This window comes from Paenibacillus sp. GM2 (assembly GCF_900069005.2).
In the GTDB taxonomy this organism is placed as follows: domain Bacteria; phylum Bacillota; class Bacilli; order Paenibacillales; family Paenibacillaceae; genus Fontibacillus.
Genome location: NZ_LN831277.1, coordinates 71,303 through 128,973, shown reverse-complemented (window position 1 = coordinate 128,973; position 57,671 = coordinate 71,303). Strand labels below are relative to the sequence as shown.

The window sequence follows — 57,671 nt, the reverse complement described above, 5'->3', positions numbered from 1 at the left end:
AAATACCTCGCCATAATAACCAAGCTCAATCTCTGTAACAACCGCTCCATCCGGCAGGAAGTTCTCAATCAGATTGCCAAGAGCTTTGGATGCGGACAATACGCGCTGTTCCTTCTCCTCGACCGGATCGCTGACCTCAATCTTTGGCTGCCTGTACGAGATAATCTTTTGATCGCTGTAATAGAGGGTCAGATTAATCTTGAACAACGGCCACTTGCCACCTACCAGAGGATGCAGTATGAACTCTCCGGCCCGACTGGCCGCTTCATCATACCAATAGTCGCCGATATCAGGGATACTTCCCTTCAAGGCGTTAACCAATTCCTTGCTCGTAAAGATGAGCTTGCTGTCGACAGGCGTCTCCAGATCGATCATCCGTTCGTTCTGATCCCCGTCTACAAAGCGATAAGAGATTTTCGACAGCGCTGGCGTGTCTCCCGGAATTTTCGCCAGAATCTTGATTCCCTTCTCATCCATCGTCTTCTGAATATTGCTCTCCAGAGAGGTGAAGTCCAGATTGGAATCCGCCTGCTCCTGCAGATCATTCCATAGCTGATAACCCAGTACCAGATTCAGCAGCAAAAAAGCATAGATCAACACATTCTTGGCACGGCTCCAATCCATCCCTCAGCCTCCTTTCCAATCTCGCCTTGCTTGAGATCTAGTTCAAAAAACTATTTTAACGGCCTCTCCCGCCCTAAGGCAAAATCCGAGTAGCCCCATTCTGCAGCTCGGCTACCCACATCGGCGTCAGCTTTAGCCCTTCCTCGCCAAGCGATGGAAGATAAGCAGGATACAGGCGTTTGATGACGGACTCCTGACTCAACAATTCAAGCTTCTTCCGCAGCTTCTCTCCACCAGCAAGCTGTACAACCTTCTTATCCGAGCCATCCCCGATCGAGTAGATCAGCGAGCGTTCATAGCCTGTAATCGTCCCTTGGCGAAGCTCAAGCGAGATCATGCCGTAATGGAAAGTCGATTGATCAATAATCGGAAACGCTCCATATTGCCCGGAACCGTAATATTGCTGGAAGACAACCGTTTGCGACTCCGCGCCAGCCCCTTCGTTCTGGTCCAGCCGATATTTTCCGTTCCAGCCTCCATGCTGATTGACAAAATCGATAGCAGACAGCACATTACGTCCCGGACTGCTCTCACCAGCTACCGCTGCCGCCGCAGGATCCGTGTAATTGATCCAATTGCGGCCTTGACGCACCTGCAGGCTTCGCCTTCCATCTGTATAAATCTCCGATCCATCCTTCTCCCGGATGTAACGGGTAATACTTGGATCAAAGAACATGCTCTGCATTTGCTCTGTAGAGAACAATCCGGTAAGCAGTGTCGTCTCGACCATTTCTATCGGCTGTTCCGGAATATAGTACCCGTTCTCCATCGTGTAAGAGACCCAATCCTTGCCGAAATCAGACTGCTGCTTCACGTCCTGCACCGTTAAGTCAGCCTTGGTCGCTTCATAGACTACATCTCCCCGTGAACTGAAGAAGAAGACTCTGACCTGGTCCTCTGTCTCGGTGCTAAAGATCAAGAGCCGGCTAATGCTCTCTCCTTCAAACAGCGGATCCTTGGCGATCTGCATCACCTTCTGCAGAAGCTCCACCGGAACCCCTTTGCCGAACTCCAGTTCAAGCCCGATCTGATCGCCGCGGATTTCCGACCAGTTGATGTTCTGTACAGGATAACGCTGGAACCCGTCGAACTGTCTGCCTTTTAACCGGGAGTAGATCAGATTATAAAAGGTTGATTCCGGGTAAAAGACCGTATGGCGGTTATTTCCCAAATGAACGGTTATCTGCGAAGGGTAAAGTAGTTCGTCTGCCTCCAATTCCGTTCCCATATTCTCGGTCTTCACGTAATTATTCACCGTCTTTACAACCGGATCGTTGCCCGGCAGGCGATAAATTAAGAAATAACTTTGGACCAGACTGCAAATGACAAGCAGAACAAGCGCCGTTGATTTTATTTTCTCCCTCATGGCATCCTGCCCCCTTGCTCCTGCTGTGGCAGTGTGAAAGTAACCTTGGTTCCTTTACCCAGCTCTGATTGCAGCCAGATCGTTCCGCCATGCGCCTTAACGATTTCCCGGGCAATGGATAGGCCGAGGCCTGTACCGCCCATATTTCTTGAACGGGCCTTGTCCACCCGATAGAAGCGTTCGAAAATCCGCTCTTGATCCTTCTTCGGAATCCCCATCCCGTTATCCTCGACCGAGATGGCCAGCATTCCATCATGCATATCCCTGGCTTCAAGAGTGAGCGACCCGCCCTCCGGTGTATACTTCAGCGCATTAGAGATCAGATTGTCCAATACCTGGTCAATCTGGTCACGGTCAATCCAGACGGTACCTACGCTGTTGTCTACCCCCAAGCTCGGATTAATGCCTTTCTCTTGCATCTGGAACGAGAAGCGGTCAGCAACCTCCTCCAGCATATCTATCACATTCGTTGGGCGTTTGCGCAGCTCAGCCTCCTTCGAATCAAGCCGCGATAAATGCAGCAAGTCCGTAACCAGACGGATCATCCTTTCCGTCTGGTTCTGGATAACCGAGGCGAACTTCGGCCCAAGCTCCGCATCCTGCATAGCGCCATCCTCCAGCGCTTCCGTATAACTCTTAATCGTCGTTAGCGGTGTACGCAGCTCATGAGATACGTTGGCTACAAATTCTCGACGCGATGCCTCCAGCTTCTCTTGTTCGGTCACATCCTGCAGTACAGCAATCGTGCCAACGATCCCGATTTCGCGGCGATGAATCGGTGTAAAGGTGACACGGATCATGAACTCATCGCCTTCGGAAGTCTCATTCTCCAACAAAGTAGAATGCATCGTCCCCTGAGCGTAAATCACCTGCTCCTCCTCGGTAAGCTGAAGCAGCTCCATAATATCCATATTGCCTGCCAGCTCTTCCTCGACATTAAGCATCTCGCTAGCCCGTCTGTTCATAAGAATTACCCTATTGTTCTCATCCGTAGCGATGACACCATCGCTCATATTCGTCAGAATCGATGCCAGCTTCTCCTTCTCCTCTTCGTTCTGTGCGAGTGCATCGCTCAGCCGGCTCGTCATATAATTAAAAGCCTTGCTGAGCTGGCCGATCTCATCGTTGCCGAACTCCGGCATCTTCTGATGGAACCGCCCCTCCGCCACAGCCGTCGCCCGCTGTGTCAATTCCTTGATCGGCGCAGTGATCGTATGAGCGAGAATCACACCGAGTACGGCCGTCAGCCCCAGTGCCAACAGTATTCCCGATATAAAAATATTGTTAATCCGCTCCATTGTCGCATATAGTTCACTCATTGAGGCGGCGATATAGATCGCCCCAACAATCTTGCCTTCGCTAACTACCGGCTTGGCCACGACCTTCTTACGGATATTGTCATCGTCGATAATATACTCCTCGTTATCGCGAATCCCCTGCAGGGCACGGCTGACTACCGTCTGCGTATTCTTTGTACCGACATAATCGGCATGCGACGGCTTGGAGGTCGTCAACACTTTGCCGCTGGCATCCAACACCTGAATCTCCGCTCCATTGATCGTAAACAGATTATTGACCAGTACACGCAAGTTCTCCATCGATTCTTCCTGCGACTCCCCAACCACGCCCAAATTCTGTGCCGCCAGCACGGAGAGCAGCTCCGCCCGCTCCTGCAATTCTTTTGTGAAATTGCTGGTTAACGAGGTCTTCATCGCGCTCACAAAATAAACCCCGATCAATTGCATGGCAATCAAGATCAGCAGTACATAAATAATGATCAGCTTCACTTGGAGCGTACGGAAGAAAGCGGGCAACCGCATCTAAAAACCACCCACCTTGGAACTACGCATCATATATCCCAGACCACGCCGCGTCAGTATATATTCCGGCTTGCTCGGATCATTCTCGATCTTCTCCCGCAGCCGGCGGATCGTTACGTCCACGGTCCGTACATCGCCGAAGTATTCATATCCCCATACCGCTTGCAGCAGATGCTCACGGGTCATCACTTTCCCCGTATTCCTCACCAAATAGTAGAGCAGCTCAAACTCCCGATGTGTCAGATCAAGCGGCTCCCCATTCTTGTATACCGTATACATATTCGTATCAATAAACAGCTCGAACAAGCTGATTCCCTGCCGTTCCTCCGGCTCCTCCAACGCAGCTGGCTTCTGCTGTCGGCGCATTTGCACCTTCACCCGGGCCAACAGTTCCCGCGTACTGAAGGGCTTGGTCACATAATCATCCGCGCCAAGCTCAAGGCCCAGTACTTTGTCAATTTCTCCGTCCTTGGCGGTCAGCATAATAATCGGAGTCTCCAGCTTGGATCGAACCTCCTTGCAGACATCCATGCCGTCCTTGCCAGGCAGCATCAGGTCAAGCAGAATCAGATCGGGTTGCTCAGAGAACGCAAGCTCAACCGCGGCGATACCATCGAAAGCGAGTATAACCTCGTATCCCTCTTTCTCCAGATTAAATTTAAGAATGTCCGCAATTGGCTGTTCGTCATCAACTACGAGTATTTTCCCTTGCATCGCTTTATTCACCCCATACCTTCAGGCTTGACCAATCTCTTACTATCTTACCATATCAGACAATCCTCTTCATAACCTATAGATATTTCTTATCCGTATTTGAGCATAAAAAAGGACCCGGTCGTTATCGGCCAGGTCCTTCGCCAAATTGATGATATAACTTGTAATGATTGCGATATTATAGGTATTTCAACGGATTTTGCAAGCCGCCGTTCTTATGGATTTCAAAGTGAAGATGGGTCCCTGTGGATCTTCCTGTATTGCCCATGACGCCAATCTTTGAGCCTTTCTCAACAACTTGTCCCTTCTTGACGCTGATCTTGCTCAAATGACCGTACAACGTCTCATATCCATTCTTGTGATCGACGATAATGCAATTGCCATATCCCGATTTCTGACCGGCAAAGGTGATCACACCATCGTCGGCAGCCATAATGGTCTTGTTGCTGGATACAAGGTCAACGCCCTTATGCGTCTTGCCCCAGCGTTTACCGAAGCTGCTGGTTAAGCGGGCTCCCGATACCGGCCAAGCGAAATCGCCAGATCCCTCGCCAAGAACCACCTTTGTACCTTTCAGAACAATTTTCGGCGAAGACTGCTTCGTTACCGTCTGACCAAGCCACTCCTCAGCAATCACTTCACCGTTCTCTTTGGTAATCCGGTATTCAACCGTCTTAAGACCACTGGAACCCTCGGCAATTATCTTAGATTCTCCAGAACGCATGCTGTCACTCTTGCGAATCTCAACCTGCGGCTCGGTCGTTATCTCCTCAGATACCCGTTCTACCGTACGAACTGTAAGCGACGGCTGAACTGCCTTAATGCTCAGTACTTCACCGATTTGCATAGTGAACTCTTTGATTTCCGGATTGTTCACCTTCAATTCGTGCTGGGTGATTGCAAATTTCTTAGCGATTGAGGAGATCGTATCACCTTCCCGAACCTCATATGTAATCGCCGACTCTTCTCCCTGCAGAATTCGCTCAACCGCCTCATTTACATTCATGACCTTGTTCGGATCCGTCTTGGTAGCAACCTTGGCGACATCCTCCTTGATCTTCACCGATTCGATCGTAGTTCCATGCTTATCTTCGACGGCTGCTGTTGTCTGCTGAATACCGCCTGTTCTCTTTACCTTTGCAGCGAAGCCTTGCGCCGTCTTCGTCTGTGGAGCGAACTTGCCTTGCAGCGTACTCAGTACCTCATCCGCCGTAGCCTGATCCTTCACAATCCCGATCAATTTGCCGTCGACTCTTAGCTCAACTCCCTGGGCATAACCCTTAAGCATACCGCCCAGCTTCGCCAGCGTCTGTTCCGAATCGACCTCCGCCTTATATGATTTCTCCATCACCGTAGTGATGCCATCTGTATATAATCCCATTTGTGCCTGGGGATATTTCTGATTTAATTCTTGCTCCTTCTGCTGGTACAGAGCCTGTAATTGCCCTTCATTCGAAATCATACCAATCTCTTGCCCGTTCACATACACCCGGTAATAAGGCACCATATTCGCTTCAACGTATTGTTGACCTGCAAAGTAGACAGTACCCGCAAGTACGATAGCAGCAATCGCGCTAGCCACAATTACACGGGTCTTACGACGGCGGCCTGTGGCTGCCGGAACGGCCTCGTGGTGCTCGGATATCTCTTGATTGTTTTCCGGGCGACTGCCCATGGATGCAATCTCAGATTTCTTGCGCCATAGCTGCCACCGATTTCCCCTGAAACCTCTCATACTGATCTCCTTTTCCATATCGACTATATACGACAACAAATTAAATAGTTTCAAAATCTTAACCTTTTACAACTAGTTAATACTTTATCATAGCCAGGTAAGGGATTTCAACTCTAGGTAAACATAAGAAAAACCCGCGCCACAAGCGGGTTTGCTAACTATTTCATGTAATTGGCTGTCCTAGTATATAATTTACATTTATGTGAATATTGCCTGCAATGCTGAGAATAAAACCTGAAATGCACATGTTCAAAAGGTCGGTTTTTCAGCACTGAGAAGGTTGAATGAAGCTAGAACTCACTTTTTTAATATATTCATCATTTTAGTATACTCCGTCTTATCCAAATATTTAGACAAAACCTGCTCAATTTCTATCATTTCCGTCTCTGTTAATCCATCCTCCATCGCCTCGGTCAGCTTCTGCATCTCCTCCTGAGGCAGCTTGGTCATGAGAATCTTGAACACTTCCTCCTTCTCCTGATCAGGCAGCTGATCCTTCCTTGCGATTAGATCATCTGGGGTAACCAGCACATCTCCCTGCTGTCCTGATTGAGAGGATATGCCCCCCATCGCTGCAACCGAATCCTCAGGCGTTTGGCCATTCTCTTGTTCGGCTCCTGTCGGCTTGTCAGCTTCTCCTGCTTTTCCTTCAACAGTCTTGTCAGAGCCCTCCTGATTCGTAGCGGAGTCATCACCAGCCCCCGAGCCAGTATCGCTCCCCGTTCCAGGGAGAGTTCCTAATCCGCCTGCATCCGCTGTTTGATCCGGCATCTCCTTCTCCGTTCCCGATTTATCTGCCACCTTATTCCCGGCTTTGCCTCCAAACCCGAGCATGCCTTTGAACATCCCCCCCAAAGTTGGAGCTTCTTCAGCAATCGGTATATTATAACTGCCTAGCAATGACTGAATATACGAATTCACTACATAGCCTGTCGTCATTACCGTAAGCAAGCTAACGACAATAGCTGTAACAGACAGCTTAAGCAGCCGCCACATCCACTTCATTCGATTTCCTCCTTCTGGTCAGCCTATCGATCTATGTATCTTCCGGCATTCTATCAACAGTATGGACGGCAGAGTTGGAATTCAACCTCTATTTTTCAACAAAATATACTTATGGAGGTTGTTCAAAAGTCCACTTTTAATAAGAAAACCCGATTGAAGTTAATCCAAGGGAGAGCGACCGCGACCTGATGGCAGGTTTTCTTGCGATATAGAATTTCATCAGCCCTGCTGACAACTTGGAAATTCTATATCTAACACGAAGTAAATCGGAAGACTACTCGTCATCGATTTTTGAGTTCATCCTAAGCAGATGCCTACGAAGCGATGTTCCCTCCGGAAGGATACGCCCACCTCCACTTAGGTTTGCCCGTATACAGCAAAAAGCCGCTACAAGAGCGGCTGATCCTCTCTTAAAGCGGCTTTTCTATTCTTCGTACGCTTTGAACTTGAATTATTCGTAAATTGGCAATACTTGATTCGTCTGGCTGCGATTGCGGCCAACCGAGAAGATAGCAATCGGAATTCCGGTCAGCTCAGACACGCGCTGCACATAATTGCGGGCGTTCACAGGCAGATCCTCAAGGGTCTTCGCAGCGGAAATATCCTCGGACCAGCCTGGCAGCTCTTCATAGATGGCTTCACACTCTGCCAGCATCTTCAAGCTAGCCGGATAATGCGTGATAATCTCTCCACGGTACTTGTAGCCCGTGCAGATCTTGACCGTCTTCAGTCCGGTCAATACATCGATTGAGTTCAGCGACAACCCCGTCAGCCCGCTTACGCGGCGCGCATGGCGTACAACCACACTATCGAACCAACCAACACGGCGTGGACGGCCGGTAACCGTACCATACTCATGTCCTGTCTCGCGAATAGTATCGCCAACTTCATCATTTAACTCTGTTGGGAACGGCCCATCCCCTACTCGTGTCGTATAAGATTTAGCAACACCGATAACTTGGTCAATTCGCGAAGGACCTACGCCAGAACCGATGCAGACCCCCCCGGCGGACGGGTTGGAGGAAGTAACGAACGGATAAGTACCTTGGTCGATGTCGAGCATAACGCCCTGTGCCCCTTCAAACAGTACTTTCCGCTTCGCGTCAATCGCATCGTTTAGCACGACGGAAGTATCGGTCACATAAGGACGAATTACTTCGGCATACTCCAAATATTGCTTCAACACCTCTTCGACATCAAGCGGCTCTGCCCCGTAGACCTGCTGAATCACCTGATTTTTCTCCTTCATCAATTGACGAAGCTTCATTTCAAACTCTTCGGGATCCATCAAATCCGCAATCCGAATCCCGTTCCGCGCCGCTTTGTCCATATAAGCCGGGCCGATCCCCTTGCGAGTTGTACCGATCTTATTGGGTCCTTTGCGGTCCTCTTCAAGCGCATCAAGCAGCATATGATATGGCATGATGACATGAGCACGGTCACTGATGACCAGATTTTTCGTGCTGAAGCCATTCTCATGGATATAATTGATTTCTTCAAGCAAGGCAGCCGGGTTAACAACCATCCCGTTGCCGATAACACATTTCTTATCTTCATAGAAGACACCTGACGGAATCAGGCTGAGTTTGTACTTCTTATCGTCAATCAGGATCGTGTGACCGGCATTGTTGCCGCCTTGATAACGGGCCACCACATCTGCGCTTTCCGCCAGAAAATCCGTGATTTTACCTTTGCCTTCGTCTCCCCATTGGGTCCCTACAACGACTACCGTTGACATGTACATTCCCCCGCCTGGTGCTGAACTCGCACCTTTTTATTAAAAATGATGAGTGGAGCGCTGATAACCTGCTCGCCCCAGCCTCTAAGGCTTCCTACTGAACAACCACAAAAAGCGCTGCTTCTGAGCAGCAATACAAGTTTACCAGCCTCATTTTTCAAAGTCAAATAAAAAACGAACAATCAAACGGATGTCCGTAGGATTGTTCGGGAATATGGAAGATGTTCTCTATATTATGTCCAAGTGTGCTTTGATTATCCAGCGAACGCATCGGTGTGCGCCCGTTCATAGTTCGCGAATTTATTGAAATTCTTCAAAAAGACCAGCTCGACCGTCCCCACCGGGCCGTTCCGCTGCTTTGCGATAATAATCTCAATAATATTCTTCTTCTCTGTCTCCTGATTATAGTAATCATCACGGTATAAGAAGGCTACGATATCGGCATCCTGCTCGATAGAACCTGATTCCCGAAGGTCGGACATCATCGGACGCTTATCCTGACGCTGCTCCACGCCCCGGCTTAGCTGAGACAGTGCGATAACCGGCACTTCCAGTTCCCGCGCGATTTGCTTCAATGTCCGGGAGATCTCAGATACCTCCTGTTGTCGGTTCTCGCCCGGCTTACCCCGTCCGTGAATGAGCTGAAGATAATCGATAACAATCATTCCAAGCCCTTTCTCCTTCTTGAGACGGCGGCATTTCGAACGAATATCGGCAACCGTTACCCCCGGGGTATCGTCAATATAAATCTCGGCTTCCGACAAAGCCGCTATACCCATCGTCAGCTTGGCCCAGTCATCATCACCCTTAAAGTCGCCCGTCCGCATCACACCCGCGTCCAGATTGGCTTCTGCACAAATCATCCGCTGTACGAGCTGAGGGGCTGACATTTCCAGACTGAAGATCGCGACGGTCTCTTTGGCCCGGACCGCCACATTCTGGGCTATATTCAGTGCAAAGGCCGTCTTACCTACAGAAGGACGCGCCGCCACGATAATGAGATCATTGCGCTGGAAGCCTGACGTCATCTTGTCGAGATCGACGAACCCGGAAGGAATCCCCGTGGTTGTCCCCTTATTCTGATGCAGTTCTTCAACGCGCTCGAATACTTCCATCACAACATCGCGAATCGCGACAAACCCGCTGCCGGAGCGGCGGTTCGATATTTCCAGGATGCGCCGCTCGGCGTCGCTTAACAGCGAAGAGACATCCTCTCCGCCGGTATATCCCTCGCTCACGATCTGAGTTGCCGTCCGGATCAGGCGCCGGAGCATCGACTTCTCTTCAATTATCTGCGCATAGTATTCCACATTTGCAGCTGTAGGCACTGCATGAGCCAGCTTAGCCAGATAACTGACACCGCCGGTATCCTCCAGCTCCCCCCGATCCTGCAAGCGCGAGGTCAGCGTAACGAGGTCGATAGGTTGCCCCTCTTCTCCAAGCTGTACCATTGCTTCAAAAATTAGCTGATGGGGCTTATCATAGAAGTCCTCGGTCCTCACCCGCTCCATCGCAGTGATTAGCGCTTCAGACTGAAGCAAAATCGCTCCGAGCACGGCCTGTTCCGCCTCCAGATTTTGCGGGGGGATCCGGTCGTAAAACAGATCAGTGCTGCTCATTTTACTCCTCCGTTACATGTACCTTGAATGTTGCCTTCACCTCAGGATGCAGCTTCACGCTAACCTGAGTTACACCTAGCGTACGGATCGGCTCGTCCAGCTCGATCTTGCGCTTGTCGATCTTCACACCCGCTTTACCCATAGCTTCAGCTACTTGCTTGCTCGTAATTGCGCCGAACAAACGGCCGCCTTCGCCAGCTTTGGCTTGAAGCTCAACCGTCATTTCTTCCAGCTTCTTGCCAAGCGTAATTGCGTCCTGCTTCTCCTGCTCCTTGCGCTTCTGTTCGGCCGCCGTCTGATGCTCCAACGTCTTCACGTTGCCATCCGTTGCCGGGCGTACCAGTCCGCGCGGAATCAGGAAGTTCGTTGCATAACCTTCCGAAACCTCTTTAATTTCCCCTTTTTTGCCTTGACCCTTAACATCCTTCAAGAAGATAACCTTCATTCGAATAACCCCTCTTCCTTATCTATTTGCTCCAGTACCTCCAGCAGTCTCTTCTCTGCTTCGGCCTGGGTGCCCTCTAACTGTGCTGCGGCGTTCGTTAAATGTCCGCCGCCGCCAAGCCGCTCCATCACGACCTGGACATTCATGCTCCCGAGTGAACGAGCGCTAATTCCTATTAAACCATCCGGCCGCTCGCTAATGACGAATGAGGCGAGTACATTGGTCATATTCAGCAAAGTATCGGCCACCTGAGCGATGAGCATCTGTGGAATCTTGCGATTCGGCTCCGTGACAGCCAGCGCAATATGATTGTAGATGATCCGGGCATGCTTGATAATGTCCGCCTTGGCGATATACTCCTGCAGGTCCTCCTTCAGGAGCCGCTGTACCATGACGGTATCGGCCCCCATACGCCGCAGGAAGGCCGCAGCCTCAAATGTACGGGACCCCGTATGAAGCGCAAAATGCTTCGTATCTACTGTAATCCCGGCCAGCAAGGACGTTGCTTCCAATGGGCTGAGCTCCACCTTCTCATGGATATATTGAAGCAGTTCCGTTACCAGCTCTGCGGCTGAGGAAGCATAGGGCTCCAGATATACCAACACGGCATCATTGATGAACTCTTCACCGCGGCGGTGATGATCCACAACGACAACCCGTTTTGCTGCGCTCACGAGCCGCGGCTCCATCGTCAGCGATGGCTTATGCGTGTCAACCAGAACAAGCAGTGTGTTCGGCGTCATCATGCTGAGCGCTTGTTCAGGTGTAACGAAGCGCCTTAACAAGGCGTCCTCCTGCTCGATGCGATCCAGAAGGCGGGTAATGCCCGGATTCGGGCCGTCGAGCACAATATGGGCCTCGACGTTGTACATATCGGCGGCTTTCAGCACGCCGATCGAGGAGCCAATCACGTCAAAGTCCGGGACGCGATGGCCCATAATAATGACGCGGTCGCTCTCTTGCATCAGATCGCGCAGCGCGTGCGCGATGACGCGAGCCCGAACACGCGTCCGCTTCTCTACGGCGCCTGTCTTGCCGCCGTAGAAAGACATGCGTTGACCCGCCTTCACAGCGGCTTGGTCCCCGCCCCGCCCGAGAGCCATATCCAGACTGGACTGGGCTAGTTCGCCCAGTTCGCTCAGGCTCTCGGTGCCGAAGGCCAGGCCGATGCTCAGCGTCATCGGCACCTTGAGGTCCGCCGTCATCTCGCGGACCTCGTCGAGGATCACGAACCGGCTCTGTTCCAGCTGGTTCAGCGATTTCTGATTCATAATCATCAGATACCGTTCCGACGACAGCCGCCGCAGATAGAGGCGATATTGCTTCGCCCAATCGGTAATCGCCGTCGCCACGCGGGCAATCAATGCCGTCCGCTGCTGATCGTCCATCCCCTGTGCAGCTTCATCCAGATTATCGAGCATCACGATCCCAAGCGCCACCTTCTCGTTCTCATAGCGCTCACGCAGCACAGCCAGCTCCGTCATATCATGAATATATATCATTCGTTCATCGGCATCGATCGTCAGCTCATAATAGCGTTCATTCACAATGACTTCCACCAAGGACCTGCCATTTCCATGATCCTTCTTATCATGAACCAGCTGTGGTAGTGGCGGCAATAACTCCGATAAGGAGACACCCACCACACTCCCCCGACCGAACATACCGAGTACGAAGCGGTTATGCCATTCAACTGTACGATCCTCGCCATAGAGTAGAAGGCCAAACGGCAAGCGACTCACCGCTTCGCCTTCTACTCGCTTGATCCGGTAAGTCAGATCCGTCACATACTTTACCAGTTCCTTACGGAAGCGACGTTCCGCCTGCAGCATAACATAAGCTAATCCACCAACGAGGCAAAGACTGACCAGACCGAGGATCCAGTTGTAATAGGAGACAAATATGACCAGCAGTAGCTCGAGCATAAATACCCATACGGTCTGATACCCATACCAACGTTTTTGCAGAAGTTTAGGCATTCCTTTTCACCCTATCGTTTTGATTTCGTAATCATGTCACGCAGTGGAAAGGCAATGTCTGCGATCCCGACAATCCATAACGGAAGAAACGGTATGAAGACCATCGCGATAACGAGCAATATAGGCAATACCGGATTCCACTTGCGTTGATAAGCTATGAAAAAGAAGAGGCTTGCAGCCTGAATCATAAATAAAAACTGTAATAACGGCATTAGATTAACTAAAATGGTCCCGAGGAACCCTTCGCTTATAGCCGCTCCACCAAGCATATTCAAGATTAGGCAAAGCAGATAATACCAGATTAAGGAGCGCGGCAAGCGCCAGTTGCGGAACGCCGGCATTTTCGGAACGATCAACCCCATACTGCCCAAGGTTGGACGAGAGATCGCCTGAGTTACCGCCGCCATAATAAGCGAACATACAATCAGTGTAAATGGAAGCAGTCGTACCGTTAAAGAGGAGAATTGCTGAATCATCTCCGGGGACCATACTAAATTGCTGCCCAGACCCGTTCCTATTGTGCTATCTGCAGCATTTTTAAAAGGATCCATCATCGTGTTGATCATGTCTTCAATCGCCCAAGACAAATGAAAATCAAATAATACTGTGCTAATCAGCAGCACTAGCAGAAATTCCACCAATATCGTGCCCGCTCCCATCATTACTGTTCGGAAAGCAGGTGCCCGCTTCTTATACAACTCTCCCATCACTATAGAAGGGATTATAAAATACAGGGCCTGCAANAAGGAATTATAAAATACAGGGCCTGAAACAGAATGATCGGCCCGCTGGATCAAAACACAATAGCTGCTAAAATCCATGCCGGTACGATATGAAGCAGGAACAACCGCCTCGATAAAGTCGAATATAACAGGACGGTCGGAACCAAAATGAAAAATACCGTAATCACGGCAAGCGGAGTAGCTAATGAAAACAGGAGCAATAAATAAACTATGCTCCAAGCGACCGATGTCCAGCGCAGTTTCAAAATAAGTTCACCTCTTACGCATATGATCTTCAAGTGTAGAAATATCCTGATACCAATCTTCGAGCTGATGTCCATCTTGTTTATGCTTCTTTAACTTCTCCAAAATGGATTCATCTAAATCCCGATAAGATATCCCCAGCCTTCGTCCCAATATGTAGCTACTGACGACTAAGCTGGCCAAGCTATCCGTTACCCGTGTCGTGCTGCCTTCCCACAATGCTTTGAATAAACGGGATACGTGATCGACTACTTCCGTTTTGAGCCACTCAATCACCTTGGCGCGTTTGGCCACATCCATTTCCTTATGCATGGAGACAGCTTTCCACCTTTCCAAAAGAACTTTGCTCTTCATTATAGCATATAGCAATCGCACCAAGACTTGCAAACTAACAAGGCGGTTCAAAAAGTTCGCTTATGATCAGGAAACCTATGCTCTTATTTTCTAACGATCGAATCGTCTCTAGTCACGAATTTCTCGCAATATTCTATAATCTGACTACGGCGGACAATACCGATAAATCTCCCCATATCGTCAACGACAGGGACAAAGTTCTGCACTTTGGCCAAATTAATTAAATCCTCCATATCGGCATCGATAGAAACCGGTTTATTATCCATCCGAAGCGGCACATCCGCCAGATAAAATTTTGAAGCGTTCTCAAAAGTCACCTTGCCCTCCGAATTTTTCATATACCAGAGCAGATCACCTTCGGTGACCGTGCCGACATATTCCCCATCATGCCCGATAATCGGCACCGCCGTATAACGATGATGCTCCATACGTTCTAACGTCTGTCTAAGCGTTGAATCTATCCTTACGGCAGCAACATCATTTTTCGGCAACAGAAAAAATGCGATATTCATTCGAGTGGAGTCCTCCTCTACCTTTTCATACTCCCCAGTTTAAGGGGGATTATAAGTGATAACAGTGCGTATTTATACATCTACTGAAAATGTCACTTGGGTTCTTTAGCGCAACAAATCGGCAGCCGGAAAACCGGACTGCCGAAATATGAACGTAAGATGGCTTTATATATAGATATGATAGCTAAAATGTACTATTCTTTCGTCGTTGCAGTTGAGTCCTGTTGATCCCGGGATTCCGGGGTAAGCAAGTCCTCTGGCTTAGTATCCGGATTGCTCCAGCTATCGATCATTTGCTTGGCGAACTCAAGATCGTCTTTATCTACCGAATCATAGTACACTCCGTTTTTGCGGAAGCCTTCGCCCATGATGGTGAATCCTTTAATTGTAGGAGACTCGCCTAGCAATACTTGCTTGGACAAATCAATAATGTAGCTTGGCATCATATCCGTCTTGAAGTTCTCACCCATCATATCCATCAAATCGGGAATTTTCGAGACTTGGTCCAGTTTCATCATTCGATTGACAATCGCATTCAAGAAGACTTGATGTCTTCCTGTCCGGTTAAAATCGCTATCCTCGCGGTATCTTACGTAATTCAATGCCTCTTGGCCACTGTAGAGCGGCTTATTCGCTTTGATCGTAAATTTCTCGTGGTCCTTCTGCTTATTGACGATATCCTTCGTAATCGGGAGTTCTACTCCTCCCAAGGCGTCAACAATATCACGCAATCCATGGAAATTAATCGCGGCGTAATAGTCTACAGGATGATCCAGCAACCCAGTTACCGTGTCTTTCGCCATCTTCGCTCCGCCAAATGCATAAGCATGGTTAATCTTATCCTCTTTGCCTCTACCTACGATTTCAGTATAAGTATCCCGAGGGATGGAGACAAGCAGCACCCGGGATTCCTCCGGACGTACTACCGCATAGATCATCGTATCCGAGCGGGCCGGCTCATTATCGCGCTGATCCACGCCCAGAAGAAGCATGCTGAACGGCTTGAATTTCTCTTCAACCGGAACTTGCTGAGGTTCCTGCTCCTCAACCGGTGCATAGGATTTCTCAAGCTTCTTCTCGACCTGACCCGACAGGAACAGATCAAAGGCCGCAACCGACAGCTCTTTCCTGAAAATATATCCGCCAGTCCCTAGGAGCAGCAGAACAGCTGCTACAATGAGCGCACGTTTACCTTTATTTTTACGCTTTTTGCCCTTGGATTTGGCTTTATTCTTCAAATGATGTTTTCGTTCTAGCATCTTTGCCTCCAAAATTAAAGAAAATAAAATAAGTGACTCATCTCAAACGGCATACTCTTTTTTACATTGTAAACGGATAATTAGAGAAAAAGGCTACAAAAAAGACACGTTACTATTAAAATTGAATTAAATTAACTCTATCGATTCGTAATATATCATATTTTGGAATTTGGATACAACTTAGCATGTTACATCAAACCTATCATTCTGCCTAATAATAGTAAAGGCCTCACTCTAGTCCTAGAGCAGGCCTTGTCTCTTTTCCATAAATTTATAGAGGAAGTTCAAAAAGTTCGCCTTTGTTCACGAAGAAACTCAAGAAGTGAACTCGACATCGAATCTTGAATTCACCCGAGCCTTCCGGCGCTCATGTACCCACTACGTACGCTGTGCTCCTCAGTCCCTAGCTTCATCCAACCTTCTCGGTGCTGAAAACCTAACTTTTTGAAATACTCACTTATAAGGTTGTTCAAAAAATTACTGAAGCGGATAATGGCAAGCAACTTGCCTTCCAGGAAACGCTTCGGTGAGCATCGGCTCTACTTGTGAGCACTTGCTCTGGGCAAACGGGCAACGGGTATGAAAACGACAGCCTGATGGCGGATTCGCCGGAGACGGCACATCCCCCTGTAGAACGATTCGTTCTCTGCGATCGCTGACTCGAGGTTTCGGAATCGCGGATAGAAGAGCTGCGGTATATGGGTGGAGCGGCTCCGCAAATAAACTCTCCGTCTCTCCTACTTCCACCAGCTTACCGAGATACATCACCCCAACCCGATCTGAAATATGCCTAACCACGTTAAGACCGTGGGCAATAAACAGATAGGTCAAGCCCAGTTCCTTCTGTAATTTCATGAGCAAATTGATAACCTGGGATTGAACAGATACGTCCAGGGCGGATACAGCCTCGTCAGCTACAATGAATTTTGGATTAAGGGCAATTGCCCGGGCAATACCGATCCGCTGTCTCTGGCCGCCTGAGAATTCGTGAGGGTAGCGGTTCCGACGGGAAGCATCAAGACCTACAAGTTCCATAAGACGAACAACCTCGGAATCAATCTCCTTGGACGATAATCTGCGATGGATTCGCAAAGGCTCTCCGATAATATCCCGAACAAGAAAACGCGGATTAAGGGACCCAAAGGGGTCTTGGAAAATAATTTGCATTTCTTCGCGTAATTCTCTAAGTTCCCTTGATTTTAGCGTCAGCAGATCGTGGCCTTCGAAGCGAAGCTCGCCTCCTGTCGCATGCTGGAGCTGCAAAATAACCCGGCCCAATGTTGATTTTCCGCAACCGGATTCTCCTACCAGGCCGAAGGTCTCTCCTTGCTTAATCGTCAGAGATACACCATCCACCGCTTTTACATGTCCTACTGTTCGATTGAATAAGCCTTTGCGAATGGGGAAATATTTTTTGAGATCATTAATTTCGACCAGCTTCTCGGCCGGAGCTGCTTTTGCCATATTACTCATATATGCCCCTCCTTTATCGGACGATCTTGTTTATTCGTGGCCTTGTCTTCGAACAGCCAGCATGCTGTACGATGATCATCCGTAATCCAGAAGTCATCCGGCTCCTTGCTCCGGCATATATCCTTGGCATAAGGGCAACGCGGATGGAAGCGGCATCCCGATGGAATCTGTCCCAGACCTGGAATATTCCCTTGGATCGTAAACAGTTCCTTACCTCGTTCTCCCTCCAAACCCGGAATCGATTGAAGTAGTCCAACGGTATAAGGGTGGGATGGATTCTCGAATATCTCCTGAACCGTGCCCTCTTCTACGATAATGCCTGCATACATGACTGCAATCCGGTCCGCCATTTCCGCAGCGACACCCATATCATGAGTAATTAGAACAATAGACATTCCCAGCTCTTCCTTTAACTTGCGAAGCAGATCCAAGATCTGCGCTTGAACCGTCACATCAAGCGCAGTTGTCGGCTCATCGGCAATAAGCAGCGCTGGTCGGCATGCCAAGGCAATGGCAATAACGACACGCTGACACATCCCGCCGGACAACTCATGGGGGTATTGCTTAGCCCGAAGTGCCGGATCAGGGATCCCGACCAGCTTCAACATCGCTACCGCTTCTTTCCAGGCTTCGCTATCGCTTAGACCGCGGTGCAGTCTGAGACTCTCTGCGATCTGATCTCCAATCGTGAATACCGGATTCAATGCTGACATTGGATCCTGGAAGATCATTGCAATCTTATTGCCACGAATATCGCGCAGATCATTCTGATCCATTTTCGCTAGATCTTGGCCATTGAAATCAATCTTCCCCTCTAACACCATACCTCCGGCATAATCAATCAATCGCATGATTGACAATGCAGTTACACTCTTGCCGCTACCTGACTCACCAACCAGACATAAGGTTTGCCCCTGTTCCACTTGCAGCGATACCTTATCGGTCGCTTTGACGATCCCCTTCTCTGTTACAAAACCGGTCGTTAAATCTCGGATTTGTAGTAATCTTCCCGCCATTTGTCCAGCCTCCTCCGGGATATCATAACTTTATGTCTAGGGTCCAGCGCATCGCGAATCCCATCACCGATAAAGTTAACTGCAAGTACCACAATTAAAATACACAGACCAGGGTAAACAGCCAGCATTGGATCTACCAGCATGAATTCTTGAGCATTACTCAGCATTACTCCCCAGCTTGTCAGAGGTGCTTGAATTCCCAGCCCCAGGAAGGAAAGAGCTGATTCACTCAGAATAGCGCTGCCTACCATTAATGTCGCATTAACGATAATTGGAAAGCTAGCGTTACGAAGCAAGTGCCGGAATATAATCCCCCAGCTCGATACGCCGATCGCTTTGGCAGCCTCCACATATTGCATTTCACGCAGCTGCAGAAATACACCCCGTACAAGCCGTGCTACGCCCATCCAACCGGTTAATGAGAGAATCAAAATCATATATTCAAACTTCGATCCGAATATTGACAGTACAAGAATATTTATAAAGAGAAGCGGCAGTGAATTCATCACATCAACGATCCGCATAAAGATCGTATCGATAATACCACCGAAGTATCCCGATACAGCTCCTACAATAGACCCTATAAATACAGCAGCTACCGCTACAGCAAAACCCACCACTAAAGAGATTTGGCTGCTAAATACTAGCCTGGAGAAAATATCGCGGCCCAACTCGTCCGTACCTAAAATATGTCCGTCCGTACCGGCACGTAGATTAGCGCTTAGCAGATCGATGTGAGTTGGGTCAAAGGGTGCAATCATCTTCGCCAGAATAGCTACTATTATAAAGAAGACAAGAATTACTAATCCGGCCATAGCAAACTTATTATGGGAGAACTTCCTCCAGAATACAAGCCATGTACTTTGAGGTCGATCTGCCGTTTTGGATGCTGCGGTGTCCGGCTGGGAGTGGCCGAGAGAAGGCTCCAGATTAAGCTCTGTCATGCTGCTTTACCTCCTTTACGTCCCAGTTGTACACGTGGATCAACAATGGCGTATAAAATATCAGCAACCAGGTTCCCGATAATTACCATAACAGCGGTTATTATAGTAATAGCCATTAATACCGAATATTCGCGTGCAACGGCCATTTCTATAAATAACCGACCCATTCCCGGCCAGTTGAATACCCGCTCAGTTAAGGTAGCACCCCCAACGAGAATCGGCAGATCCAAACCGAGAACCGTAATAATCGGAATTAGGGCGTTGCGCAGTGCATGACGGAAAATTACCTTGCGCTCCGCGACGCCTTTCGCACGAGCTGTGCGAATATAATCCTGGTCTAAAACTTCAAGCATGCTTGAACGGGAATACTTTGCATATGCAGCCAGGAAGCCCAGGGAAAGAACCGTTACAGGCATTAATAAATGCAATATCAAATTGCCTATATTTCCTTCCTGACCCATCGCCCACATATCCGACAAGGGAAGCCAATTCAGCTTAAGCGCGAATAGCTCCTGTAACAGAATCCCGAACCAGAAAGCGGGCATCGCAAACCCAACATAAGAGACAAAGGAGGCTATCTGATCGGAAATTCCATAGGTTGATGTACTATTATAGATTCCCCAGGGAATAGCAATGATTAATGAAAGAAGCCAAGCTACCCCCATTAACACCAACGTATTGCCCACTGTTGGCCAGAGGATATCCCCTACCGGCATATTGTTTTTGAAGGTATGGCCCAGGTCTCCTTGCAGCATGTTCCCCAGCCAGCGAATGTATTGAATATGTATAGGCTGGTCAAGGCCTAGATTATGAGCTTGTACTTTAAGAGCTTCCGGAGACAGGCCTGGCGATAGCATCATTTGCGTAGGGCCGCCAGGGGCCGCATGAATAAGCCCAAAGGCAACCAAAGTGATTAGAAACAATACCAGGACAGATTGAAGTAAACGCCGAACTAAATACTCTGTCATGTTCTTCCTCCTCAAGTTTTGGAGGTTACTACACCTTCGCCACCCCCAAGTATGTAAAATAGAGGAAGGAGACTGTTCTCCTCCCTCTCCATACTGGCGCTGATGACGTAACCTATTCTAAATTATTCGACCCACCATTTGATGATATGATAGAAGTATCCGTATGCTCTTGTTGGCTCCGGACCATCTTCCTCTGCAAATTTAACTTTCTGGCCGATCGCTTGAGGTGTCCCGTATTGGTACATAAAGATATATGGCAAATCCGTGGACAGTTCTTGTGCAGCTTCAGCGTAAATTTCCTTACGCTTATTCTGATCTACAGTCGAGTACCCATCGATCCACAGCTGGTCCAGCTTCTCGTTCTTATACCATCCCATATTTTGTCCGGCTTCCGGGAAGTAATTGGAGGAGAAGATGCTCTCCTGGTCAGGATCCGGATTACTCAGGGACCAGCCAAGCAACACTGTCTCGTACTTGCCCGGGTTAAGATTCTGCTCTACCCAAGCAGAGAAATCAATCGCCTTAGGTATTAGCTCAATACCAACATCCTTCAGGTTTTGCTGCGCGATAGCCGCAATTTGTTCACGACGGCTGTTGCCTGCATTATATTGCAATTCAAATGAGAAACGATGTCCGTCTTTTTCTAAAATTCCATCCTTGCTGTTTGCTACCCAGCCATCTTCAGCGAGCAACTTCTTAGCCGCTTCCACATCATAAGCATAGTTCACAGCCTTATCCCCTGGATCTGCCCAGGACCCTGGCAGGAACGGTGCATTCATCAGAATACCGGTACCCTTCAGTACGTTATCAACCATGCCCTGACGGTTTAAGGCGTGAGCAATTGCCTGTCTTGCCTTCTGACTGGCAAATGGAATGAATTTATCCTTGAAGTTGTTCGGATCAAAGTTGAAAGAGATAAATTCATAGGATGCTCCCGGCTTATTCGAAATTGTAATGCCTTTTTGATTCTTAACCGCATCCAATTGTGTTAATGGAACGGATTGAACACTATCTACATCGCCTTTCAACAAGGCCTGAACCTCTGTATTTTGATCCGCATAAACTTTATAAATAACCTTGCCGATATGCGGCTTCACTTCACCCCAATAGTTGGAATCTGCTTCGTACGTCAAGTACTGCTTCTGCTTCCACTCCGTCCATTTCCAAGGACCGTTCGTTACGGTCTGGGCCGGATCAACACCAAATTTGCTGTTCTTCAATTCCTTTGGATCAACATCCTTCAAGATGTGAGCCGGAGCAATTGTAGAGTTCAGAGTATATCCAAATGGAGCATATACATCCTTCAATGTAATTTTAACCGTTTGGTCATCAATTTTTTCGAGCTTATCGACCTTATCGTACTGGCTGATGCCAGGTGCGCCAACCTCAGGATTACGTACTGTATCAATCGTAAAGATAATATCGTCCACCGTTACAGGCTGACCGTCACTCCATTTCGGAGTTGATTTTAGTTTCACAGTATACGTTTTACCGTCTTCTGATATTTCCGGAAGGCTCTCTGCCAAGGACCAAGGTTCAACCACGAGGTTACCTGCACGATCCAGATCATAGATCTTGGCAAAGGCAAACAATTCAGCATCCCCTGATGCAGTGTCGCTTACAAAAATAGGGTTAATGCTTACAATATCCGATGAGCTGCTGAACGTAAAAGTTCCGCCATCCTTAGGTGTGCCTGCATCACTTGTATTCTGTTCTTCACCTTGTTTGTTATTATCCGCCTGTTGATTTGTGTTCTGCGGCTTGTCGTTCCCGCCCGAGGAATTCGTCTTTGAGCCTCCGCATCCTGCCAGCAATGCACCTAGCAGTGAGAGTACCATAAATAAGGACATCCAATACCTTTTCTTCGTCATTCTTACATTCCTCCCCATAATTGAATAATTTTCATACTACACCCATGATCAAACGTCCTCCGATTATCTGTGTACCTATTCAGCCCCCTCTGATAGAATCATTGCCCCTTTGATGGTTATACAATGAAGAAATATATTATAAAATAATATATTCAATAAATAACATAGATTAACTTGGTTTTATGTTTTCAGAAAAAACGGCTGTGTAATACTATCTTTTAAAAATGAAGTAGTTAAATCATGAAACGATTAATCATTCAAATTAGAAATGCGGGTATACTCAAAGATGCTTGGAAAGGCAGAAATTCGCGGATGAGATTAGTGCATAAATAAACCAAAGGTCAATTGAATATGCAGTAGATTCTTAGAAGGTAATGTAACTTTTTTTAATTTAGTTAATAATATAACCTAATTCCCCTAATATTCCAAGTACTTTATTGTATTTTTTAACGTTTCATTTTTAAACCAACGAGAAATGTTAACTCCCGGTATAGTTTGAAGTTCCATAAATGGTAGAAAAGCAACTATGGGCAGGGATCTTCATATTTTTTGACGTTAAAAAGAAGCCAGAAAAGCCTTCCTTTTCACCCTAATTTTATGCATAATTCTTGTCGATCTATAAAACCCATCATAAAATTTCTTATTTAAGAAAAAACAGCCTTACTCCAGAAAATTCTGGAATAAGGCTGTTTCATTTTCCTTGGATTGTCTACATTACTCCGTAGTGTACGGAAGCAATGCTACTTGACGGGAGCGTTTGATCGCAACGGTCAAGAGACGTTGGTATTTTGCGCTAGTGCCGGTTACACGGCGCGGCAAAATCTTACCACGTTCGCTGATGAATTTCTTCAACAGCTCAATATCTTTATAGTCAATGTGAGTAATCTTATTCACAGTGAAGTAGCACACTTTACGACGTTTGTTACGTCCGCCGCGGCGAGCCGGTCTTTTGTCGTCTCCGCCTTCTCTTTGCTTGAAGCTCATGCTTTTCAGTCCTTCCTTATTAGAATGGCAAATCGTCATCCGATATATCGATCGGTTTCCCGTCATCAGAGAATGGATCATCCTGTTGATTGCTGCGCGAATAATTGTTATTATTGCTGCGGCCAGCATTACCGCCTCCAAAAGGATTATCCTCCCGCTGTCCGCCGCCAGTTCCACCTTCACGGCTCGATTCCAAGAAACGGACATTATCAGCAATGACTTCGGTGACGTAGACACGTTTACCTTCGTTATTTTCATAATTCCGTACTTGAATGCGTCCTTCAACAGCAACCAGACGACCTTTGCGCAAGTAATTCGCGCATGTCTCGGCAAGCTGTCTCCAGGTTACAACTGGAATGAAGTCCGCTTCGCGTTCGCCACCTTGCGATGTGAACGGTCTGTCAACAGCCACAGTAAACTGAGTAACAGCCACCCCGGATGGTGTATATCTTAGCTCCGGATCCCGGGTAAGACGTCCGATTAGAATAACACGGTTCAACAATCAAATCCCCTCCTTACGGGCAAATGTTTACTAAACTTATTACGGTATTAGGCTACGTCTTTTGTAATGAGATAACGGATAACCTCGTCGGAAATCTTCAAAATCCGCTCAAGCTCAGCAACAACATCAGGAGTTGCTGTGAAATTCACGAGAACGTAAATTCCATCACGAATTTTGTTAATCTCATACGCAAGCCGGCGTTTACCCATGACGTCATGCTTAGTAATCTCACCGCCGTTTTGGATGATGCCTTGGAATTTTTCGACTGTAGCTTGAACAGCTTCTTGCTCAAGATCAGGACGAAGAATGTACATCACTTCGTATTTGCGCATTTGTTTCACCTCCTCTTGGACTATGGCCCCCAAATCCATTCGCTTGGGAGCAAGGAACGAGCATAAACTCGAACTATATTAATATACCAAATCAGAGCCGCCAACGCAAGCTCACACATTTTTAAGCGGACCCCTGCGCACAATATAAGTGCAATCTCAATCTTTATTATGATTTCCCTAAATCCAGAAAGGAGACATTTACCATGGGTGAAAGAACAGAATACGAAGAGGGCGAAAAGGCCCCAAATCCAGGGATATATACGGAGGTTGGCGAAGCGCGCAGCTTCCATACCCAAGTCCAGAATCCTAAGCAGATTAAGATGGAAAAAGGGGACACCTTCCCTGAGCCCAGCAATAAGAACCGGAAATGGAAAAAGGCAGAAAAGGCTCGTGTCCATTGATGTAAACAGACTTTGTTATTCAGGGACAAAGAATTTCTCAATTTATTTTTCCAGGCTGTATAAAAAGCAGTCAGCTGAGCATAATACACTCAGACGGCGTTAGCGCAGAGAGGTGTGGTTCCGTTGGGCCAATCAGCGAGTAACACGCTTTCGGAGTCTTATTCACTGTCGAGAGTAGAAACCAAGATAATAACGGGTTATTGAAGACCCCTCTTCGATAAGACGTATCGCGAGTAATCGCATATCGACGTTTCTGAGTTCGTTAGAAAAAGAATTCCATTAAGCTTCGTCGTCGACCAGAAAAGGACCTCTAAAAAGGGTCCTTTTCCTTTTGTACGTTCCTCATTATCCTTTTACTATTCACGAGCCGATAATACCAAAAAGACCTTCCACATATTAGAGTAGAAGGTCTAGAATATCAAAGCTATGGCGGAGAGGGTGGGATTCGAACCCACGCACGCCTTGCGACGCCTAGTTGATTTCGAGTCAACCCCCTTGGGCCTCTTGGGTACCTCTCCTTACAGCAAGAATGATTGTATCATGATTTATGAACAATTGCAATAGTGTTCCCTCATGACCTCAAGCCTTTTTCACTCATTGTCTGTAGCTTCTGTCTCAGAGGTGGCGGAGCGCAACACCTTCTTCATATTCTTCTCAAACTTGGCTCTTGGAATAAGCACACTATGCTTGCATCCCACACATTTGATACGAATATCCATCCCCATCCGGATAATCTCCATCTCATTGCTGCCACATGGATGATTCTTCTTCATTTGAACAATGTCACCTAGCTGAAACTGTTTCCGCTCCATTTTGCCTTCCCCCTTTATTCTGTAAGTGAGATATTACTCCAGTCTGGCACAGCTCAGCTGCCAAGTCTAGCGCTCTCCTCCTGCTCCAGCGCCTCCTTCGCATACATCTGCATCAGGCGTTCCGCTTCCGACCTGGCACCCGGCTGGCATTCAACAGCGATCCTTATTACGTATTCACTGGCTGTTAAAGACTGAATACCAAGTACATTCGGCACTTGTACAATCTCTTCATGCTGCTCTTTCAACTCGCGCATAGCCTTCTCCAGCAATTCAATGCTATCCTCAAGCTTCTTCGTATTGCTGAAAGGCAGATCAACAACCGCCAGCGCCGTCCCGATGGAATAGTTCGTCACATTGGCAATCATGCCATTGGGAATGATATGCACCTCCCCCGTCCAGCTCACCAATCTCGTCGACCTTAACCCAATCATCTCAACCGTACCTTTTAGCGTACCGGTCTGAATGACATCGCCGACTGCAAATTGATCCTCTAATATGATAAAAAATCCAGTTATTACATCTTTAACCAAACTCTGCGCACCAAAACCAATAGCCATCCCCAGTACCCCGGCCCCTGCGATCAACGGCCCCAGCTGGAAGCCAAGCTCCCCAAGCACAATTAATACCATAATAAAGTTGCTAATGACCGAGGTCATATTTTTTAACAGCTCTCCGACCGTCACAAATCTGCGCGGATTTACTTGCAGTCTCCCCTTCTCTTTCCTCTGCAGAGAACGATCGATAATCCGGAAAATAATTCTTACCAATATACGAGTTAATATGAAGATCAGAATAATCCGCACGGCAGCCCACATAAAGTTCTGCCACATATCCATATCGGTAAACCAGCTTATCATGCCATCCGTCCATTTTTTTGCTGCTTCCACCGCTTCAGTCGGATCATCTTTTGTCGTCTCCCCAGTTAGTAAGCCTATCATTGATCCATATCCTCTCCTGTCCGTTGAAATGCCTCTATAAGCTAATGCTGTCATACTCACCTGTCTCACTGCGTATATAGATGCCACGAATCTCTACCTGCTCCCGGGCCACCACGTCCTTCACGGTAGCCAAGAATTGTTGAGGGAATTGAATGGACAACGCACAACCCGCTGTAATCTCTTTCGGGGTTGGACATAAGTCTATCTCCACCTCAGCATATTCAAGCAGCATTTCGGCACGCAGCGCCTGTTGGGTAGAATCAAAGGCCATGACCAGCCATTCTTCCACATCCCGTCTCCCCTTTGTTTAAGAAGCAGTTCAAAAAGTCCGCCTTTGATAAGAAACCCTCTGACAAGGCCATTTAAGGATGAGCAACCACGACTCCGAGGTTGTTTTCATGCAATATTGAATTTCACCGGCTTTTTTCGCGTACAGACACAAGCAAATGCTTACGAAGCCATTTTCTTCGAAACCGTGTTGCTACGCTCCTCTTGCCCTAGCTTCATCCAATTAAAGCATTTTGAAAAACGCATATCAAAGGCATAAGCTTCGGTGCTGAAAACCAACTTTTTTGAACGCTCTTTTTATGAACTATGACTTAAGTACGAGTATATAATTCCCTCGTTTTCCATATACTATCTACTACCGTTACAAGAGTGGCCTAGGTATAGATTCATGTCTATGTAACCTATTTTAATACGCGTGAAAGGAAGATTCCATGTCTCAGATTCAACCGCCGCTGCCTAGCCAGGAAATCCCTTACTTAAAGATCGCCCACACCGAGCCTGGCATTAAATCCGTCATTATTCACCGCCTCTTGCTGCACTTTGCTAAAGTGTGCCCGGGACAGGATATCGTCATCGTATGCATCGGTACAGATCGTTCAACTGGGGATTGCCTTGGACCTTTAGTAGGTACTTCATTGTCTAAGTGGAATAGCAAGCACTTTCACGTCTACGGCACCTTGGAGGAGCCTGTGCATGCGATGAATTTAAGAGATACCCTACAGCATATTAACGAAAAATTCAACCAACCCTTTATTATTGGGATCGATGCCTGCCTTGGGCAAACCTCTAGCGTAGGCTCCATTCAAGTCGTACAGGGACCACTGCGTCCTGGAGCCGGGGTAAATAAAGAATTACCGCCGGTCGGCGATATCCACTTAACGGGAATCGTCAACGTCGGCGGTTTTATGGAGTATTTCGTATTGCAGAATACAAGGCTTAGCCTTGTTATGCGTTTATCTGAGATAATTGCCAGCAGCGTCTATGCTGCTATTAAAGAATGGAATCGTTCGTTCATTCCCCTGATCCAGCGAGAGCAATAGCTTCCAATTCTTCCGGGGAGAGCGCATGCGGCGACTCTCCCTTTGCCAGGGGTTTAGCATACACATAGGACCCGTCACGATTATACAGTCCAGTAATGACCACGCCATCCTTAGCATCATTAACGATCGCAATAGAGAAGCTTAGGTCATTTCCACGTTCACCAAATGCATTATAACGTTTAATACCAATCTTCGACTTCTGCTTAGGCAACAGTTGGCTAATCGCCGACAACTCCGCACTTTGCTTCGTCTGGAGCTCTTCAATTTTGTCTTGCCCCAGCTTCAAATCGATAAGCAGGCTCTCCAGATCTTCAACCCCGGTACCGCTCATCATCAATTCATATTTTTTGCGTAACTTTCTAAGCTTACTGCCTTGAATGAAGTTCCAAATCAACAGCCATAAGAATATTACCACCAAACCCACAACAATCCATACCATCTGATCCAAAAAGAGTTCATTCCATTCCCGCATGCTTTTTCCCCTCTATGCCTAATATCACTCAGTAATCCTCTTTATAGCTAACACCAAAGCGTCGACTTCATCAACCACAGTATTGTAACCTATACTGGCACGTACCGCTCCACCGTCCATTGTGCCTGCAGTCATATGCCCTAAAGGGGTACAATGATAACCCGCCCTTACAGCAATTCCATAATCCTTATCTAATAGAAAAGCGACCTCTGAGGCATCCCTATCAGCTATAACAAAGGAAACAATTCCAGTCCGATCCCTTCCCATCTCTGGTCCAAGTATGGTTAACCCAGGTATTCCCGATAATTCCATCATTAACCGCTGAGTTAATTCCCACTCATGGTGATAAATATTCTCCGGCCCTTGTTCAAGAATATACTTAACGCCTTCTCCCAATCCGGCGATTCCTACTGTATTTGCAGTTCCTGCCTCATAACGATCCGGACGCACAGCCGGCTGTTCTAACTCCTCAGACTGGCTCCCCGTCCCTCCATGGAGCAGAGGAACCAAGTCAAGCTTCGGGTTAATATATAATCCGCCCGTCCCCTGCGGGCCAAGCAGTCCTTTATGTCCCGGAAAGGCCAGCAAGTCCACGCCCATTTCCTCGACATCTATAGGATAATTTCCTGCTGTCTGTGCGGCATCCAATAGCATAACAGCCCCATGTTCATGAGCAAGCTGACCTATCTCACGCACAGGAGCAATACTTCCCAGCAGATTTGAACTATGGGAGCAGACTACCAGAGCTGTATTAGCACGGAAGCTGCTTCGCAGCAGCTCCATTTCCATCTCTCCTCGAGGGCTGACCGGGATATAATCTACTTCAATCCCTATTGTTCTGCGTAGAAATTCAAGCGGCCTTCTGACAGAGTTATGCTCCACCATTGTAGCAATAACATGATCCCCCGGCTTTAACCATCCCTTAATCGCCAAGTTTAACGCTTCCGTTGTATTTGAAGTAAAGACAATATCATTTGGATTGGAAATATGGAACAATTCTGCCAGCAAAGATCGGGTACGGAACAATTTTCTCGCTGCCACCAGCGCCATCCCATGATTACCGCGCCCCGAGCTTCCAACCTGTCCCTCTATCATTTCCAGCATCATTTGGCCTACACCGGGAGCTTTAGGCCAGGATGTGGCAGCATGGTCCAAATATATAGCAGGTTGATTGCCCATCGTCTTCCCCCTCTGCCTTCATCTGACCTGGACATATTATCGCTCGACCAAGAGTGACATACCTATCCCTCCCCATGGATAACCCTCCCATGGATAAACAGAATAAATATGCCATGCCTCTTATTGGCTCAATATATCCAGCAATCTCTGCAGGTCTTGCTTACTATAATAGTTAATTTCGATCTTACCTTTATCTTTATTTTCCTTGATTTTAACTGTCGTTTTGTATCTCTCACGCAATTCCTCTTCTACCTCTTCAATATAAGGATCACGTTTCTTAACCGCCGCTTTTTTACTTTCCAATTTTTTCTTATCTAACTGTTGCACAGCATTTTCCAGATCGCGAACGCTCCATTCATGATCAATACACTGTTTCGCCAGCTGCATAATAATAGTAGAATCTTTCAAGCCTACTAACGCTCTGGCGTGACCCATGGATAATGTTCCACGTGAAACATATTCCTTTACTTCATCCGGAAGAGATAGCAATCTCAGAAAATTGGCGATATGCGATCTCGATTTCCCAACTTTGAGAGATAATTCCTCTTGAGTTAATTGAAACTGGTCCATTAACCCTTGATAGGCGACCGCAACCTCCATCGCGTTCAGGTTTTCACGCTGCAGGTTCTCGATCAGTGCAATCTCCATTACCTGTTGATCGGAAAAGGATTTAACAACAGCCGGGATCGAAGTGTTTCCGCAAAATTGGGATGCACGAAAACGCCGTTCACCAGCGATAATCTCATACCCTTTTAGTACACTACGGACAATAATCGGTTGAATAACGCCATGTTGACGAATAGATTCCGCCAATTCCTTAATTGATTCCTCATCAAAGGTCTTTCGAGGCTGATAAGGATTAGCACGAAGCTGATTCAAAGGAATCTCGATCACTTTCTCATCTTCATCTATGGAAAGCGACGGAATCAAAGCATCCAAACCTTTACCCAAACGCTTACTCATTAGAAACCACTTCCTTTGCCAACTCTAGGTATACTTCCGCCCCTTTGGATCTCGGATCATACGTGATAATCGACTGGCCATGCGAAGGTGCCTCACTTAGACGCACATTTCGAGGGATGACCGTCTTGTACACTTTTTGCTGGAAGTACTTCTTAACTTCTTCGATCACTTGAATTCCCAGATTTGTTCGAGCATCAAACATTGTCAGGAGAACACCTTCAATTTGCAATGAGGTATTCAAGTGCTTCTGCACGAGACGCACTGTATTCAACAACTGGCTCAAACCCTCCAGCGCATAATATTCACACTGAATAGGAATCAGGACGGAATCCGCGGCTGTTAAAGAATTTAGCGTTAGAATACCAAGTGAAGGCGGGCAGTCTATCAAAATATAATCATAGGAGCGCTTTACCTGCTCCAAAGACTTCTTAAGACGAACTTCACGCGACACCGTAGATACAAGCTCAATCTCAGCACCTGCCAACTGAATCGTAGCCGGAATAATATCCAGACCCTCAATTTCAGTCTGCGAGATCGCATCCTTCGGATTAACATCATTAATCAGCACATCATAAATACAATTAGCTACATCGGCCTTATTAATACCAACACCGCTAGTCGTATTCCCCTGAGGGTCAATGTCAATGAGCAGTACCTTCTTACCAATGGTAGCAAGACCTGCTCCTAAATTTACGGACGTCGTTGTTTTTCCAACTCCGCCTTTTTGATTGGCTATGGCAATGATTTTAGACAATCCATTTCACCTCAATATATAAGAAGAATCTTCTTGTAGATTTTCTAAGATTGTAACTACTAAGCTGCAGCTACAAAAAGACCAAACATTGGTAGTTCTGCTACGCTACAAACTTGAAAAATGCAGCAAATCCATATTTCAGAAAATAATCGAAAAAGAAGCTGACCCCCAACCCTGTCCGGTTATGGTCAGCGAACATAGAACCTATCTCTTTGGAATCTGTATCACAATTTCATAATGATCGTCGTGATCCTTCTCTTCCGTCTTGATCTGTAATCCTGAACCCGATACCATATCGATCGATTGTCGTATCGTATTTAAGGCCAATCTGACATCCTTGGTGAAAGAGATCCGCTTAGACTTCTTCTTGTTCTTATTCACTTCTTTGTAGAAAGCAATTCTAGCTTCCGTCTGCTTAACATTCAAATCCTTCTCAATAATTTCCTTTAATACCTTAAGCTGCAGCTCTTCTGTATCCAATGATAGTAAAGCTCTGGCATGACGCTCCGTAATTTTACGCTCCATCAAAGCGTTTTTGGCATCCTCAGGAAGATGAAGCAGCCTGATTTTATTAGCAATTGTTGACTGACTCTTGCCTAATCTTTGAGCAAGACTTTCTTGTGTCAATTGATGTAAATCAATTAGATTCTGATAAGCTATCGCTTCCTCAATCGCCGTCAATCCTTCACGCTGCAGATTCTCTATCAAGGCAATCGATGCTGCCTGAGAATCATTGAAATCCCGTAAAATAGCCGGAATACTTTCCATTCCCAGCTTTTTCACAGCCCGCCAACGCCGTTCGCCAGCTATAATCTCATATTTATTATTGCGATAACGAACAACAATCGGCTGAATAACCCCATGTGTTTTTATTGTCTGACACAACTCATCGATCTTCTCGTCATCAAATATGGTTCGGGGCTGATAAGGGCTTCCAACAATCTCCCCCACCGGAATTTGTTTCACTTCATCACTGCTGCTACGTTCGGCTAAACCAAACAATTTGGAAAATTGTTCTTTCATTCTGTAGATTACCACCTAATTTCATAGTGACATAAGGTCATACCTTACTTGAACATACACTAATAGAGACTACAAAAGTTCATTATTAAACACGATGAAGTTTAAGGGCATCTCCCAAACATAACCCAAAATCGCTATGCTGGTCCCTATGTAAAAAACTCTACTTTGTAACGATATATCTATTCTACCACTTTTTTCACTATAATCCTATTCTCTTATTAAATGTATTTTAAATTTACTAGATGAAAAACTTTGGCATTAAAAAGTCCCCCTTAACATATGTTTCACGTGGAACATTTTACTAAGAGGGATACAAATATTTCTAAATAATCGGAGATTTTAGGGGTGTTCCCGCTTTTCGCGGATATTTCTTCGGTGTCGAAGCTGTCTTATTGATGAGAATAATATGTCGCTCCGAATTCTCCATTGGAAGTTCGAAATGATAGGTTGCCGAGAGCTTACTCTTAAGCTCGGTTAAACTGCGAGCAGCTTCCTTCAATTCTTCTTGTGGGTCCAGACCTTTCATCGCTGCGAAAATACCACCGGTTTTAACAAAAGGTAGACAGAACTCATTTAGTACCGCCATCCGCGCAACTGCTCTTGCTGATACAAGATCATAGGAGTCTCTATATTGCTCCTTCCGAGCTATGTCCTCAGCCCGTCCATGAATTAGCTGCACATCCCGGAGGCCAAGCTGATCTACAACATTTTGCAGAAATTGGATTCTCTTATTTAAAGAGTCGATAATGGTTAGCTTCAAATGAGGATAACAGATTTTAAGCGGTATTCCGGGAAAACCCGCCCCGGATCCGATATCGGCCATTGTAGAAATCCGATTCATATCCATATAGAACGATAATGTGATTGAATCATAGAAATGCTTCACATATACCTGTTCCCGCTCCGTAATACCGGTCAAGTTCATCTTCTCATTCCAAGTTACCAGTTCCCGATAGTAAATCTCGAATTGATGCAATTGCTCCGCAGACAGCTCAACTTGATGCTGATTCAATAATTTTTGAAAATCATCCTGTACCTTATCCAATCGAAGGTCCTCCCGCAGCAGTAACGCGATTATAATGCTCTAAATATACCAATAAAATGGAAATATCTGCTGGTGTTACACCTGAAATTCTTGATGCCTGGCCAATTGAGATCGGACGAATCTTGGCAAGCTTCTGCCGTGCCTCTATAGCCAAGCCTTGAATATTTTCATAATTAATATTCTCGGGAAGTTTCTTACGTTCCATCTTCTGCAGACGCTCTACATGCAGTAATTGCTTCTCAATATAACCGGCATATTTAATTTGAATTTCTACTTGCTCCTTCATTTCATCATCCAGCTGTACCTCAGATGGAGAGAAGGAGTCGATATGAGCATACGCCACTTCCGGGCGCCGCAAGATCGTTAACAAATTGCTTCCGTCCTGAATGGGTGCAGATCCGATAGAAGCGAGCAATTCATTAATCTCCGAAGGCTTGACCTTTGTCTCCTTCAGTCTGTCTATCTCATCCTCTACCTTCTGCTTCTTATCGAGGAACTGCTCATAACGCTGCTCACTAATAAGCCCAATCTCGTGACCTAATGGTGTAAGGCGAAGATCCGCATTATCATGACGAAGCAATAGCCGATATTCAGCTCGGGAAGTAAGTAGGCGGTAAGGCTCATTCGTTCCCTTCGTCACCAGATCGTCGATCAATACACCGATATATCCTTGAGAGCGATCAAGAATAACAGGCTCTTTGCCTTGTACCTTGCGAGCGGCATTCATTCCTGCCATAATTCCTTGTCCAGCTGCTTCTTCATAACCGGAGGTACCATTGATTTGGCCCGCGGTGAATAAACCGGATATTCGCTTGGTCTCCAAGGAAGGCCAGAGCTGTGTGGGTACAATCGCGTCATATTCGATCGCATAGCCGTTGCGCATCATTTCGGCATTTTGCAGGCCAGGAACAGAACGAAGCATTTGCACTTGAACATCCTCAGGCATACTGGTTGAAAAGCCTTGTACATAATACTCCGAAGTATTCTTGCCCTCAGGCTCCAGGAAGATCTGATGTTTCGGCTTATCGCTGAAACGAACAATCTTATCTTCAATTGACGGGCAATAACGTGGCCCTGTTCCTTCGATCACTCCAGAAAACATCGGTGCTCGATGAAGATTCGCATTAATGATGTCATGAGTATCAATCGACGTATAGGTTAACCAGCATGGAAGCTGTTCATTATCGGAACTCTTCGTCTCATAAGAGAAAAATTTCGGATTCTCATCCCCTGGTTGGATCTCCATTTGCGAGAAATCGATCGTATCTTTATGGACCCGAGGTGGAGTCCCTGTCTTGAAGCGGACCAACTCAAAGCCAAGCTGCTTCAGATTATGAGACAGTTGCACCGACGGCTGTTGATTATTTGGGCCGCTCTCATACATCAGTTCTCCCATAATAATCTTGCCGCGCAGATAAGTTCCTGTCGTAAGTACTACTGCCTTGGCACGATATTCCGTTCCGGTCTTCGTAATAACACCGACACATTGCCCGTCCTCAACAATTAATTCCTCCACCATTCCCTGGCGAAGCGTCAGATTCTTCTCCTTCTCCAGCGTCTCCTTCATCGTATGCTGATAAGAGAACTTATCCGCTTGAGCACGAAGGGCGTGCACAGCAGGCCCTTTGCCTGTATTCAGCATACGCATTTGGATGAAGGTCTTATCGATATTGCGCCCCATCTCTCCGCCAAGCGCGTCAATCTCACGAACAACATGGCCTTTGGCCGGACCGCCGATCGAAGGATTACACGGCATAAATGCCACCATGTCCAGATTAATTGTAATCATTAACGTCTTACTTCCCATTCGGGCAGCCGCCAATGCGGACTCACAACCAGCATGTCCTGCACCGACGACGATGACATCAAATTCGCCGCCATAATGACCCATATCACAACCCCCTCACTTCTCTTTGAACACACACTATAAGGAAATCGAATGAAGAGATAGGCTCTTCATTCGTTCAAATTTAAAACATTTATTCATACTTTTCATCATACCATGAACATTCGCCTATAATACACAAACGGCGTTATTTTCCAAGACAAAATTGTGAGAAAATCTGATCGATCAGCGCATCCGGTGCCGAATCGCCAACCACCTCACCAAGCTGTTCCCAAGCCAAGCGAACATCAATTTGCATTATGTCGATCGGAATACCTGTATCTGCAGCCTCATACGCATCCTGCAATGACTGCTTCGCCCGCTTCAACAGCGCAATATGACGAACATTGCTGACATACGTCAAGTCTCCGGATTCCAGCTCGCCGCCGAAGAATAACTTCGAGATGGCCTCCTCCAGATGATCAAGACCCTCTTCCGTCTTCGCCGACAGCTCTACAATTACATCATCTGAGAAATAACGACTTACTTCGCTGCGATCCAATTGCTGTGGCAAATCAATCTTGTTCAATATGACGATCACCGGGCGACCCGATAATTGCTTCAATAGAGTCATCTCATCCTCATGCAGCTCCTCAGCATGGTTCAAGACCAGCAGGATCAGATCGGCCTCATCAACGGCCGCCTTGGAACGCTCTACACCGATCTTCTCTACAACATCAATCGTCTCGCGAATTCCCGCTGTATCCAGCAGTTTAAGAGGAATATTGTTGATCGTTACGAACTCCTCGATCACATCCCGCGTCGTACCCGGAATATCTGTAACAATCGCCTTATTCTCCCTGGCTAATGCATTAAGCAGCGAAGACTTGCCGACATTTGGTCTGCCAACTATCGCCGTCGTAATCCCTTCCCGCAAAATCTTGCCCTGACTCGCCGTCCTCAGCAGGTCATCAATCCCCTGCATCGTTAGCGTACATTTCTGCTTAATGAATTCTGTGGTCATCGACTCCACATCATGCTCCGGATAATCAATATTGACTTCAATATGTGCCAGCGTCTCCACCAGCATATGTCGAAGTTCCCCGATCTTGCGTGACAGGGCTCCTTCAACCTGCTTCAGAGCTAAAGAAAACGCCCGATCAGACTTCGAACGGATCAGGTCGATTACCGCCTCCGCTTGCGACAAATCGATTCGCCCGTTCAAGAACGCCCGCTTCGTGAATTCCCCGGGCTCTGCCAGGCGAATATCCCGCTGCTCCAGCAAGAGATCCATCACCCGTTTCACGGAGATAATCCCCCCGTGCGTGCTAATCTCCACCACATCTTCCGTCGTAAAGGACCGTGGCGCTCTGAACAGCGACACCAGCACCTCTTCCAGCTTCTCATCCGCCTTTGGATCTATAATAAAACCATAATGGACCGTATGACTATCCGCTTCCGTTAACTTCGTCTTCGAGCGAAATACATTCTCCACACTCGCAATCGCCTCCGGCCCACTCACCCGGATTACCGCGATCCCGCTCTCTCCTACCGCTGTAGAGATCGCTGCAATCGTATCACTTAGCATTTTATTCTCTCCCCCCTACTTCATCAAATATCTATCCTGAACAGCAAATAACTGTTATCTTCAATTATTAAATGTACCACATCCGTCAATAACTTACCCGTCCTCATCCCACTCAAACTTTCCCTTACCGTAAGGGGAGAGCCCCAAGGGCTGCGCCCCTCTGGACACTTGCAACTGGACTAACGTGGCGTGGGAGAGGCGCACCAAGAAGACTATGGATCGTGGAACGCTTTTCCCCCTTCGGGTTCGTCTTACTATTGGAGTACCCGTGTCACCTACACAGTTGAAAAAAACGACGTCCCCCTAAGGAAACGTCGCTTGCGTCTCATTCATCATTTACTTTGCTTCAGTGTAATAACAACCCGCCGGTTCGGCTCCTCGCCTTTGCTGAACGTCTTAACCTCCGGATGATCCTGAAGTTTGGAATGAATCACTTTGCGCTCCTGCGGCGGCATCGGTTCAAGAGCTACTTCCTTACGGGTGCGTACGACCCGACCCGCCAGCCTCACGGCCAGATCCTCCAGCGTCTTCTTGCGTCTTTCACGGAAGTTCTCCGCATCAAGAATTATACGAATATAACTGTCAGAATAGCGGTTGGCAATAATGTTTGCCAAGTATTGAAGCGCGTCAAGCGTCTGCCCACGACGCCCGATGATCATCCCCAGATCGTTGCCTGAGATATTGAGCACTGTAGCGTCTTTCTTCTGGACGATCTCCACATCAACTTGAAGTCCCATATTCTCGCCAACGTCTTTGATAAATGACGCCGCCTCTTGATAAGGATCCTGATCGGTATTAGAGCTTAGATCCTTCTGGGATTCCAGACTGCGATCCTCCGAACGATCTCCCTTTGGCGGAACTGCCGGGGACTTGGACAGGAGAGTAAGCTCAACCTTTGCCCCTTTTACCCCAATCAGTCCCAGGAATCCTTTTGATGGCTGCTCTAACACATTAACGGTGACTTGATCCTCGGTGGTGCCGAGCATAGCCAATCCTTGTCTTACAGCTTCTTCAACGGTCTTCCCTGACGTCACAATTTTATTCATTTCGACTTTTTGGCCTCCTTGGCACCTCTGCCGGGATGACCGGCTTTGAGATTCGAACCGCCCTTTTTCTTCCCTGATGGCGTGTTGCTACTGGTTGCTATAGCAGGTACAGGTTCTTTCTTTCTATAAATGAAATAATTTTGTCCTATCGTATACAAGTTAGAGAATATCCAGTACAACGGCAATGCCGCTGGGAAGTTGAAAGCCATAATAAAGATGAGCACCGGATAGACCCACATCATAAATTTCATCGGGTTAGGGCCGGAAGTGTTCATCGTATTCATATTTGACATCATTTTTGTCTGAACGAATGTAGTCACCGCAGCTATCGCTGGCAAAATATAGGTCTTGTCCGGCTCGCCAAGCTGCAACCACAAGAAGGAGTGATCACGGATTGCCGAGTTATAATAAATCGAGTTATAGAGCGCGATAAAGACCGGCATCTGAATCAGAAGTGGGAAACATCCCGCCATTGGATTAACTTTATTCTCCTGGAACAGCTTCATCGTCTCCTGTTGCTGCTTCTCAGGATTATCCTTGTAATCCTCTTTGATCTTCGCCAGCTGAGGCTGGATAGCCTGCATCGCCTTTGAACTCTTAACTTGCTTCAACGTAAGTGGAAGAATTAACGTTCGAACAATGATCACCATAATTAATACGGCGATTCCGTATGCCCCATTGAACCACTTCGCAAACGTATCCAAAGCTAATGAAAAATAATAGACGACATTCGCAGTCCAGAAAGAACTACTATTTTTCATATCTTCGGTAGTGGTAGCCAAATGAGCATTTTGTGTTCCGCAACCGGCTAACAATACGACGAGCCCGATTGCAAGAATAATGAGGACTAATCTCCTCTTGTTATTGGCAATTCGCGACACTTCAAAACCCCTCTCTTAACCTATCCGTCATCGTAAATCATAACATATTTATAGGGACAAAGAAACATTCATGCTTGGCGTCCGGAAGGCTTGAGCAGCGAGGCTTTACGAAGGACGTGAAGCACGCTTTTCTCCAGTTCCTTATATTCCATTCCGACAGCACCATTGCGCACAATAAGAATGATATCGACATGATCCTGAATCTCGCTTTCATGCAAGCGAACGATCTCCTTCAGCATTCTGCGCATACGGTTTCGCACCACGGCATTACCTATTTTCTTACTTGCCGATATACCCAGCCTGAAACGCTCAACATCCGGTTTTCTCGACCAATAAACAACGAGTTGACGGTTAGCAAAAGACTTTCCATGCCGGTATACCCGGCCAAAATCCGCCCGATTTCTTAATCTCAACTTTTTATGCACGAGCAATCTCCTCAACTCTAGACCTGCTAACTGCTATTGTAATTATAAACCATCCATTTATGCAGTAAACCTGATTTTATGCAAAATCGAGTTCCTTCATATTATAGTCAATAATTAGTCAACAAATTTGACACATACACAGCAAGCTCATTGCTATATCATTTGGCGTACAAAAAAAGACCACCGCAGTGGTCTTCACGCACGCATTACGCACTCAATACTTTTCTTCCTTTTTGGCGACGAGCAGCAAGAACCTTACGGCCATTCTTCGTGCTCATTCTTTTACGGAAACCGTGAACCTTTTTACGTTTGCTCACATTCGGTTTGAAAGTCGGTCTCATCTATTGCACCCCCTCTACAGGAATCCGTCACTGTCAAATTCACCATTTTCATAATCCACAGAAAATGCCTTTTTACATTTAATCATAAGCACTATAAAAAGTCAACTGAGCCCGGCATATCTTTATCCAGCCAGATTTATGCACAGCCCGCTTAAACAGGCAAAAATAATGATTCATTTCGGTTTTCCACAGGCTAAGATACTATTTCACTTCAGAATAAAGGTTATACACATGTGGAAAAGTAATTTTAATACTGGCCAGTTCTTCATATTTACAGTATTTATGAATCGGGGTATGATCTCTAATGTATAGATGTATACAAGTATACTGAGAGGATGTAATTTATGAAACTAGGCATGGTAGGACTCGGAAAAATGGGCCATAATCTGGTCATGAATTTGCTGCGCCATAACCACGAGGTTGCGGCCTATGATATGAATCCGGAGGCAGTACGCCGTGTTGCTGAGCATGGAGCTATTCCTGCAGCGAGTCTGGAACAACTTGTGGCCGCACTTCAGCCGCCGCGGATTATCTGGATTATGGTACCGGCCGGAGCTGCTCTTCAGTCTGTCATCTCCACTCTGACCCCACATTTGGATGCAAATGATATCGTGATTGACGGAGGCAACTCCCACTATAAAAATTCGATTGAGCTAGCTGAACAGTTGGCGAAGTCCGGCATTCGCTTCTTCGACGTAGGAACCTCCGGCGGCATCGAAGGCGCTGAACAAGGGGGCTGCTTTATGATTGGCGGCGATGAAGCTGCATTCCGCACCATTGAGCCAATTTTCCAAGATATCGCTGTGAAGAACGGTTATATGTATACCGGTAACCCTGGAAGCGGACATTTTCTGAAGATGGTCCATAACGGAATTGAATACGGAATGATGCAGGCGATCGCCGAAGGTTTTGAAGTACTGGACAAGAGCCAATATAACTACAATTATGAAGATGTAGCCAAGGTATGGTCGAATGGATCGGTGATTCGCAGCTGGCTGATGGAACTGATACAGGATGCTTTCTCCAAAGATCCGAAGCTGGAGGGAATCCGCGGCGTGATGCAATCCTCGGGCGAAGGTAAATGGACGGTTGAGACAGCACTGGAACTACAGGCAAGTGCCCCAGTCATCGCAATGTCGTTGTTCATGCGTTACCGCTCACTTGAAGATGACACCTTCCACGGCAAAGTCGTCGCTGCTCTGCGTAACGAATTTGGCGGCCACGCTGTAGAATCAAGCAAATAAATTTAGGTATCCTAAATCTTTCATGCTATGATCTTATAAACGCATGCCTGTAGTGCGTGTTTATTAAGTCAGGCTTTCAGCACCAAAGCTTATGCTTCCGATATATACTTTTGCAAAATGTTGGATGAGCTTGGGACTGGCAGCTGGAGTCTTTCTAAACAACCTCTATTAGTGATAGGAGTATGGAATGATGAAGTTTCCCTCTAGTTGGCTAAAGGGCAGCTCACTTGGTGAATCGATCGCCAGCGAGCTGCGCCTGCATATTATAAGCGGGGACATTAAACCGGGTACGGTGCTATCCGAGAATCGGATTGCTGCGGATTTTGGCGCCAGTCGCTCTCCGGTGCGCGAAGCCTTGAAAACGCTGTCCAGTGAAGGATTGATCACCCTGCAAAGAATGGGCGCGGTCGTGAACGGGCTTCAAGTACAGGACTATGAAGAATTGTATGACGTCAGGTACCTAATTGAAAGCTTTGCCTGGAAACGGTTGGCCAGCAGCCACTCAGCGGAATTAATCACTCCGCTGCGGCAGATTATCGACAAAATGGATTTAGCCGGCAAGCATCGGGATGTTGTAGAGTTCGCCTATCAGGATCTAACCTTCCATGAGACGATCATTAAGGCTGCGAATCATACTCGAATCTGGCATCTATGGATGAGCATCCGGCAGATTGTGATGACCGTTATGCTAATTACGACAAATCAAATTTTGTCCCAGGATGACTACAGGATCAACTATGTTGTCAATAAGCATCGCAAGTTGCTAGCCGGACTGGAATCCAAAGATCCACATATCATCGCCCGCAATGTTGAAGAATATTTCGAGGATTCCGTCCAAACCTTGCATACAAGTATTCCGGAATAATAGATCTCCTGCAGGAGAAAGAAGGTGCGTTGTGAAGTGAACAAAACATCATTTATGATCGGTGTTGATATCGGAACGACTAGTACAAAAGCTGTACTTTACGAAGAAAACGGTACTGTTGTTGCGAGCGCAAATATTGAATATCCATTATATACGCCCTCTGCAGATATTGCTGAACAAGATCCGGAGGAGATTTTTGCCGCTGTTTTGCAGGCGGTTCAGCAAATAATCCAGCAGAGCAAGGCGGAGGCAAGCCAAATCCTGTTTGTCTCCTTCAGCACGGCCATGCATAGTGTAATTCCGGTAGATGAAGCGGGAGCTCCGTTGATGCGCTGCCTGACCTGGGCCGATAACCGCAGCGTCAAATGGGCGGATAAGCTGAAGAAGGAACTGGGCGGGCATGAAATTTATCTCCGGACCGGAACACCGATTCACCCGATGTCTCCGCTGACGAAAATATTATGGCTGCGCCATGAGCGGCCGGATATTTTCAATAAAACTCGTAAATTTATTTCTATTAAGGAATATATATTCTTCAAGTTGTTTGGAAAATATATAGTCGATCATTCCATTGCATCGGCAACCGGACTGATGAACCTGGAGCAGCTGGACTGGGATAGCGAGGCGCTGCAGCTCGCTGGCATTACTCCGGAGCACCTGTCTTCTCTTGTATCAACGACGTTTATTTTGCATGAGCTTGCCCCTGAGTACGCTAACAGAATGGGTCTGCTCGCCTCTACCCCATTTGTGATCGGGGCAAGCGACGGGGTTCTATCAAATCTGGGTGTCGGCGCCATCGATCCTGGAGTCGTTGCCGTCACCATCGGCACGAGCGGAGCGATCCGCACGGTAGTGGATAAGCCCAGGACCGATCCGAAAGGGCGGATTTTCTGCTATGCTCTAACCGAGCAGCATTGGGTGATCGGCGGAGCGGTCAATAACGGTGGCGTTATTTTCCGCTGGGTGCGCGATGAAATTGCTGCATCCGAGGTCGAGACCGCCAAGCGGCTCGGAATCAGCTCCTATGATGTGTTAACGAAGATCGCAGAGCGGGTATCCCCGGGCTCAAACGGTCTCCTCTTCCATCCATACCTGTCGGGAGAGCGAGCTCCGCTATGGAATCCGAACGCACGCGGTTCTTTCTTCGGTCTGACCCTGCATCATCAGAAGGAGCATATGATTCGTGCCGTTTTGGAAGGCGTTATCTACAATCTGTATACCGTTCTGCTGGCTATGGAAGAACAAATTGGACGGCCGCTTAAAATTCATGCCACCGGCGGATTTGCCCGCTCCCCATTATGGCGGCAAATGCTGGCCGATATTTTCGACCAGACCGTCGTCATCCCTGAGAGCTTCGAGAGCTCTTGCCTGGGGGCAGTCGTACTTGGCCTATATGCGCTGGGAAGAATCGATTCCTTCAATCATGTCTCCACTATGATCGGAGAAACCTATGAACATACGCCAAACCGCGATAATTCAGCGATCTATAAGGAGCTCCTTCCTATCTATATCCGCATCTCGCGAAAATTGGAGGAAGATTATCAAGCCATAGCCGATTTTCAGCGCAATCATCAAGCGGGTAATAAATAGTCTGATCATACGAACAGGACCTGACGAATGTCAGGTCCTGTTTTTTATTTTATTTCTATGAAAAGAGCTCATTTATTCTACTAACGATCCTCATATTTATCCAACTAAAAAAGTTATTCACAATCTATCGAAGAACAAATTTCGATCGTCTTGGAATAACCTGTGCACATTTTTTTTCGTTAATTCACAGTTCCTGTCGATTTTTAAACAGATTATAAACAATATATAGTGTTGTTGACGGAATTTATACACAAGTTATTGAATTTGTGGATAAATCCGCGCATTCCATTGAAATATAAGGCTTCTTTTGCTATGATTATATTGCTTTCACTGTGAATATCTATCAAACGCTATAAAATTATCAACAGCCTGTGGATAATATTGTGAACAATTCAAAGTTATCCACTTTTATAATGATTACATTTTTCTGAGTAATGGGGATAAAACTCCCCTTTATTTATGTTTTTTCGACTTTTTTTGCATGGCTCATGCCACAATTGGATGATTTAAAAGGAGTGACAGTCTGTGGATAGCCATACTTCTGAAATATGGCAAAATATTTTATCCATCATTAATACCAAGCTCAGCAAGCCCAGCTTCGATACTTGGTTCAAAGCGACCAAAGTTGTATCCATCGACGATCATTCCATCGTTATCTCAGCTCCCACCACGTTTGCAGTGGAGTGGCTGGAGAGCCGATATACGAAATTGGTAGCTACCACGGTTTATGAATATCTCGGCAAACAGGTGGACGTATCCTTTGTCATCGAAGAATCGGCCCCACCCGAGCAACCCCCAGTTTATAAGGAGCCCCAGGCACCCGTCCAAACCGAAGAGAGCATATCTCACATGCTCAATCCCAAATACACCTTTGATACTTTCGTTATTGGATCCGGGAACCGGTTTGCCCATGCAGCTTCGCTTGCTGTTGCTGAAGCGCCGGCCAGAGCTTACAATCCTCTATTCTTATATGGAGGCGTGGGACTAGGCAAGACACATTTAATGCATGCGATTGGACATTATATTCTGGAGCATAGCCCCAGCAGCAAGGTCGTATACATTTCCTCCGAGAAATTTACGAATGAATTCATTAATGCCATCCGGGATAACCGAGCGGAGAGCTTCCGCAATAAATATCGAAATATAGATATCCTTCTTATTGACGATATTCAATTTATTGCCGGAAAAGAGTCGACGCAGGAGGAATTCTTCCATACTTTCAACGCTCTGCATGAAGAGCGCAAACAGATTATTATCTCTAGTGATCGGCCGCCTAAGGAGATTCCAACTTTAGAAGAGCGGCTCCGATCGAGGTTTGAATGGGGACTTATCACCGATATTCAGCCTCCGGATCTGGAGACCCGGATCGCTATTTTGCGCAAGAAGGCCAAGGCGGAGAACCTCGATATCCCGAACGAAGCGATGATGTATATCGCCAACCAGATCGATACAAACATCCGGGAGCTTGAAGGGGCGCTGATCCGTGTCGTTGCATATTCGTCCTTAATCAATCAGGACATTACAACTCATCTAGCCGCCGAAGCATTGAAGGATATTATCCCTTCCAGCCGTCCAAAGATGATTACGATTCAGGATATTCAGCAGCGGGTCGGCGAATACTTCAATCTCAAGATGGAGGACTTCAAGGCGCGTAAGCGGACTAAAGCTATTGCCTTCCCTCGCCAGATCGCGATGTATCTATCCAGGGAGCTGACCGACTTCTCATTGCCCAAGATCGGGGATGCCTTCGGGGGACGAGATCATACAACAGTAATCCATGCTCATGAGAAAATTTCGCAGCAGGTTAAGAATGACCAGGAATTGAATAAAGTTATCAACAACATCACGGAGAAAATTAAAAATTCATCCTGAATAAGCTATAAGCCTATGCACATGATATGCACATGTGGATAGGCTTCATTTCATATGATTATGCTTGTTATCCACATATTCAGGGTCCCTACTACTACTATTACTATAAATAATAATATTCATCATAGATAATAGCGGCACTGCCGCTGCTCATTAACCAACCCTGCCATTCTTCCAGAACAAGCTGTTTCAGTTACTAATATGCTGCTATGAGAGTTTTTATGACTGCCCGCATTTTTGGGGTTTGAGAAGTAGAAGAATAAGATACTTTTTTTAGGAGTTGAATTTATGAAAATCCGCGTCTTAAAACATGAATTGAATGAGTCTATCCAGCATGTATCCAAAGCGATCTCCAGCCGTACAACAATCCCGATTCTGACGGGGATCAAGATCGAAGTTAATTATCAGGGAATGACGCTGACTGCCAGCGACACCGATATTTCTATTCAAGCCTATATTCCGGTTGAGGATAACGAGAAGCAAATCGTACAAGTAGAACGGCCAGGCAGCGTTGTGTTGCCCGCTAAATTTTTCGTGGAAATTATTAAGAAGCTGCCTTCCTCTGAAATTGAGATGGAGCTCCTCGACGGATTCCAGACCAGAATCACTTCCGGCTCTACCGATATTCAGATGGTCGGCATGGATCCGGAGGAATATCCTGTACTTCCGAGCATTGAAGAGAATGAAGTAATCTCGATTCAAGGCGATCTGCTCAAAAATATGATCAAACAGACGACATTTTCGATCTCTACCAACGAGACATCACCGATTCTGACAGGTATTCTATGGGATATTAACGGGAATGACTTCAAACTGGTGGCTACAGACCGTCACCGCTTGGCAAGCCGTACTGCACAGATCGACAATGCGGACGAAATTCGCGTCAGCAATGTTGTTATTTCCGGTAAGACGCTGAATGAACTGAGCAAGATCATACCTGACCAAAATACAATTGTGGATATCGTTGTTGCCGATAATCAGGTATTATTTAAAATTGATCGGGTGTTGTTCTATACTCGTATTCTGGACGGAACCTATCCGGACACATCCAGAATCATCCCGACGAACTATAAGTCGGAATTGGTTATCGATACGAAGAAATTAAGCGAGTCCATCGACCGGGCTTATTTGCTGTCGCGTGAAGAAAAGTCGAATATCGTCCGTCTGCAAACCTTTGAGAACAGCACGATAGAGATATCCTCCAGTTCCACTGAACTCGGGAAGGTCGTTGAACAATTGGATGTAATTCAATACACCGGAGATCCGCTGCGGATTTCTTTTAACTCGAAATATATGCTGGACGTGCTTAAGGTGGTTGAGAGCGAGCAGCTCCATATTGGTTTCACCGGAGCGATGAGCCCGATGATCGTTAAACCGGTGGATGACAGCCAAAGTCTCTATCTGATCCTGCCTTACCGCACAACCAATTAACTTTAAGGAAGTTCAAAAAGATCACTTTGAGAAGCAAACCTCTCAGTGCTGAAAACCGGTCTTTTTGAACCCTATTTGAAGAGAAGAGAGGAAGTTCAAATAGAGATGAAGAAGATCAGCATCTCGGATGAGTATATTAAGCTGGATCAATTTCTGAAGCTGGCCGACTGTGTTAGTACAGGTGGCATGGCCAAGGCTCTGCTGCAGGAAGAAGCTGTAGCTGTGAATAATGAGCCCGAGCAGCGCCGCGGCCGTAAGTTATACCCTGGGGATATTGTAGAAGTGCGGGATTGCGGCACTTTTCAAGTGGCCGGCAAGTAGCTCCCTGAACCTGAAGCGACAGGTGGAAATGAGGGCATGAACCATTGTGTTTGTTAATAAATTAAGCTTGCAGCATTATCGGAACTATGACGCGCTAAATCTTGATTCTTTTGGAGATGTGAATCTCATTCTCGGACGCAATGCCCAGGGCAAGACGAATTTGCTCGAGGCATTGCTTGTCCTGGCTTTGACCAAGTCCCACCGCACCAGTAAAGATCGGGAGCTGATCTCCTTCGGACAGGATTACGCTGCCGTCTCGGCGGAGGTCGAGAAGAAGTACGGGACGGTTCAAGTGGAGCTGCGCTTCTCCAACCAGGGCAAGAAGGCCAAGCTCAACGGACTGGAGCAGCGCAAGCTAAGCGAGTTCGTCGGTGCGCTTAACGCCGTTATGTTCGCACCAGAGGATCTGGAGATTGTAAAGGGAACCCCTGGGGTGCGCCGACGCTTCCTCGATATGGAGATTGGTCAAGTGCAGCCCAGCTATTTATTTCATCTGCAGCAATATCAGAAGGTGCTGGTGCAGCGCAATAATCTGTTGAAGCAGGCTTGGGGTAAGGAAGCCCAGCATGCGGTCATGTTGGAGATCTGGAATGAGCAATTAGTGGAGCATGGTGTTAAAATTATCAAGAAGAGGAAACAATTTATAAAGAAACTGCAAAAATGGGCGGAACAGATTCATGACGGTATCACTGGGGGGAGCGAGAAGCTGGAATTATCCTATCTTCCCTCCTTCGGAGAAGCCGAGACAGAAGATGAAGCTGTCTTATTGGAGCAATTTATGATAAAGTTATCACAAATGAAGGATCAGGAAATCCGCCGCGGCATGACCTTAGCGGGTCCTCATCGCGATGATATAACTTTTTATATTAATGGCAATGAAGCACAGACCTATGGTTCACAGGGACAACAGCGGACCACGGCACTATCACTTAAATTAGCGGAGATTGAGCTTATTAACGAGGAGATCGGAGAATACCCGATCCTGCTCCTGGATGATGTATTATCCGAGCTTGATCCATACCGTCAAACCCAATTGATCGAGACGTTTCAAAGTAAAGTGCAGACGTTCATCACGGCTACGGGAATTGAGAGCATTAACGAGAGCCGGCTTCAGAACGCCAGCATTTTTCATGTTCAAGAGGGACAAGTTCAGAGATAAGGTGGGAAGGTAAGCGATGTACATTCATTTGGGCGGAGAGAAGATCATTCTCTCATCGGAATTGGTAGCGATCTTTGATATATCGATTGAGAAATCATCCAAAATATCGAAACAGTTTGTCACTCACGCGATCCAGGAGAAGAATGTGGTACGGATCGGAGAAGAAGAGGCCAAATCCATCGTTGTCACCAAAAATACCGTGTACTACTCGCCAATTTCCTCCTCCACCCTGAAAAAGAAGACTAATCTGAACTATTTGATGTGATCTTGAATTGAATCTATAGAAGTAGGTGAAGGCATGTCTATGAACGAACAATCGTATGATGAGAGTCAGATACAGGTATTGGAAGGTCTGGAGGCTGTCCGCAAACGTCCGGGGATGTATATTGGTTCGACCAGTGCCCGGGGCTTGCATCATTTGGTCTGGGAAGTCGTTGATAACAGTATTGACGAGGCATTGGCCGGCTACGCGAATAAGATTGACGTAATCGTTCATGAAGATAATAGCGTAACGGTTATCGATAACGGGCGCGGTATTCCAGTTGGTGAACACCCGAAATTGAAGAAATCGACCCTTGAGGTCGTTATGACCGTTCTCCATGCCGGAGGTAAATTCGGCGGCGGCGGGTATAAAGTATCCGGTGGCTTGCACGGGGTTGGCGTATCTGTTGTAAATGCTCTATCTGAGAAAATGGTTGTTGAAGTTACCCGTGACGGTCATGTCTATCAACAGGAATATCGGCGCGGCGCTCCACAATACGACATCCGTGTGATCGGCAATTCCGATGAGGACAAGACCGGGACGAAGACGACCTTCCATCCCGATCCGGAAATCTTCACGGAGACAACTGTTTTTGATTACAACACGCTGTTGACGCGTATTCGTGAGCTTGCTTTCCTGAATAAGGGCATCAACATTTCATTGACGGATAATCGTACCGGAGTCTCGGACACTTTTCACTATGAAGGCGGAATTAACGAATACGTTAAATATTTGAATCATAACAAAGTAGTTCTGCATGAAGAGCCGATTTATGTGGAAGGCAAACGCGATATGATTCAGGTTGAAGTCGCTTTGCAATATAACGACAGCTATACGGAGAATATCTTCTCCTTTGCCAATAACATCAACACGCATGAAGGCGGTACACATGAATCCGGATTCAAGAGCGCGTTGACGAGAATTATTAATGATTATGCCCGCAAGAACAGCATGATCAAGGAAAATGACTCCAACCTGAGCGGGGATGATGTCCGTGAGGGGTTAACGGCGATTATTTCCGTGAAAATTCCCGAACCACAATTTGAAGGGCAGACGAAGACGAAGCTTGGCAATAGTGAAGTCCGTGGAATTGTGGAATCCTTGTTCGCAGAGAAGCTGCAGGAATTCATGGAGGAGAATCCAGCGGTATCGCGCCGGATTCTGGAGAAGGCTCTGCAAGCTTCGCGGGCGCGAGAAGCAGCTCGCAAGGCGCGTGAATTGACGCGTCGTAAGAGTGCGCTTGAGGTTAGCGCCTTGCCAGGCAAGCTCGCTGACTGCTCCTCCAAGGATGCATCGCTTAGCGAACTGTATATCGTCGAAGGTGACTCCGCAGGCGGATCGGCTAAGCAAGGACGTGATCGCCATTTCCAAGCGATTCTGCCGCTGCGCGGGAAGATTCTGAACGTGGAGAAGGCGCGTCTTGATCGCATTCTCGGCAATGCTGAGATTCGTGCAATCATTACCGCACTGGGGACCGGAATTGGCGAGGAGTTCGATATTTCCAAAGCCCGTTACCACAAGGTTATTATTATGACCGATGCCGACGTCGACGGAGCGCATATTCGTACATTGCTGTTGACCTTCTTCTTCCGTTACATGCGGAGGATTATCGAAGCAGGATATGTATATATTGCTCAGCCACCTTTGTTCAAGGTAGAGCGCAACAAGGTTGTCCGCTATGCCGGTTCTGAAGCGGAGCGCGATGCGATTATTGCCGAGTTTGGCGAGAATGCCAAGTACAATGTGCAGCGCTATAAAGGTCTCGGAGAAATGAACGCTGAACAGCTCTGGGAGACAACCATGGATCCTGAGAGCCGTACGATGCAGCAGGTATCGATCTCCGATGCGATGGAAGCTGATAAAATATTTGATGTGCTTATGGGCGATAGTGTTGAGCCGCGGCGCGACTTTATCCATGAACATGCTAAATACGTGAAAAACCTGGATATTTAAAGTTCAAGTCATAAAAAGGCCGAGAAGAGCATCCCCTCAACTCGGCCTTTTTTTATACCGGTGGAGCAGCAAACTACTTCTTAGGTTTCAGACGTCCATAGTGAACGGCATAACGGCGGATTTTCTTATAAATCTCTTTGTTAGCAAGATGCTTAAAGGGGAAGAGGGCCGGAAGTGTGTTCACTTCCAGAATCCAGATGCGATGTTGTTCATCAATGGCCAGATCCAGACCGATTTCCTTCAAATTGGGGAATCTTCGGGCGAGTTGAGCGGCGACGCGCACTCCTAGCACCTTCATCTCCTTGTATATGCCAGTAAATTGTCTAGGTGTAAGGTGAGGGGCGAACAAACTCTCAATCGTCATAATCGTGCCACCGCCGCGGTAATTGGTAATGATCTTCTGCGGGGCTGCCAAACGTCCGATAAATCCAGTCGTCTCCCAAGTTTTATGCGGTGTCTTTTGAACAAGAGCACGAATATCGAATTTGGATCGTCGGAATGTCAGCGTTCGGATACCGGTCTGAATTAGAAATAATCTTTTGCCAATATAAGAGGAGATGGAGGCATGCAGCTCCTCTATTGTCGGGAATAGCTCCGTTTGAATGCCGTGTCGGAGCTTATATTGTTGGCCTGCAGCAGCATCGAGTTCATCATGCCACAGTTCGGCACTCATGACTCCGATTCCATAAGTCCCGCAGTCTGGTTTGATAAATACGACGCCGTAAGTATTCAGCATTTCTCCAAGTTGCTCAATAGAGTATTTTCTTGTATCTGGAATGTAAGGACGAACGAGTTCGTTTTGCCGTAAAATGACGGTTTTCTCCCATTTGCTTGCTATACGTTGTATCGCCAAGTACTTATCCTTCCTTTCTGTACCCCGGATGCTGCCCTAAGGTATGAAAAACATAGGACAGGAGAGAAAAACAATGATATAATTAAAAGATGCGGGGATTTTATAAGTTTTTTGATGAATCGAATAAATTGCCTATATTTTCAGTGTATGAAGGGACGTAACAATGGGAATGGACACATCCCCATTTTTATTGTTGTCTATGGGAGTTTAGGATGAGAAATCGTTACGTTTAAGTGAGCCGTTTTTGTGAAACGATGTTAATGACTGGCTTTTTCATAATCATCCTGTACGTAGGCACATGGATAAATTTTTAGGAGGTCCAGCATGGCGGAGGAAAAATTTTCGCAAATTGTAGATAGGGACATTAATGTGGAAATGCGCGAATCCTTTATGGATTATGCGATGAGCATCATTGTCAGCCGTGCTTTGCCCGATGTTAGGGATGGTTTGAAGCCTGTCCATCGGCGCATTTTGTATGCGATGTCCGAGCTCGGTATGTATCCAGACAAGCCGTTTAAGAAATCGGCAAGAATCGTTGGCGAAGTTATCGGTAAATACCACCCTCATGGCGATTCAGCAGTTTATGAGACGATGGTACGTATGGCGCAGGATTTCTCGATGCGTTATATGTTGGTTGAGGGGCATGGCAACTTCGGCTCCATCGACGGAGACTTTGCAGCTGCGATGCGTTATACAGAAGCGCGTCTGTCCAAGATTGCTATGGAAATGCTGCGCGATATTAACAAAGAGACCATCGACTTTATGCCGAACTATGATGGTGAGGAGCATGAACCTGTCGTTCTGCCTGCACGTTACCCGAATCTGCTCGTTAATGGTGTGTCGGGGATCGCTGTCGGGATGGCAACCAATATTCCACCGCATAATTTGGGCGAAGTTATCGATGGGGTTCAGGCTATGATCGAGAACCCTGATATTGATTCTTTGGATTTGATGGAATATATCAAAGGACCCGATTTCCCAACAGCTGGCTTCATCGTTGGCCGCTCCGGCATTCGTCAGGCGTATACGACGGGCCGCGGTTCAATTACAATGCGTGCCAAGACCACCATTGAAGAGAACAACAATAAAGCGCGTATCATCGTTGATGAACTGCCTTATCAGGTCAATAAGGCGCGGCTTGTTGAGAAAATCGCTGAGCTGGTACGTGAGAAGAGAATCGATGGCATTACCGATTTGCGCGATGAATCGGACCGTAATGGGATGCGCGTCGTTATCGAACTGCGTCGGGATGTCAATCCGAATGTCGTATTGAACAACTTATATAAACATACTTCTTTGCAAAGCACGTTTGGGATTAACATGCTCGCTATCGTTAACAACGAGCCGAAGATTCTGACGCTGCGGGAAGTTCTCCATCACTATATACAGCACCAGGTAGATGTCATTCGCCGGCGCACCGAATTTGAGCTGAAAAAAGCGGAAGCCCGCGCTCATATTTTGGAAGGCCTGCGGATTGCCCTGGATCATCTGGATGAAGTTATCGCCTTGATCCGCAGCTCGCAGACTGCCGAGATTGCCCGCAACGGCTTGATCGAACGCTTTGGTCTGAGCGAGGAGCAGGCGCAGGCTATTCTGGATATGCGTCTCCAACGTCTGACTGGGTTGGAACGTGAGAAGATCGAGGCGGAATATCAAGAGCTTCTGCAGAAAATCGCCGAATACCGTGAGATTCTGGCCAGCGAAGCGCTTGTATTGCAAATTATTAGCGATGAATTGCAAGAGATTCGCGAGCGTTATTCCGATGATCGCCGCACCGCAATTATAGTTGGTGAAGAGAGCATTCTGGATGAGGACTTGATTCCGCAAGAGGAGGTCGTTATTACGATCACCCATACGGGATACATCAAGCGTCTTCCAGTAACGACTTATCGCAGCCAGAAGCGGGGGGGACGTGGTGTCGTCGGGATGGATACGAAGGATAATGACTTCGTTGAGCATCTCTTCGTGACGAATACGCATCATTATTTGATGTTCTTCACCGACCGTGGTAAGGCCTACCGACTGAAAGCTTATGAGATTCCAGAGCTTGGCCGGACCGCACGCGGGACGCCTATCATTAATCTGATTCAGATTGAGCAAGGCGAGACGGTTAATGCCGTAATTCCGGTAGAGAACTTCGATGAGGATAAATATCTGTTCTTTGCGACTCGCCAAGGGATCGTGAAGAAAACTCCGCTCGAAGATTACGTGAATATACGTAAGGGCGGTTTGATCGCCGTTAATCTTCGCGAGGATGATACCTTGATTGATGTAAGACTTACCGATGGCGAACAAGAACTCATTATGGGTACAGCCAAAGGAATGTCGATCCGCTTCCCTGAGAGTGATGTGCGTTCGATGGGACGTGCGGCAACCGGAGTGAAGGGGATTACACTCGATGAGGATGATCAATTGATCGCCATGGACGTTGTCGTCTCGGATCAGGAAATTCTGATCGTTACGACGAAAGGATACGGCAAACGTACTCCGGTGTCTGACTATCGCATCCAGAGCCGCGGTGGTAAAGGGATTAAGACGATCAATATTACGGACAAGAATGGTCCTGTAGTAGGTCTGAAGGTCGTTAAGGACGATGAAGACTTGATGATCATTACTAGTAGCGGAACCTTGATCAGAATGAGCATGGAGGGCATCTCCACCATGGGGCGTTATGCACAAGGGGTGAAGCTGATTAATATTCGTGATGAGGATTCTGTAGCTACGGTCTGCCGTTCCGATAAGAGCGATGACAGTGAGGATACGGATGAACTGGGCGAGATGAATGGTGACAGCATCGAGTCTATTTCGGAAGATATCGGTACTGAGCTGGGCGAAGCGCCGGAAACAGACGAAGAATAATTATATATTTCTAGAGGACTTCCAATTGGAAGTCCTCTTTTATTACTTTTAAGCGTTAAAAGAAGGATTGTTGGTCTAGTCAACTCGTAATATAATGACTATAAACTTATAAAGGTAGTTCAAAAAGTCTATTTTTGATTACGAAGGAAAAACATGAGGCTATTTAACATCTTATCTTGAGTCCATCGGGGGCCTATACGGAGGCTTACAAAGCCCGTTTCCCCTGGTACATCTCTGATGCTTGAGTACGAACTACATATGGCTGCATTTCTCATGCCCTGACTTTATGGACGGAACGTTTCGGGAGAACGCATATCGGAAGCATAAGCTTTGATGCTGGAACGGTCCTTTTTGAACAAGTACATATAGTGCTGATTGACTATACCTATTAATTTGAAGATTGGTCCAAGGAGAGATTAAGAAATGGTGAGTATTCCTCTAACCGATGTAAGACCAGGCTTAAAAATAGCAAGTCACGTGTATACGCCGCTTGGTGGGTTATTGCTGCAAAAGGGCAAGGTGCTATTGCCGCGGGACCTGGATATTTTGCGTGCTTTTCTGGTTGCTCAAGTGGAAGTGGACGAACCTCCAGCGGTGGGACGAGGGGAATCCGTCAATTCCTCTGCAGCCGATAAATCAAAGCCTGCTGCCGTTTCTGCATCTGAATTGGAATCGAGTCCAACTGGAGCCTTACATAAGGAATATGATCGGATGCTGCTGCTGACGAAAAATGCTTTTCAATCTGTGCTCGCTGCTGAACTGCCTATATATGAGCTGCGTAACCAGTTGGAGGCTCTGATCAAACAATTGAAGCATTATAATATTCTGACATTTATGCCGCGCAACCATAAAGAATATGATTATTTGTACCATAATGCCATACTATCTGCTCTGACTTCCTATCAATTGGCCGGGTGGCACGGACTTCCGCAGAAGGATTGGATGCAGGTTGCATTTGCTGGCCTGCTGCATGATATCGGCAATACGAGGATAGATCCGCAAATTCTGTTCAAAACGGAGCCCTTAACGGAGGCTGAGCGTGATGAGATGCGAATGCACACGACCTATGGCTATCAGCAGCTGCGCAAAACTTCGGCAATCAATGAAGGGGTAAGGCTAACGGCACTGCAGCATCATGAGAAAATGGATGGCAGCGGCTATCCGTTCCATCTGGTCGGCGAGAAAATTCATATTTATGCTAGAATCGTCGCTATTTCAGATATTTTTCATGCGATGACCCTGAATCGGGCATATCGTCGGGCGGTATCACCTTATCTGGTATTGGAACAGATCAAGACGGAATCCTTCGGTAAGCTGGATCCTAGCATTGTGCAGACCTTCGTAGATAAGGTTACTCAATTCCATAACGGGACTCGAATCAGGTTAAGCGATAACCAGATAGGAGAGATCGTATTTTCCGATCGTAATCATCCTACGCGGCCTATGGTATCCGTGCAGGGGAAGATTATTAATCTGGTTCAAGAGACGAACCTGTATATTGAGGAAGTCCTCACATAGACTTGCCTTATAGAAGGCCAGGTTTAACCAATGGGCTGCGTGGCGGAGGCATAAGCTTTGACGCAGCTTGGACGGACTTGGAGAGAAAGTTTTGAATAGGGTTGCAATTCGATGGAATATAGGGTATATTTATAAACGCTGTTGCTAACAACGAAAGTTGCTTCGAGAAAAGATTTTGAAAAAAAGTCTTGCATTGAAGAACAGCATGTGATATATTATAAGAGTTGCTGCTGAGAACGCAGCGACGCTAAAAACGAAGTTGATCTTTGAAAACTGAACAACGAGTGAGCGGGTTTCACGTCAAGTGAAATCTAAGAAATAAGTCAGATTCAAAATGAGCTAATCGCTCTTTTCAATGAGCAACACTTTATTGGAGAGTTTGATCCTGGCTCAGGACGAACGCTGGCGGCGTGCCTAATACATGCAAGTCGAGCGGACTTGATGGAGAGCTTGCTCTCCAGAGAGTTAGCGGCGGACGGGTGAGTAACACGTAGGTAACCTGCCTGTAAGACTGGGATAACTAGCGGAAACGTTAGCTAATACCGGATAATTTATTTTCTCGCATGGGGAAGTAATGAAAGACGGAGCAATCTGTCACTTGCAGATGGACCTGCGGCGCATTAGCTAGTTGGTGGGGTAACGGCTCACCAAGGCGACGATGCGTAGCCGACCTGAGAGGGTGAACGGCCACACTGGGACTGAGACACGGCCCAGACTCCTACGGGAGGCAGCAGTAGGGAATCTTCCGCAATGGACGAAAGTCTGACGGAGCAACGCCGCGTGAGTGATGAAGGTTTTCGGATCGTAAAGCTCTGTTGCCAGGGAAGAACGTTCGGTAGAGTAACTGCTACCGGAGTGACGGTACCTGAGAAGAAAGCCCCGGCTAACTACGTGCCAGCAGCCGCGGTAATACGTAGGGGGCAAGCGTTGTCCGGAATTATTGGGCGTAAAGCGCGCGCAGGCGGCTATTTAAGTCTGATGTTTAATCCTAAGGCTCAACCTTAGGTCGCATTGGAAACTGGGTAGCTTGAGTGCAGAAGAGGAGAGTGGAATTCCACGTGTAGCGGTGAAATGCGTAGAGATGTGGAGGAACACCAGTGGCGAAGGCGACTCTCTGGGCTGTAACTGACGCTGAGGCGCGAAAGCGTGGGGAGCAAACAGGATTAGATACCCTGGTAGTCCACGCCGTAAACGATGAATGCTAGGTGTTAGGGGTTTCGATACCCTTGGTGCCGAAGTTAACACATTAAGCATTCCGCCTGGGGAGTACGGTCGCAAGACTGAAACTCAAAGGAATTGACGGGGACCCGCACAAGCAGTGGAGTATGTGGTTTAATTCGAAGCAACGCGAAGAACCTTACCAGGTCTTGACATCCCTCTGACCGGTACAGAGATGTGCCTTTCCTTCGGGACAGAGGAGACAGGTGGTGCATGGTTGTCGTCAGCTCGTGTCGTGAGATGTTGGGTTAAGTCCCGCAACGAGCGCAACCCTTGATTTTAGTTGCCAGCACATAAAGGTGGGCACTCTAGAATGACTGCCGGTGACAAACCGGAGGAAGGCGGGGATGACGTCAAATCATCATGCCCCTTATGACCTGGGCTACACACGTACTACAATGGCTGGTACAACGGGAAGCGAAGTCGCGAGATGGAGCGAATCCTAAAAAGCCAGTCTCAGTTCGGATTGCAGGCTGCAACTCGCCTGCATGAAGTCGGAATTGCTAGTAATCGCGGATCAGCATGCCGCGGTGAATACGTTCCCGGGTCTTGTACACACCGCCCGTCACACCACGAGAGTTTACAACACCCGAAGTCGGTGAGGTAACCGCAAGGGGCCAGCCGCCGAAGGTGGGGTAGATGATTGGGGTGAAGTCGTAACAAGGTAGCCGTATCGGAAGGTGCGGCTGGATCACCTCCTTTCTATGGAGAATCGTTCTCTGCAACGAGAACATTCAAATAATTCAGGTTTCGGCCTGTTGCTCACTCGTTGGTCAGTTTTGAGAGTTCAACTCTCAACTTGACAGAAATTTCAAACGTCACTTGCGTGATCGTTTTGAATTTTGTCTTTGATCCTTGAAAACTGGATATACGAAACGAAATTTTGCGTTTTAGAAACATTCCTTTAAGCTGAACTTGTGTCAAAACAAGTTTATAGATTAGTGGTTTGATATTTTCCCGCTGGGAAAAGTCATGGTTAAGCTACTAAGAGCACACGGAGGATGCCTAGGCACTAGGAGCCGAAGAAGGACGTGGCGAACAACGATACTGCCTCGGGGAGCTGTAAGCAAGCGTCGATCCGGGGATGTCCGAATGGGGAAACCCGGCTGGATTAATCTCCAGTCACTCATATCTGAATACATAGGGTATGAAGAGGCAAACCAGGGGAACTGAAACATCTAAGTACCCTGAGGAAGAGAAAACAAAAGTGATTCCGTCAGTAGCGGCGAGCGAACGCGGAGCAGCCCAAACCAGGGAGC

The 57,671-nt window shown here is 47.0% G+C and carries 52 protein-coding genes, 1 tRNA gene, 1 rRNA gene and 1 other annotated feature (2 of these 55 running past the window's edge); of the genes, 14 read left to right on the top strand and 40 right to left on the bottom strand.

Annotation, left to right across the window (positions count from 1 at the left end; genetic code table 11):
- The 23 genes from yycI to rpsF all read right to left on the bottom strand — a co-directional run.
- On the bottom strand, positions 1–624 hold the 5' portion of the coding sequence (gene yycI, locus BN1360_RS04175; RefSeq protein ID WP_068778640.1) for a two-component system regulatory protein YycI. 126 nt of this gene lie to the left of the window's left edge; only the first 624 of its 750 coding nucleotides appear in the window; the start codon lies at positions 622–624; its stop codon lies off the left edge, out of view.
- Between the two features lie 73 nt (positions 625–697).
- Positions 698–1,990 carry a YycH family regulatory protein gene (locus BN1360_RS04170; protein ID WP_068778639.1) on the bottom strand — a complete coding sequence of 431 codons (1,293 nt, stop codon included), beginning with the start codon at positions 1,988–1,990 and terminating at the stop codon, positions 698–700.
- Entirely contained in the window at positions 1,987–3,810 is a 1,824-nt protein-coding gene (walK, locus tag BN1360_RS04165; RefSeq protein ID WP_068778638.1) for a cell wall metabolism sensor histidine kinase WalK, read from the bottom strand. The genes BN1360_RS04170 and walK overlap by 4 nt, the downstream gene beginning before the upstream one ends.
- A complete protein-coding gene (gene yycF, locus BN1360_RS04160; RefSeq protein ID WP_068778637.1) occupies positions 3,811–4,524 on the bottom strand; it encodes a response regulator YycF in 714 nt (237 codons plus the stop codon). It abuts the gene before it with no gap.
- A 178-nt stretch (positions 4,525–4,702) separates the two neighbouring features.
- On the bottom strand, positions 4,703–6,259 hold the full coding sequence (locus tag BN1360_RS04155; protein ID WP_068778636.1) for a M23 family metallopeptidase: 1,557 nt from the start codon (positions 6,257–6,259) through the stop codon (positions 4,703–4,705).
- Positions 6,260–6,556: 297 nt separating this feature from the next.
- Positions 6,557–7,264 (bottom strand): hypothetical protein, encoded by a 708-nt coding sequence (locus BN1360_RS04150; protein ID WP_068778635.1) that lies wholly within the window; start codon positions 7,262–7,264, stop codon positions 6,557–6,559.
- A gap of 451 nt (positions 7,265–7,715) precedes the next feature.
- Positions 7,716–9,002: an adenylosuccinate synthase gene (locus BN1360_RS04145; RefSeq protein WP_068778634.1), complete on the bottom strand. Its 1,287-nt coding sequence runs from the start codon at positions 9,000–9,002 to the stop codon at positions 7,716–7,718.
- Positions 9,003–9,256: 254 nt separating this feature from the next.
- Positions 9,257–10,621 (bottom strand): replicative DNA helicase, encoded by a 1,365-nt coding sequence (dnaB, locus tag BN1360_RS04140; protein WP_068778633.1) that lies wholly within the window; start codon positions 10,619–10,621, stop codon positions 9,257–9,259.
- A 1-nt stretch (position 10,622) separates the two neighbouring features.
- Positions 10,623–11,066, bottom strand: coding sequence for a 50S ribosomal protein L9 (rplI, locus tag BN1360_RS04135; protein ID WP_068778632.1), 444 nt, complete (start codon positions 11,064–11,066; stop codon positions 10,623–10,625).
- Positions 11,063–13,045, bottom strand: coding sequence for a DHH family phosphoesterase (locus tag BN1360_RS04130; protein ID WP_068778631.1), 1,983 nt, complete (start codon positions 13,043–13,045; stop codon positions 11,063–11,065). Before BN1360_RS04130 ends, rplI begins: the two co-directional genes overlap by 4 nt.
- A gap of 11 nt (positions 13,046–13,056) precedes the next feature.
- Positions 13,057–13,752 (bottom strand): DUF2232 domain-containing protein, encoded by a 696-nt coding sequence (locus tag BN1360_RS04125; RefSeq protein WP_229520795.1) that lies wholly within the window; start codon positions 13,750–13,752, stop codon positions 13,057–13,059.
- 86 nt (positions 13,753–13,838) lie between these two features.
- Positions 13,839–14,033 (bottom strand): hypothetical protein, encoded by a 195-nt coding sequence (locus BN1360_RS25825; RefSeq protein ID WP_229520793.1) that lies wholly within the window; start codon positions 14,031–14,033, stop codon positions 13,839–13,841.
- Between the two features lie 7 nt (positions 14,034–14,040).
- Positions 14,041–14,343: a MazG-like family protein gene (locus tag BN1360_RS04120; RefSeq protein WP_068778630.1), complete on the bottom strand. Its 303-nt coding sequence runs from the start codon at positions 14,341–14,343 to the stop codon at positions 14,041–14,043.
- Positions 14,344–14,468: 125 nt separating this feature from the next.
- Positions 14,469–14,897, bottom strand: coding sequence for a CBS domain-containing protein (locus tag BN1360_RS04115; RefSeq protein WP_068778629.1), 429 nt, complete (start codon positions 14,895–14,897; stop codon positions 14,469–14,471).
- 194 nt (positions 14,898–15,091) lie between these two features.
- Positions 15,092–16,156 carry an LCP family protein gene (locus tag BN1360_RS04110; protein ID WP_082789926.1) on the bottom strand — a complete coding sequence of 355 codons (1,065 nt, stop codon included), beginning with the start codon at positions 16,154–16,156 and terminating at the stop codon, positions 15,092–15,094.
- A 477-nt stretch (positions 16,157–16,633) separates the two neighbouring features.
- Positions 16,634–17,629, bottom strand: a complete 996-nt coding sequence (locus BN1360_RS04105; protein ID WP_068778628.1) for an ABC transporter ATP-binding protein — start codon at positions 17,627–17,629, stop codon at positions 16,634–16,636.
- Complete coding sequence (locus BN1360_RS04100) at positions 17,626–18,645, bottom strand: ABC transporter ATP-binding protein (protein ID WP_068778627.1); 1,020 nt, start codon at positions 18,643–18,645, stop codon at positions 17,626–17,628. Before BN1360_RS04100 ends, BN1360_RS04105 begins: the two co-directional genes overlap by 4 nt.
- Entirely contained in the window at positions 18,612–19,589 is a 978-nt protein-coding gene (locus BN1360_RS04095) for an ABC transporter permease (protein ID WP_068778626.1), read from the bottom strand. The genes BN1360_RS04100 and BN1360_RS04095 overlap by 34 nt, the downstream gene beginning before the upstream one ends.
- Positions 19,586–20,557: an ABC transporter permease gene (locus tag BN1360_RS04090; RefSeq protein ID WP_068778625.1), complete on the bottom strand. Its 972-nt coding sequence runs from the start codon at positions 20,555–20,557 to the stop codon at positions 19,586–19,588. The genes BN1360_RS04095 and BN1360_RS04090 overlap by 4 nt, the downstream gene beginning before the upstream one ends.
- A gap of 122 nt (positions 20,558–20,679) precedes the next feature.
- The gene (locus BN1360_RS04085) at positions 20,680–22,428 is read right to left on the bottom strand and encodes an ABC transporter substrate-binding protein (RefSeq protein WP_068778624.1); all 1,749 of its coding nucleotides are present in this window, start codon (positions 22,426–22,428) and stop codon (positions 20,680–20,682) included.
- Positions 22,429–23,142: 714 nt separating this feature from the next.
- On the bottom strand, positions 23,143–23,412 hold the full coding sequence (rpsR, locus tag BN1360_RS04080) for a 30S ribosomal protein S18 (RefSeq protein WP_068778623.1): 270 nt from the start codon (positions 23,410–23,412) through the stop codon (positions 23,143–23,145).
- Between the two features lie 19 nt (positions 23,413–23,431).
- The gene (ssb, locus tag BN1360_RS04075; protein WP_068778622.1) at positions 23,432–23,914 is read right to left on the bottom strand and encodes a single-stranded DNA-binding protein; all 483 of its coding nucleotides are present in this window, start codon (positions 23,912–23,914) and stop codon (positions 23,432–23,434) included.
- A gap of 47 nt (positions 23,915–23,961) precedes the next feature.
- A complete protein-coding gene (rpsF, locus tag BN1360_RS04070) occupies positions 23,962–24,246 on the bottom strand; it encodes a 30S ribosomal protein S6 (protein ID WP_068778621.1) in 285 nt (94 codons plus the stop codon).
- A 203-nt stretch (positions 24,247–24,449) separates the two neighbouring features.
- Between rpsF and BN1360_RS04065 the strand changes: the two genes are divergently transcribed.
- Positions 24,450–24,647 (top strand): YjzC family protein, encoded by a 198-nt coding sequence (locus BN1360_RS04065; RefSeq protein WP_068778620.1) that lies wholly within the window; start codon positions 24,450–24,452, stop codon positions 24,645–24,647.
- A gap of 427 nt (positions 24,648–25,074) precedes the next feature.
- On the opposite strand, the gene BN1360_RS04060 is transcribed toward BN1360_RS04065, so the two are convergent.
- The 4 genes from BN1360_RS04060 to BN1360_RS04045 all read right to left on the bottom strand — a co-directional run bounded on the left by BN1360_RS04060 (position 25,075) and on the right by BN1360_RS04045 (position 26,686).
- A tRNA-Ser gene (locus tag BN1360_RS04060) sits at positions 25,075–25,165 on the bottom strand.
- 72 nt (positions 25,166–25,237) lie between these two features.
- A complete protein-coding gene (locus tag BN1360_RS04055) occupies positions 25,238–25,459 on the bottom strand; it encodes a DUF951 domain-containing protein (RefSeq protein ID WP_068778619.1) in 222 nt (73 codons plus the stop codon).
- A gap of 53 nt (positions 25,460–25,512) precedes the next feature.
- Positions 25,513–26,397 (bottom strand): mechanosensitive ion channel family protein, encoded by an 885-nt coding sequence (locus BN1360_RS04050; RefSeq protein ID WP_068778618.1) that lies wholly within the window; start codon positions 26,395–26,397, stop codon positions 25,513–25,515.
- Between the two features lie 34 nt (positions 26,398–26,431).
- A complete protein-coding gene (locus BN1360_RS04045; protein WP_068778617.1) occupies positions 26,432–26,686 on the bottom strand; it encodes a putative Se/S carrier protein in 255 nt (84 codons plus the stop codon).
- Positions 26,687–27,116: 430 nt separating this feature from the next.
- Between BN1360_RS04045 and yyaC the strand changes: the two genes are divergently transcribed.
- The gene (gene yyaC, locus BN1360_RS04040) at positions 27,117–27,725 is read left to right on the top strand and encodes a spore protease YyaC (RefSeq protein ID WP_068778616.1); all 609 of its coding nucleotides are present in this window, start codon (positions 27,117–27,119) and stop codon (positions 27,723–27,725) included.
- Here the strand turns inward: yyaC and BN1360_RS04035 are convergent.
- The 12 genes from BN1360_RS04035 to rpmH form a co-directional block, all read right to left on the bottom strand.
- The gene (locus BN1360_RS04035; RefSeq protein ID WP_068778615.1) at positions 27,697–28,197 is read right to left on the bottom strand and encodes a DUF4446 family protein; all 501 of its coding nucleotides are present in this window, start codon (positions 28,195–28,197) and stop codon (positions 27,697–27,699) included. The genes yyaC and BN1360_RS04035 overlap by 29 nt on opposite strands.
- A 24-nt stretch (positions 28,198–28,221) precedes the next feature.
- A complete protein-coding gene (locus tag BN1360_RS04030) occupies positions 28,222–29,376 on the bottom strand; it encodes an aminotransferase class V-fold PLP-dependent enzyme (RefSeq protein ID WP_068778614.1) in 1,155 nt (384 codons plus the stop codon).
- Between the two features lie 120 nt (positions 29,377–29,496).
- The gene (locus BN1360_RS04025) at positions 29,497–30,339 is read right to left on the bottom strand and encodes a ParB/RepB/Spo0J family partition protein (RefSeq protein ID WP_068778613.1); all 843 of its coding nucleotides are present in this window, start codon (positions 30,337–30,339) and stop codon (positions 29,497–29,499) included.
- Positions 30,332–31,093 (bottom strand): ParA family protein, encoded by a 762-nt coding sequence (locus BN1360_RS04020; RefSeq protein ID WP_068778612.1) that lies wholly within the window; start codon positions 31,091–31,093, stop codon positions 30,332–30,334. Before BN1360_RS04020 ends, BN1360_RS04025 begins: the two co-directional genes overlap by 8 nt.
- Positions 31,094–31,297: 204 nt before the next feature.
- Positions 31,298–32,116 (bottom strand): nucleoid occlusion protein, encoded by an 819-nt coding sequence (gene noc, locus BN1360_RS04015; protein ID WP_068778611.1) that lies wholly within the window; start codon positions 32,114–32,116, stop codon positions 31,298–31,300.
- Positions 32,117–32,438: 322 nt separating this feature from the next.
- Complete coding sequence (gene rsmG, locus BN1360_RS04010; protein WP_068778610.1) at positions 32,439–33,161, bottom strand: 16S rRNA (guanine(527)-N(7))-methyltransferase RsmG; 723 nt, start codon at positions 33,159–33,161, stop codon at positions 32,439–32,441.
- Positions 33,154–35,052, bottom strand: coding sequence for a tRNA uridine-5-carboxymethylaminomethyl(34) synthesis enzyme MnmG (mnmG, locus tag BN1360_RS04005; RefSeq protein WP_068778609.1), 1,899 nt, complete (start codon positions 35,050–35,052; stop codon positions 33,154–33,156). Before mnmG ends, rsmG begins: the two co-directional genes overlap by 8 nt.
- Positions 35,053–35,194: 142 nt before the next feature.
- Positions 35,195–36,574, bottom strand: a complete 1,380-nt coding sequence (gene mnmE / locus BN1360_RS04000; protein ID WP_068778608.1) for a tRNA uridine-5-carboxymethylaminomethyl(34) synthesis GTPase MnmE — start codon at positions 36,572–36,574, stop codon at positions 35,195–35,197.
- A 332-nt stretch (positions 36,575–36,906) separates the two neighbouring features.
- Positions 36,907–37,620, bottom strand: a complete 714-nt coding sequence (gene jag, locus BN1360_RS03995; protein WP_068778607.1) for an RNA-binding cell elongation regulator Jag/EloR — start codon at positions 37,618–37,620, stop codon at positions 36,907–36,909.
- A complete protein-coding gene (locus BN1360_RS03990; RefSeq protein ID WP_068778606.1) occupies positions 37,617–38,501 on the bottom strand; it encodes a YidC/Oxa1 family membrane protein insertase in 885 nt (294 codons plus the stop codon). Before BN1360_RS03990 ends, jag begins: the two co-directional genes overlap by 4 nt.
- Before the next feature lie 68 nt (positions 38,502–38,569).
- Entirely contained in the window at positions 38,570–38,926 is a 357-nt protein-coding gene (gene rnpA, locus BN1360_RS03985) for a ribonuclease P protein component (RefSeq protein ID WP_068778605.1), read from the bottom strand.
- Between the two features lie 206 nt (positions 38,927–39,132).
- Positions 39,133–39,267 (bottom strand): 50S ribosomal protein L34, encoded by a 135-nt coding sequence (rpmH, locus tag BN1360_RS03980; RefSeq protein WP_068778604.1) that lies wholly within the window; start codon positions 39,265–39,267, stop codon positions 39,133–39,135.
- 344 nt (positions 39,268–39,611) lie between these two features.
- On the opposite strand from rpmH, the gene gnd reads away from it, so the two are divergent.
- The 9 genes from gnd to gyrB all read left to right on the top strand — a co-directional run bounded on the left by gnd (position 39,612) and on the right by gyrB (position 49,964).
- The gene (gene gnd / locus BN1360_RS03975; protein ID WP_068778603.1) at positions 39,612–40,511 is read left to right on the top strand and encodes a phosphogluconate dehydrogenase (NAD(+)-dependent, decarboxylating); all 900 of its coding nucleotides are present in this window, start codon (positions 39,612–39,614) and stop codon (positions 40,509–40,511) included.
- Positions 40,512–40,701: 190 nt separating this feature from the next.
- The gene (locus BN1360_RS03970) at positions 40,702–41,376 is read left to right on the top strand and encodes a GntR family transcriptional regulator (protein WP_068778602.1); all 675 of its coding nucleotides are present in this window, start codon (positions 40,702–40,704) and stop codon (positions 41,374–41,376) included.
- A 54-nt stretch (positions 41,377–41,430) separates the two neighbouring features.
- Complete coding sequence (gene gntK, locus BN1360_RS03965) at positions 41,431–42,966, top strand: gluconokinase (protein WP_420707879.1); 1,536 nt, start codon at positions 41,431–41,433, stop codon at positions 42,964–42,966.
- Between the two features lie 525 nt (positions 42,967–43,491).
- Positions 43,492–44,838, top strand: coding sequence for a chromosomal replication initiator protein DnaA (gene dnaA / locus BN1360_RS03960; protein ID WP_068778601.1), 1,347 nt, complete (start codon positions 43,492–43,494; stop codon positions 44,836–44,838).
- Between the two features lie 288 nt (positions 44,839–45,126).
- Entirely contained in the window at positions 45,127–46,269 is a 1,143-nt protein-coding gene (dnaN, locus tag BN1360_RS03955) for a DNA polymerase III subunit beta (protein WP_068778600.1), read from the top strand.
- A 105-nt stretch (positions 46,270–46,374) separates the two neighbouring features.
- Positions 46,375–46,590, top strand: a complete 216-nt coding sequence (gene yaaA / locus BN1360_RS03950) for a S4 domain-containing protein YaaA (RefSeq protein WP_068778599.1) — start codon at positions 46,375–46,377, stop codon at positions 46,588–46,590.
- Positions 46,591–46,636: 46 nt separating this feature from the next.
- On the top strand, positions 46,637–47,749 hold the full coding sequence (recF, locus tag BN1360_RS03945) for a DNA replication/repair protein RecF (RefSeq protein ID WP_068778598.1): 1,113 nt from the start codon (positions 46,637–46,639) through the stop codon (positions 47,747–47,749).
- Between the two features lie 16 nt (positions 47,750–47,765).
- Entirely contained in the window at positions 47,766–48,014 is a 249-nt protein-coding gene (gene remB / locus BN1360_RS03940) for an extracellular matrix regulator RemB (protein WP_068778597.1), read from the top strand.
- A gap of 33 nt (positions 48,015–48,047) precedes the next feature.
- Positions 48,048–49,964 (top strand): DNA topoisomerase (ATP-hydrolyzing) subunit B, encoded by a 1,917-nt coding sequence (gyrB, locus tag BN1360_RS03935; RefSeq protein WP_068778596.1) that lies wholly within the window; start codon positions 48,048–48,050, stop codon positions 49,962–49,964.
- Positions 49,965–50,037: 73 nt separating this feature from the next.
- On the opposite strand, the gene BN1360_RS03930 is transcribed toward gyrB, so the two are convergent.
- Positions 50,038–50,817: a YheC/YheD family protein gene (locus BN1360_RS03930; protein ID WP_068778595.1), complete on the bottom strand. Its 780-nt coding sequence runs from the start codon at positions 50,815–50,817 to the stop codon at positions 50,038–50,040.
- Positions 50,818–51,141: 324 nt separating this feature from the next.
- Between BN1360_RS03930 and gyrA the strand changes: the two genes are divergently transcribed.
- The 3 genes from gyrA to BN1360_RS03915 all read left to right on the top strand — a co-directional run bounded on the left by gyrA (position 51,142) and on the right by BN1360_RS03915 (position 57,114).
- Positions 51,142–53,676, top strand: coding sequence for a DNA gyrase subunit A (gyrA, locus tag BN1360_RS03925; protein ID WP_068778594.1), 2,535 nt, complete (start codon positions 51,142–51,144; stop codon positions 53,674–53,676).
- Between the two features lie 423 nt (positions 53,677–54,099).
- Entirely contained in the window at positions 54,100–55,194 is a 1,095-nt protein-coding gene (locus BN1360_RS03920) for an HD-GYP domain-containing protein (RefSeq protein WP_068778593.1), read from the top strand.
- Positions 55,195–55,561: 367 nt separating this feature from the next.
- Positions 55,562–57,114 (top strand): 16S ribosomal RNA (locus BN1360_RS03915).
- 272 nt (positions 57,115–57,386) lie between these two features.
- Positions 57,387–57,671 (top strand) — a sequence feature (23S ribosomal RNA rRNA prediction is too short) (it continues 536 nt past the right edge of the window).

Bases quoted from the DNA above. Each gene is read 5' to 3' on its own strand.
- BN1360_RS04170 (WP_068778639.1), bottom strand. From the start codon at position 1,990: ATGAGGGAGAAAATAAAATCAACGGCGCTTGTTCTGCTTGTCATTTGC.
- walK (WP_068778638.1), bottom strand. From the start codon at position 3,810: ATGCGGTTGCCCGCTTTCTTCCGTACGCTCCAAGTGAAGCTGATCATT.
- yycF (WP_068778637.1), bottom strand. From the start codon at position 4,524: ATGCAAGGGAAAATACTCGTAGTTGATGACGAACAGCCAATTGCGGAC.
- BN1360_RS04155 (WP_068778636.1), bottom strand. From the start codon at position 6,259: ATGAGAGGTTTCAGGGGAAATCGGTGGCAGCTATGGCGCAAGAAATCT.
- BN1360_RS04150 (WP_068778635.1), bottom strand. From the start codon at position 7,264: ATGAAGTGGATGTGGCGGCTGCTTAAGCTGTCTGTTACAGCTATTGTC.
- BN1360_RS04145 (WP_068778634.1), bottom strand. From the start codon at position 9,002: ATGTCAACGGTAGTCGTTGTAGGGACCCAATGGGGAGACGAAGGCAAA.
- dnaB (WP_068778633.1), bottom strand. From the start codon at position 10,621: ATGAGCAGCACTGATCTGTTTTACGACCGGATCCCCCCGCAAAATCTG.
- rplI (WP_068778632.1), bottom strand. From the start codon at position 11,066: ATGAAGGTTATCTTCTTGAAGGATGTTAAGGGTCAAGGCAAAAAAGGG.
- BN1360_RS04130 (WP_068778631.1), bottom strand. From the start codon at position 13,045: ATGCCTAAACTTCTGCAAAAACGTTGGTATGGGTATCAGACCGTATGG.
- BN1360_RS04125 (WP_229520795.1), bottom strand. From the start codon at position 13,752: ATGGGAGAGTTGTATAAGAAGCGGGCACCTGCTTTCCGAACAGTAATG.
- BN1360_RS04120 (WP_068778630.1), bottom strand. From the start codon at position 14,343: ATGCATAAGGAAATGGATGTGGCCAAACGCGCCAAGGTGATTGAGTGG.
- BN1360_RS04115 (WP_068778629.1), bottom strand. From the start codon at position 14,897: ATGAATATCGCATTTTTTCTGTTGCCGAAAAATGATGTTGCTGCCGTA.
- BN1360_RS04110 (WP_082789926.1), bottom strand. From the start codon at position 16,156: ATGCTAGAACGAAAACATCATTTGAAGAATAAAGCCAAATCCAAGGGC.
- BN1360_RS04105 (WP_068778628.1), bottom strand. From the start codon at position 17,629: ATGAGTAATATGGCAAAAGCAGCTCCGGCCGAGAAGCTGGTCGAAATT.
- BN1360_RS04100 (WP_068778627.1), bottom strand. From the start codon at position 18,645: ATGGCGGGAAGATTACTACAAATCCGAGATTTAACGACCGGTTTTGTA.
- BN1360_RS04095 (WP_068778626.1), bottom strand. From the start codon at position 19,589: ATGACAGAGCTTAATCTGGAGCCTTCTCTCGGCCACTCCCAGCCGGAC.
- BN1360_RS04090 (WP_068778625.1), bottom strand. From the start codon at position 20,557: ATGACAGAGTATTTAGTTCGGCGTTTACTTCAATCTGTCCTGGTATTG.
- BN1360_RS04085 (WP_068778624.1), bottom strand. From the start codon at position 22,428: ATGACGAAGAAAAGGTATTGGATGTCCTTATTTATGGTACTCTCACTG.
- rpsR (WP_068778623.1), bottom strand. From the start codon at position 23,412: ATGAGCTTCAAGCAAAGAGAAGGCGGAGACGACAAAAGACCGGCTCGC.
- rpsF (WP_068778621.1), bottom strand. From the start codon at position 24,246: ATGCGCAAATACGAAGTGATGTACATTCTTCGTCCTGATCTTGAGCAA.
- BN1360_RS04065 (WP_068778620.1), top strand. From the start codon at position 24,450: ATGGGTGAAAGAACAGAATACGAAGAGGGCGAAAAGGCCCCAAATCCA.
- BN1360_RS04055 (WP_068778619.1), bottom strand. From the start codon at position 25,459: ATGGAGCGGAAACAGTTTCAGCTAGGTGACATTGTTCAAATGAAGAAG.
- BN1360_RS04050 (WP_068778618.1), bottom strand. From the start codon at position 26,397: ATGATAGGCTTACTAACTGGGGAGACGACAAAAGATGATCCGACTGAA.
- yyaC (WP_068778616.1), top strand. From the start codon at position 27,117: ATGTCTCAGATTCAACCGCCGCTGCCTAGCCAGGAAATCCCTTACTTA.
- BN1360_RS04035 (WP_068778615.1), bottom strand. From the start codon at position 28,197: ATGCGGGAATGGAATGAACTCTTTTTGGATCAGATGGTATGGATTGTT.
- BN1360_RS04030 (WP_068778614.1), bottom strand. From the start codon at position 29,376: ATGGGCAATCAACCTGCTATATATTTGGACCATGCTGCCACATCCTGG.
- BN1360_RS04025 (WP_068778613.1), bottom strand. From the start codon at position 30,339: ATGAGTAAGCGTTTGGGTAAAGGTTTGGATGCTTTGATTCCGTCGCTT.
- noc (WP_068778611.1), bottom strand. From the start codon at position 32,116: ATGAAAGAACAATTTTCCAAATTGTTTGGTTTAGCCGAACGTAGCAGC.
- mnmG (WP_068778609.1), bottom strand. From the start codon at position 35,052: ATGGGTCATTATGGCGGCGAATTTGATGTCATCGTCGTCGGTGCAGGA.
- mnmE (WP_068778608.1), bottom strand. From the start codon at position 36,574: ATGCTAAGTGATACGATTGCAGCGATCTCTACAGCGGTAGGAGAGAGC.
- jag (WP_068778607.1), bottom strand. From the start codon at position 37,620: ATGAATAAAATTGTGACGTCAGGGAAGACCGTTGAAGAAGCTGTAAGA.
- rpmH (WP_068778604.1), bottom strand. From the start codon at position 39,267: ATGAGACCGACTTTCAAACCGAATGTGAGCAAACGTAAAAAGGTTCAC.
- gnd (WP_068778603.1), top strand. From the start codon at position 39,612: ATGAAACTAGGCATGGTAGGACTCGGAAAAATGGGCCATAATCTGGTC.
- BN1360_RS03970 (WP_068778602.1), top strand. From the start codon at position 40,702: ATGAAGTTTCCCTCTAGTTGGCTAAAGGGCAGCTCACTTGGTGAATCG.
- gntK (WP_420707879.1), top strand. From the start codon at position 41,431: ATGATCGGTGTTGATATCGGAACGACTAGTACAAAAGCTGTACTTTAC.
- dnaN (WP_068778600.1), top strand. From the start codon at position 45,127: ATGAAAATCCGCGTCTTAAAACATGAATTGAATGAGTCTATCCAGCAT.
- yaaA (WP_068778599.1), top strand. From the start codon at position 46,375: ATGAAGAAGATCAGCATCTCGGATGAGTATATTAAGCTGGATCAATTT.
- remB (WP_068778597.1), top strand. From the start codon at position 47,766: ATGTACATTCATTTGGGCGGAGAGAAGATCATTCTCTCATCGGAATTG.
- gyrB (WP_068778596.1), top strand. From the start codon at position 48,048: ATGTCTATGAACGAACAATCGTATGATGAGAGTCAGATACAGGTATTG.
- gyrA (WP_068778594.1), top strand. From the start codon at position 51,142: ATGGCGGAGGAAAAATTTTCGCAAATTGTAGATAGGGACATTAATGTG.
- BN1360_RS03920 (WP_068778593.1), top strand. From the start codon at position 54,100: ATGGTGAGTATTCCTCTAACCGATGTAAGACCAGGCTTAAAAATAGCA.